The organism is Rhizobium sp. BK529 (genome assembly GCF_014194105.1).
In the GTDB taxonomy this organism is placed as follows: Bacteria; Pseudomonadota; Alphaproteobacteria; order Rhizobiales; family Rhizobiaceae; genus Rhizobium.
The window spans coordinates 1563822-1621009 of the sequence record NZ_JACIAU010000001.1; the positions used below are offsets into that span (position 1 = coordinate 1563822).

52 protein-coding genes (2 of these 52 cut by a window edge) are annotated in these 57188 nt (G+C 59.5%); 18 read left to right on the top strand and 34 right to left on the bottom strand.

The window, feature by feature from the left end; genetic code table 11:
• From FHX08_RS07910 to FHX08_RS07930, 5 genes are all read left to right on the top strand, one after another.
• Nucleotides 1–394, top strand: partial view of a calcium-binding protein gene (locus FHX08_RS07910; protein ID WP_132651490.1) — the end only. Its footprint begins 1433 nt before the window's first position; the window shows 394 of its 1827 coding nt (coding positions 1434–1827); its start codon lies off the left edge, out of view; it ends in the stop codon at nt 392–394.
• Between the two features lie 143 nt (nt 395–537).
• Nucleotides 538–846, top strand: a complete 309-nt coding sequence (locus FHX08_RS07915) for a hypothetical protein (protein ID WP_132651489.1) — start codon at nt 538–540, stop codon at nt 844–846.
• A 46-nt stretch (nt 847–892) separates the two neighbouring features.
• The gene (locus FHX08_RS07920) at nt 893–1399 is read left to right on the top strand and encodes a winged helix-turn-helix transcriptional regulator (RefSeq protein WP_132651488.1); all 507 of its coding nucleotides are present in this window, start codon (nt 893–895) and stop codon (nt 1397–1399) included.
• Nucleotides 1400–1515: 116 nt separating this feature from the next.
• Nucleotides 1516–2781 (top strand): beta-ketoacyl-ACP synthase II, encoded by a 1266-nt coding sequence (gene fabF, locus FHX08_RS07925; protein ID WP_132651487.1) that lies wholly within the window; start codon nt 1516–1518, stop codon nt 2779–2781.
• Nucleotides 2782–2844: 63 nt separating this feature from the next.
• Nucleotides 2845–3273 (top strand): DUF4864 domain-containing protein, encoded by a 429-nt coding sequence (locus FHX08_RS07930; RefSeq protein WP_132651486.1) that lies wholly within the window; start codon nt 2845–2847, stop codon nt 3271–3273.
• Here the strand turns inward: FHX08_RS07930 and tgt are convergent, their stop codons facing one another.
• The 5 genes from tgt to coaD form a co-directional block, all read right to left on the bottom strand.
• A complete protein-coding gene (tgt, locus tag FHX08_RS07935) occupies nt 3274–4404 on the bottom strand; it encodes a tRNA guanosine(34) transglycosylase Tgt (protein ID WP_132651485.1) in 1131 nt (376 codons plus the stop codon). It lies immediately after the preceding gene.
• Nucleotides 4401–5486, bottom strand: a complete 1086-nt coding sequence (gene queA, locus FHX08_RS07940; protein WP_132651484.1) for a tRNA preQ1(34) S-adenosylmethionine ribosyltransferase-isomerase QueA — start codon at nt 5484–5486, stop codon at nt 4401–4403. The genes tgt and queA overlap by 4 nt, the downstream gene beginning before the upstream one ends.
• Nucleotides 5487–5558: 72 nt before the next feature.
• Nucleotides 5559–6068: a peptidylprolyl isomerase gene (locus FHX08_RS07945; RefSeq protein ID WP_132651483.1), complete on the bottom strand. Its 510-nt coding sequence runs from the start codon at nt 6066–6068 to the stop codon at nt 5559–5561.
• Between the two features lie 25 nt (nt 6069–6093).
• Nucleotides 6094–6666: a peptidylprolyl isomerase gene (locus tag FHX08_RS07950; protein ID WP_132651482.1), complete on the bottom strand. Its 573-nt coding sequence runs from the start codon at nt 6664–6666 to the stop codon at nt 6094–6096.
• Between the two features lie 26 nt (nt 6667–6692).
• A complete protein-coding gene (gene coaD, locus FHX08_RS07955; protein WP_132651481.1) occupies nt 6693–7187 on the bottom strand; it encodes a pantetheine-phosphate adenylyltransferase in 495 nt (164 codons plus the stop codon).
• 91 nt (nt 7188–7278) lie between these two features.
• On the opposite strand from coaD, the gene FHX08_RS07960 reads away from it, so the two are divergent.
• Both FHX08_RS07960 and FHX08_RS07965 read left to right on the top strand, forming a co-directional pair.
• Nucleotides 7279–7554, top strand: a complete 276-nt coding sequence (locus FHX08_RS07960; protein WP_132651480.1) for a hypothetical protein — start codon at nt 7279–7281, stop codon at nt 7552–7554.
• Nucleotides 7555–7717: 163 nt separating this feature from the next.
• A complete protein-coding gene (locus tag FHX08_RS07965) occupies nt 7718–7861 on the top strand; it encodes a hypothetical protein (protein ID WP_165911811.1) in 144 nt (47 codons plus the stop codon).
• A 341-nt stretch (nt 7862–8202) separates the two neighbouring features.
• Here the strand turns inward: FHX08_RS07965 and gyrA are convergent, their stop codons facing one another.
• Entirely contained in the window at nt 8203–11004 is a 2802-nt protein-coding gene (gene gyrA / locus FHX08_RS07970) for a DNA gyrase subunit A (RefSeq protein WP_184327072.1), read from the bottom strand.
• Nucleotides 11005–11228: 224 nt separating this feature from the next.
• Here gyrA and FHX08_RS07975 point away from each other — a divergent pair, with 224 nt between their 5' ends.
• On the top strand, nt 11229–11876 hold the full coding sequence (locus FHX08_RS07975; RefSeq protein ID WP_132651478.1) for a MarC family protein: 648 nt from the start codon (nt 11229–11231) through the stop codon (nt 11874–11876).
• A 47-nt stretch (nt 11877–11923) separates the two neighbouring features.
• Here FHX08_RS07975 and FHX08_RS07980 read toward each other — a convergent pair whose 3' ends face one another.
• The gene (locus tag FHX08_RS07980; RefSeq protein ID WP_132651477.1) at nt 11924–12475 is read right to left on the bottom strand and encodes a single-stranded DNA-binding protein; all 552 of its coding nucleotides are present in this window, start codon (nt 12473–12475) and stop codon (nt 11924–11926) included.
• A gap of 254 nt (nt 12476–12729) precedes the next feature.
• On the opposite strand from FHX08_RS07980, the gene uvrA reads away from it, so the two are divergent.
• The 3 genes from uvrA to FHX08_RS07995 are packed head-to-tail and all read left to right on the top strand — an operon-like array spanning nt 12730 to nt 16943.
• Entirely contained in the window at nt 12730–15654 is a 2925-nt protein-coding gene (gene uvrA / locus FHX08_RS07985; protein ID WP_184327073.1) for an excinuclease ABC subunit UvrA, read from the top strand.
• Nucleotides 15651–16112 carry a GNAT family N-acetyltransferase gene (locus FHX08_RS07990; protein WP_132651475.1) on the top strand — a complete coding sequence of 154 codons (462 nt, stop codon included), beginning with the start codon at nt 15651–15653 and terminating at the stop codon, nt 16110–16112. The genes uvrA and FHX08_RS07990 overlap by 4 nt, the downstream gene beginning before the upstream one ends.
• A gap of 24 nt (nt 16113–16136) precedes the next feature.
• Nucleotides 16137–16943, top strand: a complete 807-nt coding sequence (locus tag FHX08_RS07995) for a DUF72 domain-containing protein (RefSeq protein WP_132651474.1) — start codon at nt 16137–16139, stop codon at nt 16941–16943.
• Between the two features lie 4 nt (nt 16944–16947).
• Here the strand turns inward: FHX08_RS07995 and FHX08_RS08000 are convergent, their stop codons facing one another.
• Nucleotides 16948–18420: an NAD(P)H-hydrate dehydratase gene (locus tag FHX08_RS08000; protein ID WP_132651473.1), complete on the bottom strand. Its 1473-nt coding sequence runs from the start codon at nt 18418–18420 to the stop codon at nt 16948–16950.
• A gap of 344 nt (nt 18421–18764) precedes the next feature.
• On the opposite strand from FHX08_RS08000, the gene FHX08_RS08005 reads away from it, so the two are divergent.
• From FHX08_RS08005 to hspQ, 3 genes are all read left to right on the top strand, one after another.
• Nucleotides 18765–19103, top strand: a complete 339-nt coding sequence (locus FHX08_RS08005) for a P-II family nitrogen regulator (RefSeq protein ID WP_003539626.1) — start codon at nt 18765–18767, stop codon at nt 19101–19103.
• Nucleotides 19104–19183: 80 nt separating this feature from the next.
• The gene (gene glnA, locus FHX08_RS08010; RefSeq protein ID WP_184327074.1) at nt 19184–20593 is read left to right on the top strand and encodes a type I glutamate--ammonia ligase; all 1410 of its coding nucleotides are present in this window, start codon (nt 19184–19186) and stop codon (nt 20591–20593) included.
• Between the two features lie 153 nt (nt 20594–20746).
• On the top strand, nt 20747–21076 hold the full coding sequence (gene hspQ / locus FHX08_RS08015) for a heat shock protein HspQ (protein WP_132651471.1): 330 nt from the start codon (nt 20747–20749) through the stop codon (nt 21074–21076).
• A 111-nt stretch (nt 21077–21187) separates the two neighbouring features.
• On the opposite strand, the gene FHX08_RS08020 is transcribed toward hspQ, so the two are convergent.
• Nucleotides 21188–21859, bottom strand: a complete 672-nt coding sequence (locus FHX08_RS08020; RefSeq protein WP_132651470.1) for an invasion associated locus B family protein — start codon at nt 21857–21859, stop codon at nt 21188–21190.
• Nucleotides 21860–22143: 284 nt separating this feature from the next.
• Here FHX08_RS08020 and FHX08_RS08025 point away from each other — a divergent pair, with 284 nt between their 5' ends.
• Nucleotides 22144–23946: an extracellular solute-binding protein gene (locus FHX08_RS08025; protein ID WP_132651469.1), complete on the top strand. Its 1803-nt coding sequence runs from the start codon at nt 22144–22146 to the stop codon at nt 23944–23946.
• 125 nt (nt 23947–24071) lie between these two features.
• Nucleotides 24072–24743: a DsbA family oxidoreductase gene (locus FHX08_RS08030; protein ID WP_132651468.1), complete on the top strand. Its 672-nt coding sequence runs from the start codon at nt 24072–24074 to the stop codon at nt 24741–24743.
• A 56-nt stretch (nt 24744–24799) separates the two neighbouring features.
• Here the strand turns inward: FHX08_RS08030 and mfd are convergent, their stop codons facing one another.
• Nucleotides 24800–28309 (bottom strand): transcription-repair coupling factor, encoded by a 3510-nt coding sequence (mfd, locus tag FHX08_RS08035; protein ID WP_132651467.1) that lies wholly within the window; start codon nt 28307–28309, stop codon nt 24800–24802.
• Entirely contained in the window at nt 28306–28608 is a 303-nt protein-coding gene (locus FHX08_RS08040) for a succinate dehydrogenase assembly factor 2 (protein WP_132651466.1), read from the bottom strand. The genes mfd and FHX08_RS08040 overlap by 4 nt, the downstream gene beginning before the upstream one ends.
• 94 nt (nt 28609–28702) lie before the next feature.
• On the opposite strand from FHX08_RS08040, the gene recG reads away from it, so the two are divergent.
• Entirely contained in the window at nt 28703–30808 is a 2106-nt protein-coding gene (gene recG, locus FHX08_RS08045) for an ATP-dependent DNA helicase RecG (RefSeq protein WP_132651465.1), read from the top strand.
• Here the strand turns inward: recG and FHX08_RS08050 are convergent.
• The 14 genes from FHX08_RS08050 to pcsA form a co-directional block, all read right to left on the bottom strand.
• On the bottom strand, nt 30805–31491 hold the full coding sequence (locus tag FHX08_RS08050) for a DUF502 domain-containing protein (protein WP_132651464.1): 687 nt from the start codon (nt 31489–31491) through the stop codon (nt 30805–30807). The genes recG and FHX08_RS08050 overlap by 4 nt on opposite strands.
• Nucleotides 31492–31614: 123 nt before the next feature.
• Nucleotides 31615–33441, bottom strand: a complete 1827-nt coding sequence (gene glmS / locus FHX08_RS08055; RefSeq protein ID WP_132651463.1) for a glutamine--fructose-6-phosphate transaminase (isomerizing) — start codon at nt 33439–33441, stop codon at nt 31615–31617.
• 107 nt (nt 33442–33548) lie between these two features.
• Nucleotides 33549–34910, bottom strand: coding sequence for a bifunctional UDP-N-acetylglucosamine diphosphorylase/glucosamine-1-phosphate N-acetyltransferase GlmU (gene glmU, locus FHX08_RS08060; RefSeq protein WP_132651462.1), 1362 nt, complete (start codon nt 34908–34910; stop codon nt 33549–33551).
• 63 nt (nt 34911–34973) lie between these two features.
• Entirely contained in the window at nt 34974–35747 is a 774-nt protein-coding gene (locus FHX08_RS08065) for a FadR/GntR family transcriptional regulator (RefSeq protein WP_132651461.1), read from the bottom strand.
• 13 nt (nt 35748–35760) lie between these two features.
• Nucleotides 35761–36729, bottom strand: a complete 969-nt coding sequence (yjfF, locus tag FHX08_RS08070) for a galactofuranose ABC transporter, permease protein YjfF (protein WP_132651460.1) — start codon at nt 36727–36729, stop codon at nt 35761–35763.
• Nucleotides 36726–37736: an ABC transporter permease gene (locus tag FHX08_RS08075; protein WP_132651459.1), complete on the bottom strand. Its 1011-nt coding sequence runs from the start codon at nt 37734–37736 to the stop codon at nt 36726–36728. The genes yjfF and FHX08_RS08075 overlap by 4 nt, the downstream gene beginning before the upstream one ends.
• The gene (gene ytfR, locus FHX08_RS08080; RefSeq protein ID WP_132651989.1) at nt 37733–39256 is read right to left on the bottom strand and encodes a galactofuranose ABC transporter, ATP-binding protein YtfR; all 1524 of its coding nucleotides are present in this window, start codon (nt 39254–39256) and stop codon (nt 37733–37735) included. The genes FHX08_RS08075 and ytfR overlap by 4 nt, the downstream gene beginning before the upstream one ends.
• A gap of 116 nt (nt 39257–39372) precedes the next feature.
• Nucleotides 39373–40335, bottom strand: coding sequence for a galactofuranose ABC transporter, galactofuranose-binding protein YtfQ (ytfQ, locus tag FHX08_RS08085; RefSeq protein WP_132651458.1), 963 nt, complete (start codon nt 40333–40335; stop codon nt 39373–39375).
• Between the two features lie 146 nt (nt 40336–40481).
• Entirely contained in the window at nt 40482–41558 is a 1077-nt protein-coding gene (locus FHX08_RS08090) for a BMP family ABC transporter substrate-binding protein (RefSeq protein WP_132651457.1), read from the bottom strand.
• Nucleotides 41559–41612: 54 nt separating this feature from the next.
• Complete coding sequence (locus FHX08_RS08095) at nt 41613–42533, bottom strand: ABC transporter permease (RefSeq protein ID WP_184327075.1); 921 nt, start codon at nt 42531–42533, stop codon at nt 41613–41615.
• A complete protein-coding gene (locus tag FHX08_RS08100; protein ID WP_132651455.1) occupies nt 42530–43615 on the bottom strand; it encodes an ABC transporter permease in 1086 nt (361 codons plus the stop codon). Before FHX08_RS08100 ends, FHX08_RS08095 begins: the two co-directional genes overlap by 4 nt.
• Entirely contained in the window at nt 43605–45173 is a 1569-nt protein-coding gene (locus FHX08_RS08105) for an ABC transporter ATP-binding protein (protein WP_132651454.1), read from the bottom strand. Before FHX08_RS08105 ends, FHX08_RS08100 begins: the two co-directional genes overlap by 11 nt.
• 39 nt (nt 45174–45212) lie before the next feature.
• Entirely contained in the window at nt 45213–46193 is a 981-nt protein-coding gene (locus FHX08_RS08110; protein ID WP_132651453.1) for a quinone oxidoreductase, read from the bottom strand.
• 11 nt (nt 46194–46204) lie between these two features.
• Nucleotides 46205–46930 (bottom strand): phosphatidylcholine synthase, encoded by a 726-nt coding sequence (gene pcsA, locus FHX08_RS08115; RefSeq protein WP_132651452.1) that lies wholly within the window; start codon nt 46928–46930, stop codon nt 46205–46207.
• Nucleotides 46931–47173: 243 nt separating this feature from the next.
• Here pcsA and FHX08_RS08120 point away from each other — a divergent pair, with 243 nt between their 5' ends.
• Complete coding sequence (locus tag FHX08_RS08120) at nt 47174–47986, top strand: ferredoxin--NADP reductase (RefSeq protein ID WP_132651451.1); 813 nt, start codon at nt 47174–47176, stop codon at nt 47984–47986.
• 48 nt (nt 47987–48034) lie between these two features.
• Here FHX08_RS08120 and FHX08_RS08125 read toward each other — a convergent pair whose 3' ends face one another.
• The 9 genes from FHX08_RS08125 to FHX08_RS08165 form a co-directional block, all read right to left on the bottom strand.
• Nucleotides 48035–48649 carry a GntR family transcriptional regulator gene (locus FHX08_RS08125; RefSeq protein WP_184327076.1) on the bottom strand — a complete coding sequence of 205 codons (615 nt, stop codon included), beginning with the start codon at nt 48647–48649 and terminating at the stop codon, nt 48035–48037.
• 101 nt (nt 48650–48750) lie between these two features.
• Nucleotides 48751–49953, bottom strand: a complete 1203-nt coding sequence (locus FHX08_RS08130) for an ABC transporter permease (RefSeq protein WP_132651449.1) — start codon at nt 49951–49953, stop codon at nt 48751–48753.
• Nucleotides 49943–50659 carry an ABC transporter ATP-binding protein gene (locus tag FHX08_RS08135; RefSeq protein ID WP_132651988.1) on the bottom strand — a complete coding sequence of 239 codons (717 nt, stop codon included), beginning with the start codon at nt 50657–50659 and terminating at the stop codon, nt 49943–49945. The genes FHX08_RS08130 and FHX08_RS08135 overlap by 11 nt, the downstream gene beginning before the upstream one ends.
• Nucleotides 50660–50671: 12 nt before the next feature.
• The gene (locus tag FHX08_RS08140; RefSeq protein ID WP_132651448.1) at nt 50672–51967 is read right to left on the bottom strand and encodes an efflux RND transporter periplasmic adaptor subunit; all 1296 of its coding nucleotides are present in this window, start codon (nt 51965–51967) and stop codon (nt 50672–50674) included.
• Between the two features lie 293 nt (nt 51968–52260).
• Nucleotides 52261–53157 (bottom strand): carbohydrate kinase family protein, encoded by an 897-nt coding sequence (locus FHX08_RS08145; protein ID WP_184327077.1) that lies wholly within the window; start codon nt 53155–53157, stop codon nt 52261–52263.
• Nucleotides 53154–54185 (bottom strand): ABC transporter ATP-binding protein, encoded by a 1032-nt coding sequence (locus FHX08_RS08150; RefSeq protein ID WP_132651446.1) that lies wholly within the window; start codon nt 54183–54185, stop codon nt 53154–53156. The genes FHX08_RS08145 and FHX08_RS08150 overlap by 4 nt, the downstream gene beginning before the upstream one ends.
• Nucleotides 54185–55699 (bottom strand): argininosuccinate lyase, encoded by a 1515-nt coding sequence (argH, locus tag FHX08_RS08155; protein ID WP_132651445.1) that lies wholly within the window; start codon nt 55697–55699, stop codon nt 54185–54187. Before argH ends, FHX08_RS08150 begins: the two co-directional genes overlap by 1 nt.
• Before the next feature lie 3 nt (nt 55700–55702).
• Nucleotides 55703–56560 (bottom strand): carbohydrate ABC transporter permease, encoded by an 858-nt coding sequence (locus FHX08_RS08160; RefSeq protein WP_184327078.1) that lies wholly within the window; start codon nt 56558–56560, stop codon nt 55703–55705.
• Nucleotides 56557–57188: the 3' portion of a carbohydrate ABC transporter permease gene (locus FHX08_RS08165; RefSeq protein ID WP_165911844.1), read on the bottom strand. Its footprint extends 241 nt past the window's final position; only the last 632 of its 873 coding nucleotides appear in the window; its start codon lies off the right edge, out of view; its stop codon occupies nt 56557–56559. Before FHX08_RS08165 ends, FHX08_RS08160 begins: the two co-directional genes overlap by 4 nt.

Sequence of the window (57188 nt, forward strand, 5' to 3'; positions counted from 1 at the left end):
CAACATCATCTATGGCGGCCTCGGAAACGACCGGCTGATTGGTGGCGGCGGTATAGACACCCTGAACGGCGGGGTTGGAGCTGACTATTTCATATTCAACACGAAGCCGAGCAAGACGAGCAATGTCGACAAGATAGAGGATTTCTCAGCTGCTTCCGGCGACAAGATCGTGCTCGACCACAATGTCTTCACCGCAATTGATCCGGCAAGTTTCTCATCGGCCAATTTTGTTGTCGGCATCAAAGCAATGGATGCGAATGACAGGCTGATCTACAACCGGTCTAGCGGCTCTCTTCTTTATGATGCCGACGGTAACGGTAGCGGCGCGGCGGTCCAAATTGCAACACTCACCAACCTGGCGATGCTTCATCACGACGATTTCCTGTTTCTCTGAGATTTTGTTCGTCTGAGATCGGAACCTGACGTCTTTAAGCAGCAGGCCTGCACGGGGCTCCTCTCACGGAGTTCTTATTCTGCTTGTCGCATAGCGATCCTGCGCCACATAGTCGATACGCCCCCCAAGCAGCGGAGAGACCATTGCCCTGGATCGCCTATGTCGTTCACTTCATCGCGGCCGCATGCCTCACCAACGGCGTGCCGCATTTCGTCAGCGGTGTCAGCGGCCGGCCGTTTCGCACACCTTTCGTCCACCTGCAGGGAACGAATCTCAGTTCACCCGTGACCAATGTCGTTTGGGGCTGGTTCAACTTCCTCATCGCCTTTCTGCTCTTTGCTAATATAGGGCCGCTCTATATCGGCACGCCCGGCGATACGATTTTTGTCGCGGCAGGCAGTCTTGTGGCGGGCGTTCTCCTGGCGCGGATCTTCGAGCGGGATCAGCCCTGAACTAGTGACTTGCATCATGCAAGTTACTTCGATAGTGACTAGCATCATGCGACGGACGAGCTTTGCCAATTTCAAATGCCCCGCCGCCCGCGCGCTCGACAGCGTGGGCGACTGGTGGAGTATGATGATCCTTCGTGATGCCTTCCACGGGCTTACGCGCTTTGACGAATTCCAGAAAAGCCTCGGTGTGGCGCCGAACATCCTCACACGACGGCTTGCGCATCTGATCGACGAGGGGCTTTTCGAGAAACGCCTCTATAATGAGCGCCCTGCCCGCTACGAATATGTGCTGACTGACAAGGGACGTGATTTCTTCCCGGTGCTCATGGCCCTGTTTTCGTGGGGGCGTCGGCACGTTCCGCAAGACGATCTTGCCTTCCTGCTCGGCGATACCGCCTCAGGCAAGGAACGGCGACCGGTGGTGGTAGACGCAGCCAGCGGTGAAGAACTGAAGCCCGAAAATACCTGCCTGCTGCCTGGACCGGCCGCTAATGATGGCGACCGCGAACGGATCGCCCGCATGCGCGCCTATTACCTCGGTATCGACGCCTAGGGCATTTCCGCTTTTTCTTCGAGTTGCAAATATGCCCTATCTTTTTGTTTTTACGCAATTCCGGACGCAAAGCCGCCGCGCACATTTGGCGGAAATACTCTAGAAAGGACAAAACCATGGAACGCATCGTTGTCACCGGCATGGGACTCGTTTCGCCGCTCGGAGTTGGGGTCGAGACGGCATGGAAGCGGCTTGTGGATAGCGCCTCTGGCCTGCGTGTTCTGCCCGAGGATATGGTGGGCGATCTCGCGGCCAAGGTCGGTGGGGTCGTTCCCTCCATCGAAGAAGATACCGAAGCCGGTTTCGATCCCGACCGTGCCGTTCCGCCCAAGGACCAGAAGAAGATGGATCGCTTCATCCAGTTCGCGATGATGGCGACAGACGAAGCCGTGCGTCAGGCCGGGTGGACGCCCGAGGGCACGGATGAGCGCGAACGCACCGCAACGATCATCGCCTCCGGTGTCGGCGGTTTTCCCGCAATCGCCGATGCTGTCCGCACGGCTGAGACGCGCGGCGTTCGGCGGCTCTCGCCCTTCACCGTCCCCTCCTTCCTCGTCAATCTGGCAGCCGGCCAGGTGAGCATCCGCTACGGCTTCAAAGGGCCACTCGGAGCGCCGGTTACGGCCTGTGCCGCCAGCGTTCAGGCGATCGGCGATGCAGCCCGGCTGATCCGGTCGGGTGAAGCTGACGTTGCGATCTGCGGTGGCTCGGAAGCCTGTATCGACAAGGTGAGCCTTGGCGGTTTTGCTGCCGCGCGGGCGCTCTCGACCGGTTTCAACGACAGGCCTGAACTTGCCTCACGCCCCTTCGATACAGCGCGTGACGGTTTTGTGATGGGTGAAGGCGCCGGCATTCTCGTCGTCGAGACGCTGGAGCATGCACTGGCGCGCGGTGCAACACCACTTGCCGAGCTCGTCGGCTACGGAACGGCGGCCGATGCCTATCACATGACGGCGGGACCGGAGGATGGTGAGGGCGCTCGCCGGGCGATGGAAGCGGCTCTGCGGCAGGCGGGGGTTCCAGCCTCCGAGGTCAGGCATCTCAATGCGCACGCAACCTCGACGCCGGTGGGCGACAAGGGTGAAATCGCGGCAATCGGCACAGTCTTCGGCCGCGATGGCGGCATTGCCGTCAGCGCCACGAAATCGGCGACCGGCCATCTCCTGGGTGCTGCCGGCGGACTGGAAGCGATCTTCACGATCCTCGCGCTGCGCGACCAGCTCGCCCCGCCGACGCGCAATCTGGAGACGGCCGATCCGGCCGCCGAAGGTATTGATCTCGTCGGCAAAGTGGCCCGCAAGGTAACGGCGGAATATGCGATCACCAATGGTTTCGGTTTCGGTGGGGTGAATGCCAGCGCCCTCTTCCGCCGCTGGTCGTAACCCGCCTCTTTCCTTGCGCGCAAAATGGCCTACACTTCTCCGGATATTGCCGGAGATGATCCCATGCGCGCTTTCTTCGCAGTGCTGGTTCTATGTGCCGTATCCGTGATGTCAGGAGCGGCAGTGCTCGCCGAAGATCCCGTACAGGCGACACAGACGATGATCGAGGAGCAGATTCGGGCATTCCTGAAGGATGACGCTGATACAGCCTATTCCTTCGCCGCGCCCGGCATTAAGGCGATGTATCCGGACAAGAACGTCTTCTTCGCGATGGTGAAGAGGAGCTACGAGCCGGTTTATCATCCCGGCAACTATGCATTCGGGCGCAGCCGGTCGATCGACAACGGCGCCTTGATCTATCAGGAAGTGTTGATTTCCGCCCGCGACGGCAAGGACTGGACGGCGATCTATCAGGTCGCCCGCCAGCCCGACGGCAGTTACAAGATCAATGGCGTACAGATCGTGCCGAATACCGACAGCAAGGGCATCTGATCAGACGGGTTCGAGGTCACCTTTCGCCCATTCTTCAATCGTCTCGGCCATGAAATCGGCGAAGCGGTCTTCGGCGATCGCCTTGCGGATGCTCTGCATCAGTTCCTGATAGTAGTTCAGATTGTGCCAGGAGAGCAGCATGCCACCGAGCGCCTCATTGGCGCGCACGAGATGGTGGAGATAGGCGCGGGAATAGTCACGCGTTGCCGGGCAGTTCGACTGCTCGTCGAGCGGGCGCATGTCTTCCGCATGGCGGGCGTTGCGAATATTGACCTTTCCGCGGCGGGTGAAGGCCAGGCCATGGCGGCCCGAACGCGTCGGCATCACGCAATCGAACATGTCGATGCCGCGGGCAACCGATTTCAGGATATCGTCGGGCGTGCCGACGCCCATGAGATAGCGCGGTTTTTCACCGGGCAGCACCGGAAGCGTCGTTTCCAGCATCTTCAGCATCACATCCTGTGGCTCACCGACGGCAAGACCGCCGACCGCGTAACCCTTGAGATCGAGCTTTGCGAGTTCTTCGGCCGAGCGGACACGCAGGGCCGGTACATCGCCACCCTGAACGATGCCGAACATGGCCCTGCCCGGCTGGTTGCCGAAAGCGACCTTGCAGCGCTCGGCCCAACGCAGCGATAGTTCCATCGCACGTTCGATTTCCTTGGGCTCGGCCGGCAATGCCACGCATTCGTCAAGCTGCATCTGGATATCGGAGCCAAGCAGACCCTGGATTTCGATGGAGCGCTCCGGCGACATGTGATGCAGGCTGCCATCGACATGCGACTTGAAGGTTACGCCCTGCTCATCGAGCTTGCGCAAGCCGGAAAGCGACATGACCTGGAAACCGCCGGAATCCGTCAGGATCGGATGGTCCCAGCGGATGAGTTTGTGCAGCCCTCCAAGGCGGGCAACGCGCTCCGCCGTCGGGCGCAGCATCAGGTGATAGGTGTTGCCGAGGATGATATCGGCGCCGGTCTCGCGTACCTGGTCGAGATACATGGCCTTGACGGTACCGACCGTGCCGACGGGCATGAAGGCCGGCGTCCGGATCGTGCCGCGCGGCATGGAAATTTCACCGAGGCGAGCGCCTCCATCGGTCTTCTTCAGGGTGAACTGGAAGTTCTCGGTCATTTGTCTTTCCGGAAAAGAAGGCTCGCGTCGCCATAGGAGTAGAAGCGGTAGCCTGTCGAAATGGCATGTTGGTAGGCCGCGTGCATGGTATCGAAACCAGCGAAGGCCGAGACCAGCATGAAAAGCGTCGAGCGGGGCAGGTGGAAGTTGGTCATTAATATGTCGACCGCCTTGAAGCGGTAACCGGGTGTAATGAAGATCCCGGTGGCGCCCGCCCAAGGCTTGATCTCGCCGCTCTCCTCGGCAGCGCTCTCGATCAGCCGCAGCGAGGTCGTGCCGACGCAGACGATACGCCCGCCCCTTCCGCGCACGGCATTCAGCCTTGCAGCGATGTCGGCGCTGACATAGCCGCTTTCCAGATGCATTTTATGGTCGTCAGTGTCGTCGACCTTGACCGGCAGGAAGGTGCCGGCGCCAACATGCAGCGTCACGAAATGCCGTTCGATCCCGGCCTTATCGAGCGCCTCAAACAGGGCGGGCGTGAAATGCAGGCCGGCGGTCGGGGCGGCAACAGCGCCCTCCTCCCGCGCATAGATTGTCTGGTAGTCGGCGCGGTCGCGCTCGTCCTCCGGCCGCTTGGCGGCGATATAGGGCGGTAGCGGAATATGGCCGACCGCGGCGATCGCTTCGTCCAGTACAGGGCCGGAGAGATCGAAGGCGAGCGTCACTTCTCCCGCCTCACCTTTTTCTTCGACGGTCGCATCGAGCGAGCCGATCATGCAGCTTTCGCCACCATGACCGAAGGCAATGCGATCGCCTTCCTTGATGCGCTTGCCGGGTTTGGCAAAGGCTTTCCACTTGTTGGCGCCTAGTCGCATGTGAAGAGTGGCCGAAATCTGCTGGCCGCCGGCGCCTTCGCGATGGCGAATGCCTTCAAGCTGGGCCGGTATAACCTTGGTGTCGTTGAAGACCAGCGCGTCCCCTGCCCGCAGGAAGGACGGCAGGTCGAAGACGTGATGATCGGATAGAACTGGCTGCCCGTTCGGATCGACGAGAAGCAGGCGTGCGCTGTCGCGCGGCTCGGCGGGCCGCAACGCAATGCGTTCATCCGGCAGGTCGAAATCGAAAAGGTCTACGCGCATTAATGTACTTTCAGACAAAGCGAAACCCGCCCCGCGCTCGCACGCAAGGGCGGGTTTCAGCAGAAATCACAATCAGACGTCGGCGGCAACCCGCATAGAGACGATCGAATCTGGATCGGAGACGGGCTCGCCCTTCTTGATCTTGTCGACGTTTTCCATGCCTTCGATGACCTGGCCCCAGACGGAATATTGCTTGTTCAGCCACGGAGCGTCGGTGAAGCAGATGAAGAACTGCGAGTTGGCCGAGTTCGGGTTCTGCGAACGTGCCATAGAGCACGTGCCGCGAACATGCGGCGTTGCGGAGAATTCAGCCTTCAGGTCGTCCTTGGAAGAACCACCCATGCCTGCGCGGCCCGGGTTAAAATTCTCGCCGCCCTTCTTGCCGAACTCGACGTCACCGGTCTGTGCCATGAAATCGGCGATAACGCGGTGAAAAACAACGCCGTCATAGGCCTTCTCGCGGGCGAGTTCCTTGATGCGCTTGACGTGTTCGGGGGCGACCTGCGGCAGAAGCTGGATGACAACCTTGCCCTTGGTGGTTTCCAGAATGATGGTGTTTTCCGGATCCTTGATCTCGGCCATTGTCGTTCTCCTTCTCGTCTTGAACTTACTTCTTGCCCATCGTGACCTTGATCATGCGGTCAGGATTGCTGACTTCGCCGTTCTGGCCTTCGCCCTTCTTGATCTTGTCGACGTTTTCCATGCCCGACACAACCTTGCCGACGACCGTGTACTGGCCGTTCAGGAAGGAGCCGTCAGCAAACATGATAAAGAACTGCGAGTTGGCGGAATTCGGATCCTGGGCACGCGCCATGCCGACCGTGCCGCGGACGAAGGGCGACTTGGAGAATTCGGCCGGAAGGTCTGGAAGGTCGGACCCGCCGGTACCTGCGAGGCCCGCATCAAAGTTCTTTTCCATGTTGCCGTACTTCACGTCGCCAGTCTGGGCCATGAATCCGGGAATGACGCGGTGGAAGGCGACATTGTCATATTCGCCTTTCTTCACCAGCGCTTCGATCTGTGCGACGTGCTTCGGCGCCACGTCGGGCATCAGCTGGATGACGACCGGACCGCTCTTCAGCTGGATGGTGATGTAGTGATCGGCAGCCTGCGCAAAAGCGTCGCCCGCGAAGGAGGCGAGATAGAGCACGCCGGCAAATGCAAGATAGAAGAGTTTCATGTGAGCTCCGTTGAGGCGGTATCGACCTAGGCTTTGCGCTTGGATTTCAGGGCTTGCAAGACGGCCGCAGGCACAAAAGCGCTGACATCGCCGCCCATGGCTGCGATCTGGCGTACTAATGTGGCGGTAATGGGCCGCGAGGCCGTGCCCGCCGGCAGAAAGATGGTCTGGATGTCGGGCGCCATCTGCCGATTCATGCCGGCCATCTGCATTTCATAATCCAGATCGGTGCCGTCGCGCAGGCCGCGGATCAGAAGGCTTGCGCCATGTTTGCGTGCGGCGTCGACAACGAGGTTGTCGAAGGAGACGACGTCGATATGTGCACTCTTTTCCGGAAGCGCCTCGGCAAGAGACGCGCGGATTAGCGCCGCTTTTTCTTCGAAGGAGAAGAGCGGTACCTTGCCGGGGTGAATGCCGATCGCGACGATTACCCGCTCGGCGACGTTGAGCGCCTGGACCAGTACGTCAACGTGTCCGTTGGTAATCGGGTCGAAGGACCCCGGATAAAAAGCTGTCGTCATCTGGCCCGGCCGGTTGTTTCACGCCTTTTGTCACGGAAGACCGTTTCCCGCAAGTCATTTAGCCATGCCGGCGGGCGCGGCTGAACGATGAATGAACGGGGCGTTCAAGGCCCGCTCAGATGCGGTCTGCTTTACTCCTGACATCAACGCAGGCGCCGCCGATCCTGGCAGCGTCTCCCCCGGAAAGACCTCGATCATGCTGATCATCCTGATTGCAATAGCCGTTACTTTCTCGCTCGTTGGCGAGCTTTTCTACAGCTGTCTCGCAAATCGGCGCCAGCTTGGCTGGGTACGACCTGACATCAATGAACATGCGGCCATCATGCGTCAGCTCGGCCGCATGCGTTCTAATCGATTTGAATTCTGAACGGCAGATGAACAAGGCATTCAAGGTCGCTTCAGAACACGATTGCTAAACACCCCGCAACATCCGGCGGGAACCATTTTAAGACGGATGCGTTCACTTGATCGAGACATATGAGATGCGGAAGCGCGGCAGGAAGGGAATGAACATGCCTGACAAAATCACCATGATTAACGTGCTTTGGATGGTAATGGTTACGGGCATGCTGACTGCGACAGTCGCTCTCTATGACAACCAGAAGATCGATGCTTCCAAAGTATATGGCCCCTACGCTTCGGCTCGCTCCGTAAGCGTACTCGGCCAATACTAAGGAGCTTGACCGCAGCTCTCTTCAGAAAGGAACGCCACCGTGTTCACGATCCTGACAGTCCTCACAGCACTCATCAGCGTCATGTTCATAGTGTCGGTGACTTCGACGATTTCCGCGCTACGCCGTGAGAGCAAGGAAGGAAAATCGCTGAACGAGAAGCATAGCGTATTTTAACTCCGCCTACCGCAATACAATCAAGAGAAGGCCGGGTGTTCTGCATCCGGCTTTTTCTATGCCTGTCGTGTAGGATGCGGAGCCAAGTCGCCGCATCGGCAAGTTCTTCTAGAGCAATAAAAAAACGGGCGGCAGAGCCGCCCGGTCTGTGATGTATAACTGGGAAATTATTCGCCCGATGGGGTTTCGTCAGCTTCGCCCACGGCAGGCGCTCCGCCTTCGGAAGCCACGGCTTCTTCGCCGTTCTCCGTCGTCTCTTCGTCTTCCGGCTCGCTGATGCGCTCGACCGAGACGACCTTCTCGTCCTTGGCGGTGGAGAAAATCGTGACGCCCTTTGTTGCACGGCTGGCGATGCGGATGCCGCCAACGGGCACGCGGATCAACTGGCCGCCATCGGAGACGAGCATGATCTGGTCGCCATCGTCGACCGGGAAGGCGGCGACGAGTTCGCCGATTTCGCCCGTCTTCGAGGTGTCAGTGGCACGGATACCCTTGCCGCCGCGGCCGGAGATACGGAAGTCGTAAGAGGACGAGCGCTTTCCGAAGCCCTTTTCGGAAACCGTCAGCACGAACTGCTCGCGTGCCTTCAGTTCTTCGTAACGATCGTCGTTAAGCTGTCCCTCTTCGGTGACTTCCTCGCCGACCAGGGCGATGTCCTCTTCGTCCACGCCCGTCGCGCGACGTTCGGCGGCGGAGCGCTTGAGGTAAGCAGCGCGTTCCCACGGTTCGGCATCGACATGGCCAACGATCGTCATCGAAATGATGCGATCGCCATCACCAAGATTGATGCCGCGTACGCCGATCGAGTTGCGGCCCGCGAAGACGCGGACATCATCGACCGGGAAGCGGATGCACTGGCCGAGCGCCGTCGTCAGCAGAACGTCGTCCTGGTCCGTGCAGGTCTCGACGGAGAGGATTTCATCGCCCTCTTCGTCCAGCTTCATCGCGATCTTGCCGTTACGATTCACCTGGACAAAGTCGCTGAGCTTGTTGCGACGGACAGTGCCTCGCGTCGTCGAGAACATAACGTCCAGGTTATCCCAACTGTCTTCGTCCTCCGGCAGCGGCAGGATAGTGGTGATGCGCTCTCCGGGTTCGAGCGGCAGCATGTTGATAAGAGCCTTGCCGCGTGAGGTCGGCGTGCCGATCGGCAGGCGCCAGACCTTCTCCTTGTAGACGATGCCGCGCGAGGAGAAGAACAGAACCGGCGTGTGAGTATTCACCACGAACAGCCGGCTAACAAAATCTTCATCGCGCGTGGTCATGCCCGATCGGCCCTTGCCGCCGCGGCGCTGCGCGCGGTAAGTCGTCAGCGGCACGCGCTTTATGTAGCCAAGGTGCGAAACGGTCACGACCATGTCTTCGCGGGCGATGAGGTCTTCATCGTCCATTTCCAGGCCGCCGTCGACGATCTCGGTGCGGCGCGGCGTGCCGAACTCGTCGCGGATGGCAGCGAGCTCGTCCTTAACGATCGTCTGGATGCGGACGCGCGAGGACAAGATATCGAGGTAATCCTTGATTTCCTCGCCTATCTTATTGAGTTCATCACCAATTTCGTCACGGCCGAGAGCCGTCAGGCGAGCGAGACGCAGCTCGAGGATCGCGCGGGCCTGCTCTTCCGAGAGATTGTAGGTCAGATCGTCATTGATGCGGTGGCGCGGGTCGTCAATGAGACGGATCAGGCTTTCCACATCTTCCGCCGGCCAGCGGCGAGTCATCAGCTCTTCGCGAGCGGACTGCGGATCCGGCGCCTGGCGGATGACGCGGATGACTTCGTCGATATTGGCAACCGCGATGGCGAGACCAACCAAGACGTGGGCGCGCTCACGTGCCTTGCGAAGGAGGAACTTCGTTCTCCGGCTAACGACTTCTTCGCGGAAGGAGACGAAAGCGCGGAGCATGTCGAGCAGCGTCAGCTGTTCCGGCTTGCCGCCATTCAGCGCCACCATGTTGCAGCCGAAAGAGGTCTGCAGCGGCGTATAGCGATAGAGCTGGTTCAGGATGACGTCGGCGTTGGCGTCGCGCTTCAGCTCGACGACAACGCGGTAGCCCTGCCGGTCGGATTCGTCGCGCAAGTCCGAGATGCCTTCAATGCGCTTTTCGCGCACCAGCTCGGCCATTTTCTCGATCATCGTCGCCTTATTCACCTGGTAGGGAATTTCGGTGATGATGATCTGCTCGCGGTCGCCGCGCATCGGCTCGATCGTGGCAACGCCACGCATGACAACGGAGCCGCGGCCGGTTTCATAGGCCGAACGGATGCCGGCACGGCCGAGGATCTTGGCGCCAGTCGGGAAGTCCGGACCGGGGATGATCTGCATCAGTTCCGGCAACTCGATCGCGGGATCGTTGATCAGCGCGATGCAGCCGTCGATGACTTCCGAGAGGTTGTGCGGCGGAATGTTGGTCGCCATGCCGACGGCGATACCGCCCGCGCCGTTGACGAGCAGGTTCGGGAACTTGGCAGGAACGACGACCGGCTCAGACAGAGTGCCGTCATAGTTGTCGCGGAAGTCGACCGTTTCCTTGTCGAGGTCGTCGAGCAGTGAATGCGCGGCTTTCTGCAGCCGGCATTCGGTGTAGCGTTCGGCCGCCGGCGGGTCACCGTCGACGGAGCCGAAATTGCCCTGCCCGTCGATAAGCGGCAGGCGGAGCGACCAGTCCTGCGCCATGCGGGCGAGCGCGTCATAAATCGCAGCGTTACCGTGCGGATGGTATTTACCCATCACATCCCCGGTAACGCGGGCGCATTTGACGTATTTCTTGTTCCAGTCGATGCCGAGCTCGGACATGCCATAGAGGATGCGCCGGTGCACGGGCTTCAAGCCGTCGCGCACGTCGGGAAGCGCACGGGACACGATCACGCTCATCGCGTAATCGAGATACGACCGCTGCATTTCCTCCATAATGGAGATCGGCTCGATGCCTGGCGGGAGCTTCCCGCCGCCGGGGGGTGTTTGCTCAGTCAAAACGGTTCACGTTCTCTTCTAGAATCACTCGAAGATTTATAGCGGAAAGCCTGTTCCCGCGCCAATTTGCCTCGCAGTTTTGAACAGGCTTTTGCGGTCTAAAGAGGGCAAAAGACAGCATTTGCCGGTCGCAAAAGACGAAAGGAGATCATGTATTTGCCAAATCGGAAACCGCGCATCACAATCATCAAAAAGCAAGCACTATATGGGGTTCTGGAGAGCCGATGACAAGCTCCGACCAATTGATCAACGCGTTCACGACGCTGCTCGTCACCATCGATCCTCCAGGCCTTGCGCCCCTCTTTCTCGGCCTCACTGTCGGCATGAGCCGGCCGGAGCGAAAACAGGTGGCGCTGCGTGGCACCACCATCGCCTTCATCATCCTTGCCGTCTTTGCGCTGTTCGGTTCCAGCGTGCTCGGCGTGCTCGGCATTTCGATCGGCGCCTTCAAGCTCGCCGGCGGATTGCTGCTTTTCTGGATCGCTTTCGAAATGGTGTTCGAACGGCGGCAGGACCGGAAGGAAAAAACCACGGAAGTGGCCATCACCAAAGATCATATCGAGAATATTGCCGTCTTCCCGCTGGCGCTGCCGCTGATTGCCGGGCCGGGAGCGATCTCGGCGACAATTCTACTTGGCGGCACCCTGCCCTCCACGGTCGAGCGCGCGCAACTGATCGGCGTCATTGCCGGCTGCCTGCTGATCACCCTGCTGGTGCTCTTCCTCGCCGACCGCCTGGATCGCTTCCTCGGCGTCACGGGCCGCGCGATCCTGACGCGCCTGCTCGGCGTCATCCTAGCGGCCCTCGCCGCGCAGTTCGTTGTGGACGGCGCCAAATCCGCCCTCAACCTGATCAGCGCCACGCCGGCATAAAAACGGCGCCTGAAGGCGCCGTCCTCGAACCAATCGAGCAGGATCGATCAAAACGGGATGTCATCGTCGAGGTCGCGCGAGAAGTTGCTACCACCGCTGTTGTTGCTGCTGCCGCCTCGACCACCACCGCTGCTGCGGCCACCGCCGGAGGACGAACCAGAGCCGTAATCGTCCCCATAGCCACCGCCGCCGAAATCATCGCCACCACGACCGCCGCCGAAGCCGGAACTTGCGCCGCCGCCTTCGCCACGCCCGTCGAGCATGGTGAGGGTCGAATTGAAGCCCTGCAGCACAATTTCCGTCGAATAACGGTCGTTGCCGTTCTGGTCCTGCCACTTGCGGGTCTGCAGCGCGCCTTCGATATAGAGCTTGGCACCCTTCTTTACATATTGCTCAACGACCTTGCAGAGGCCTTCGTTGAAGACGACGACGGTGTGCCATTCGGTCTTCTCGCGGCGCTCGCCGGAGTTGCGGTCGCGCCAGGTTTCCGAGGTCGCGATGCGGAGGTTGGCGATCGGCCGGCCATCCTGCGTGCGGCGGATTTCAGGGTCAGCACCCACGTTTCCGATCAGAATTACCTTGTTCACACTGCCAGCCATATCATTCACCTTACTGCCGCCCTGCCCGGCGACGTTCAAAATCATCGGCGCACCTTAAACCATAGAGGACTGGCGGTGCGTATCCAGGTCCTCTTAATCCACAAAGGAATTTTGTTCTTTATTTGTTCTAATTATCCGCTATGATCCTGTCAACAGAATCGAAAACCTTTGTTGTTCCGGACATTCAGCCTCGACTCGCCCGTTGGCATCACTAAATAAGGGCTGTTATTCCCCAAACGACTGAAGCAGAGACGATGAGCGAACTGAAGACGATCTCCATCCGCGGCGCGCGCGAGCATAATTTGAAGGGCATTGATCTCGATCTGCCGCGCAACAAGCTGATCGTCATGACCGGCCTGTCCGGTTCCGGCAAATCCTCGCTTGCCTTCGATACGATCTATGCCGAGGGACAGCGCCGCTACGTCGAGAGCCTTTCGGCCTATGCACGCCAGTTCCTGGAAATGATGCAGAAGCCCGATGTCGACCAGATCGACGGGCTTTCGCCGGCCATTTCGATCGAGCAGAAGACGACGTCACGTAACCCGCGCTCCACGGTCGGTACCGTCACCGAAATCTACGACTATATGCGACTGCTGTTTGCACGCGTCGGCGTTCCCTATTCGCCCGCCACCGGCCTGCCGATCGAAAGCCAGACGGTGAGCCAGATGGTCGACCGGGTACTCGCCTTCGAGGAAGGCACGCGCCTTTATATATTGGCGCCGATGATCCGTGGCCGTAAGGGCGAGTACAAGAAGGAACTGGCGGAGCTCATGAAAAAGGGCTTCCAGCGCGTCAAGGTGGACGGCCAGTTCTATGAAATCGCTGATGCACCCACGCTCGACAAGAAATACAAGCACGATATCGATGTCGTTATCGACCGTATCGTCGTGCGACCGGACATGGCCTCGCGCCTGGCCGACAGTTTCGAAACGGCGCTGAAGCTTGCGGACGGTCTTGCTGTTGCCGAGTTTGCCGACAAGCCACTGCCGGCGGAGGAAACCGCGGCCGGCGGATCGGCCAACAAATCGCTCAACGAAACGCATGAGCGCGTGTTGTTTTCGGAAAAATTCGCCTGCCCGGTCTCCGGCTTCACCATTCCGGAAATCGAGCCGCGGCTCTTCTCGTTCAACAATCCTTTCGGCGCCTGCCCGACCTGCGATGGTCTCGGCTCGCAGCAGAAGATCGATCCTGACCTGATCGTCCCCGAGCCGGAGCGCACGCTGCGCGACGGCGCTATTGCGCCATGGGCCAAGTCGACCTCGCCCTATTACAACCAGACACTCGAAGCGCTCGGCAAACATTTCGGCTTCAAGCTCGGCAGCCGCTGGAATGATCTCTCGGAAAAGGCCAAGGACGTCATCCTGAATGGCACCGAAGAAAAGATCGAATTCCACTATGCTGACGGCGCGCGGTCCTACACGACCTCGAAGAATTTCGAGGGGATTGTGCCCAATCTCGAGCGGCGCTGGAAGGAAACGGATTCCGCCTGGGCGCGCGAGGATATCGAGCGCTTCATGTCGGCAGCTCCCTGCCCGTCGTGCAATGGTTTTCGCCTCAAGCCAGAGGCGCTCGCGGTCAAGATCAACAGGCTGCATATCGGCGAAGTCACGCAGATGTCGATCCGCGTCGCTCGCGACTGGTTCGAGGCGCTGCCGGCCACCTTCAATGCCAAGCAGAACGAGATTGCTGTTCGCATTCTCAAGGAGATCCGCGACCGCCTGCGCTTCCTGAATGATGTCGGCCTGGAATATCTCAGCCTGTCGCGCAATTCCGGCACGCTGTCGGGCGGCGAGAGCCAGCGAATCCGTCTTGCCTCGCAGATCGGTTCCGGTCTGACGGGTGTCCTCTACGTGCTCGATGAACCGTCGATCGGCTTGCACCAGCGTGATAATACCCGGCTGCTCGATACGCTGAAGCACCTGCGCGATATCGGCAATACGGTCATCGTCGTCGAACACGACGAGGACGCGATTCTGACGGCTGACGATGTCGTTGATATCGGTCCTGCTGCCGGTGTGCATGGCGGTCAGGTGGTGGCGCATGGCACGCCACAGGAGATCATGGCCAATCCGAAGTCGCTCACCGGCAAATATCTGTCGGGCGAACTCGGCGTGGGACTGCCTGATGAGCGGCGCAAGCCGAAAAAGGGCAAGGAGATCAAGGTCGTCGGCGCCCGCGGCAATAATCTGAAGAATGTCACCGCAGCCATCCCGCTCGGTGTCTTCACAGCTGTGACCGGCGTATCCGGCGGCGGCAAGTCCACCTTCCTCATCGAAACGCTCTACAAGTCGGCCGCGCGCCGTGTCATGGGCGCGCGTGAAATCCCTGCCGATCATGACCGAATCGACGGCTTCGAGCATATCGACAAGGTGATCGACATCGACCAGTCGCCGATCGGCCGCACGCCGCGCTCCAACCCGGCGACCTATACCGGCGCCTTCACGCCGATCCGCGACTGGTTTGCCGGTCTGCCGGAGGCGAAGGCGCGCGGTTATCAGCCGGGCCGTTTCTCCTTCAACGTCAAGGGCGGCCGCTGTGAAGCCTGCCAGGGCGACGGTGTCATCAAGATCGAAATGCACTTCCTGCCCGATGTCTACGTCACCTGCGACGTCTGCCATGGCAAGCGCTATAACCGCGAAACGCTCGACGTCACCTTCAAGGGCAAGTCGATTTCCGACGTACTGGATATGACCGTCGAAGAAGGCGTCGAATTCTTTGCGGCGGTTCCGGCGGTGCGTGACAAGCTGCAATCGCTCTTCGATGTCGGCCTCGGCTATATCAAAGTTGGCCAGCAGGCCAATACGCTGTCGGGTGGCGAGGCGCAGCGCGTCAAGCTTGCCAAGGAATTGTCGAAGCGATCGACCGGCCGCACGCTTTATATCCTCGACGAGCCGACCACCGGTCTGCATTTCCATGACGTTGCCAAGCTTCTGGAAATGCTGCACGAACTGGTTAATCAGGGCAATTCGGTCGTTGTCATCGAGCACAATCTCGAGGTCATCAAGACCGCCGACTGGATCCTCGATTTCGGCCCCGAAGGCGGCGACGGCGGAGGAGAGATCGTAGCCGTCGGCACGCCCGAGACGATCGTCAAGGAGAAGCGCTCCTATACAGGCCAATTCCTCAAGGAATTGCTGGAGCGACGTCCGGTCAAGAAGACGGTCGCGGCGGCGGAATGACCATGCGGCTTGCCACGATTGCGGAATTGCCTGTGGTCGTGGCGCTGACGACGGCTGCCTATCAGCCTTATACTGACCTGTTTGGCTATCCGCCGATCCCGGTGACGGAAGATTATGCGCCGCGGATCGAGCGTAGCGAAGTCTGGCTGCGGGATGCCGGTGGCGCTGTGGCCGGGCTTTCGGTCATCGAGCGCCATACCGATCACGTGATGCTATTCAGCATCGCCGTCTCGCCTGAGTTTCAAAGAGCAGGACATGGCGTTGCGATGCTCACCTGGCTTGAAGACAAGGCGCGGGAATGGGCCGTGCCGGAGATCCAGCTTTACACCAATGCGCGGATGGAGCGGAACATCGCTCTCTATTCTGCTTTCGGTTTTAAGGAAACGGGTCGCCGGCCCAATCCCTATCGGCCAGGATGGACCATCGTCGATATGACGAAAAAGGTTGGCGCGACCTGAGGGATCGCAAGCGAGGAGGAACAGATGAGCAAATCGGGCACAATCCGCGTAGGCATTGGCGGCTGGACCTTCGAGCCGTGGCGCGGTCATTTCTTTCCTGACGACCTCAAGCAAAAGGACGAGCTGCACTATGCCAGCCGCCAGCTCAAAGTCATCGAGGTCAACGGCACCTATTACAGCACGCAGAAGCCCGCAGTCTTCGCCAAATGGGCTGCGGACGTGCCCGATGGCTTCATCTTTTCGCTGAAAGCAACGCGCTTCACCACGAACCGGCGCGTACTGGCCGAGGCCGGTGAATCGATGGAGAAATTTCTCTCCTCCGGCATCAGCGAACTCGGAGACCATCTCGGTCCCCTGCTCTGGCAATTCGCGCCGACGAAGAAATTCGATCCCGATGATTTCGAAGCCTTCCTGAAGCTGTTGCCGGAAAAGCAGGATGGGCTGAAGCTTCGCCACGTCGTGGAAGTCCGACACGATTCCTTCAAGGTGCCGGAATTCATCGCATTGCTCGAGAAATATGGCGTTGCGCCTGTCTGTGCCGAGCATTTCGATTATCCGATGATTGCCGATGTGACGGCTGATTTCGTCTACACACGTCTGCAGAAAGGATCGGATGATATTCCGACCTGCTACGCGGAACCGGAACTGAAGGACTGGGCAAAGCGCCTTGAAATCTGGGCCGAAGGCAAAGTGCCTGATGATCTGCCACTGATCGACAAGAACAGGAAGGTCAAGACCGAGCCGCGCGACGTCTTTGCCTTCATGATCCACGAAGGCAAAGTCAACGCGCCGCATGGGGCAATCGCGCTGCAGAAACTGATCGATAAATAATCTTTCAGAAGGGCAGGACGTGCGCGGCGAGCTCTTCCGCCGTCAGCCCTTTGCCGGCGCGATGCCCTGCCTCGCCATGCAACCAGACAGCAGCGGCCGCCGCCTCGAAGGCTGGCAGGCCTTGGGCGAGCAGGCCACCGATTATGCCCGCCAGCACGTCGCCGGAACCGGCGGTCGCCAGCCAGACCGGCGCGTTAGTGTTGATCAGCGCACGACCGTCCGGTGAGGCGATGACGGTATCGGCGCCCTTGCTAATGATCGTGGCATTGGAGCGGCGGGCAGCGGCCAGAGCCTTGTCCACCTTGCCTGCTTTCTTGTCGGCAGCGATATCGGGAAAGAGGCGTGCAAACTCGCCATCATGCGGTGTCAGCACGAGGCGTGGCTCTCCCTTGAATAGGTCGAACAGCGCTTCCGGATTCTCCTTGAAGGAGCTGATGCCATCGGCGTCGAGAACCAAATGGCGGTCACTCAGCAGTGACACGAATTTTCGGGCCTTCTTTCCAATGCCGAAACCGGGGCCGAGAACGAACGCCTGAAGGCGCGTATCTTCAAGCCACTTCTTCAATGCGGCTGCGTCATCAATGGCATGGAGCATGATTGCGGTCAGATGGGCGCTGTTGGCAGCGAGAGCCTCGGTCGGCGCGGCGATCGTCACCAGCCCTGCTCCTGCCTTCAGAGCAGCCATAGCAGACATGCGGGCAGCCCCCGTCTTGCTCGCTTCTCCCGAAAATACGACAAGGTGGCCGCGCTTGTATTTATGGGTTTCCAGTTGTTCCGCCGGCATGGCAGCGCGCCAGGCAGCTGGGGTGTTTTCTGCTACCAAGCCCCTCGTCTGCCCCCTGACGATACGGCCGGGAATGCCGATGTCGAAGACTTCAAGGGTACCGCAGAGTTCTCTGCCCGGCATCAGTAGATGGCCGGGCTTGCGGGTCATGAACGTCACCGTATGGGCAGCGCGGAAGGCGGCTCCGAGGATAATGCCGGTGCGTCCATCAAGGCCTGAGGGCAAGTCGATCGCGATGACCGGAACTCCTGCCTCATCTACCCTGCGGATCAGATCGGCCACATCCGGCGGCACCTCGCGCGCAAGGCCGGCGCCGAAGAGGCCGTCAATGACGATATCGCCCTGCCGCGGATCATAGTAGCCGAGATCCTGCCCCTTCACCGTAACGACCGCCCTCGCGCGCGCCGCGTCACCCTTTAATCTCTGCGGATCACCGAGATGGAAGATCTCCACCCGTGCGCCGCTTTCTTGCAGGAGCCTGGCGACGACATATCCATCGCCGCCATTGTTGCCAGGGCCGCAGAGCACGATAAAGCGTGAACCACCGGGATAAAGGCGCAGCGCCGCTGCCGCGGCCGCGCTACCTGCCTTCTCCATCAAGCCATAGGAATCGATGCCGGACCGCGCGGCAGCCTTATCGGCTGCGGCCATCTCGGCAGGTGTCAGGAGGAGATCGGAAAGACGTTCGCTCATGACTCCATTCAATTCAAAAAGAGCCTAAAAAACAACCGCATGATCGCAAAAACAGAAGGCTATATTTTATGCATTTGCCTATTTTTGCATCGAATCGAAGCGGCTGTCAGAAAATCGAATCCGGCAGCATTTTTTCAATTTTCGGATCATTTTTGCGAAAAACATCGCCTTGTTCACCTCGTTTTTTACTGAAACGACACCTAAACGTTGGCAAACAGGGCTCAGAGGATAAATTTCCGCGGTTTTTTGGCGGAGACGGATTTCAAACTGGCACGATATCTGCATCATATCCCGCGAGCGGGACAGTTCCTGCTATAACGGGAGAAGCGGAGAGACATTTTCTCATGAAAAAGATCGAAGCGATCATTAAGCCTTTCAAGCTGGACGAGGTGAAGGAAGCCCTTCAGGAAGTCGGCCTGCAGGGTATCACGGTCACGGAAGCGAAGGGCTTCGGTCGCCAGAAGGGCCATACCGAGCTTTACCGTGGCGCCGAATATGTCGTCGATTTCCTGCCGAAGGTGAAGGTCGAGGTCGTGCTCGCAGACGAGAATGCGGAGGCCGTCATCGACGCGATCCGCAAAGCCGCGCAGACAGGGCGCATCGGCGACGGAAAAATCTTCGTTTCCAACGTCGAAGAGGTTATCCGCATCCGCACCGGTGAAACCGGTATCGATGCCATCTGACCAGCTTTACCTTCCGGCAAAGCTCACCCAATCCTCATCGCACATATCGTAACGTCATCACAAAACAGAGGAAGCATTTCATGGCGAGTGCAAGCGAAATCCTGAAGCAGATCAAGGACAACGACGTAAAGTTCGTCGACCTGCGCTTCACCGATCCCAAGGGCAAGCTGCAGCACGTAACGATGGACGTAGCCTGCGTCGACGAAGACATGTTCGCCGACGGCGTCATGTTCGACGGTTCCTCGATCGGCGGCTGGAAGGCCATCAACGAGTCCGACATGGTGCTGATGCCCGACACCGAAACGGTGCACATGGACCCGTTCTTCGCTCAGTCGACCATGGTCATCGTTTGCGACATTCTCGATCCGGTTTCCGGCGAAGCCTATAACCGCGACCCGCGCGGCACCGCCAAGAAGGCCGAGGCCTATCTGAAGGCATCCGGCATCGGCGACACGGTCTTCGTCGGCCCGGAAGCCGAGTTCTTCGTTTTCGACGACGTCAAATACAAGGCTGACCCCTACAATACGGGCTTCAAGCTGGACTCCACCGAACTGCCCTCCAACGACGACACCGATTACGAAACCGGCAACCTCGGCCACCGTCCGCGCGTCAAGGGCGGCTACTTCCCGGTCCCCCCCGTCGATAGTGCCCAGGACATGCGTTCTGAAATGCTGACGGTTCTTTCCGAAATGGGCGTCGTCGTCGAAAAACACCATCATGAAGTGGCTGCTGCCCAGCATGAGCTCGGCATCAAGTTCGACACGCTCGTTCGCAACGCCGACAAGATGCAGATCTACAAGTATGTCGTTCACCAGGTCGCCAATGCCTATGGCAAGACGGCAACCTTCATGCCGAAGCCGATCTTCGGCGATAATGGTTCGGGCATGCACGTGCACCAGTCGATCTGGAAGGGCGGCAAGCCGACCTTCGCCGGCGACGAATATGCAGGCCTTTCCGAAACCTGCCTCTACTATATCGGCGGCATTATCAAACATGCAAAGGCAATCAATGCCTTCACCAATCCGTCGACCAACTCCTACAAGCGTCTCGTCCCGGGCTACGAAGCACCGGTTCTGCTTGCCTATTCGGCCCGTAACCGCTCTGCCTCCTGCCGCATACCGTTCGGCTCCAACCCGAAGGCAAAGCGCGTCGAAGTCCGCTTCCCGGATCCGACCGCTAACCCCTATCTCGCTTTCGCCGCGATGCTGATGGCCGGTCTCGACGGCATCAAGAACAAGATCCATCCCGGTAAGGCCATGGACAAGGATCTTTACGATCTGCCACCGAAGGAACTGAAGAAGATCCCGACCGTCTGCGGAAGCTTGCGCGAAGCGCTCGAAAGCCTCGACAAGGACCGCAAGTTCCTGACGGCCGGCGGCGTCTTCGACGACGATCAGATTGATGCCTTCATCGAGCTGAAGATGGCTGAGGTGATGCGCTTCGAGATGACGCCGCATCCTGTCGAATACGACATGTACTACTCGGCATAAGACAACAAGAAGAGCCCTGGTTCGCCGGGGCTTTTTCGATCCGAAGGTCATAAAGCCCCACGGGCACATGTGACAGTCATGTGACGAAAACCCGCAAAAATCTTGATTTAGGCGGGACCGATCACCAAATCAGGTGAGAAAGGAAGTCGTACCATGAAAGAAAGAGTTGCAAAGTTCAGTATAGGCGAAGTGGTCCGGCACAAGGTTTTTCCGTTTCGCGGCGTCATCTTCGACGTAGATCCGGAGTTTGCGAATACGGAAGAATGGTGGAATTCCATTCCCGCGGAAGTCCGCCCCAGCAAGGATCAGCCGTTCTACCATCTGCTTGCCGAAAACGATGACAGCGAATATGTCGCCTACGTTTCCGAGCAGAATCTGGTGAGCGACGAAAGCGACACACCGCTTCGCAATCCGCAGGTCGAGCAGATCTTCGACCGCAGCCCGACGGGCCAGTTTAAACCCAAGATGAGCTTCGCCCACTAAGTCGGATCATATAACCTCCATGACAAGGCCCCGCATGTCGGGGCCTTTTTCATTTGGCAATAAAAAACCCGGCTCAAAGCCGGGCTTTCATGAATTCATCAAAGGCTCCTATTACTGGGCCTTAGCTGCCTTCTGCGCGTCTTCCAGCTTCTTGCGGGCTTCCTCAGCCTTCTTCTGCATGCTGTCCTGCAGGCTGCGCTGGCTTTCGGCGAGCTTCGATTCGGAAACCGGTTCACCATCATAAGCGCCGGTGAAGCCTTCGAGTGAAACCTTGATCGGGTTCGGAGCGCGGCGGAAATTGATCGAGGTGAAGACTACATCGCTGCCCTTCTTGAGGCTGGCGATCATGGCATCCGTCAGCGGGATTTCAGCTGTGCACTTGTCCGGCAGGCAGACAGCGTAGTCGAGCTTCTGGCCCTTGCCGCCATCGATCTGCATGCTGATGCCTGGAGGGATCAGGCGCGCGGCCGGAACTGAAACCTGGAGAATCTTGCGGTTGATCTTGCCGGAAACCGAGATCAGGCCAACAGCCGTAACGAGTTGGCCGCCATTGGCGAGAATCAGGTTCTGAACAACGCAGATGTCGTTGTCTTCCTGCTTGCTGCAGGTTTTGTACCAGCCGAGACGCGGGGCACCCACGGCCTGTGCGGGAGCGTCAGCCGACGCCGCCGGAGCCTGGGCGGCCGCATCCTGTGCAAAGGACGAGACCGGAGCCGAAGCGCCGAAGATCACTGCCATAACGGACAGTGCTGCCCGCATTTTCTTTTCAGACTTGAACATCATAACGAATTCCGTCTCCTGATATCCGTTGCGGGGCTACGTTCGGCCCCAACCACCGGGTTCGTTCGGCACTTCACCTCATGGAAAATTAAGGCAAATGCATGACCCCAAAAACTTCGGGTCACGTGTTACATCGCACCGTTGAAGATATCCAGCATTTCTTTGGCAATTTCGGGGGCATTTTGGCACATAGGTAAAGAAAGCGGCGGCTGCGGTTGGAATCGAGCTGTCACATGCTACCCTGCCGGCGAATCGTGCCCATTGCCGCGCATCAAGGAATTTCAGCAATGCTCCGGATCGCCCTTCTCGCCGCTTTCACGCTGATCAGCGGTGCCGCCGCAGCAGAACCCGTTCATGGCATCGCCATGCACGGTTCACCGGCACTGCCCGCCGACTACAAGCACTTCCCTTACGTCAATCCTGATGTGAAGAAGGGCGGAAAGGTCAACTATGGCGTGGTCGGCACGTTCGACAATCTGAATCCCTTCATCATCAAAAGCAACCGAACGACGGCGCGCGGCATGTGGGATCCGCAGTTCGGCAATCTGGTCTATGAGGCGCTGCTGCAGCGTTCCAGCGACGAGCCCTTCACACTCTATGGGTTGCTGGCAGAGACGGTGGAATGGGACGAGGACCGGACGTTCGTTCAGTTCAATCTCAACCCCAAGGCCAGGTGGTCGGATGGACAGCCTGTAACGCCCGAGGACGTGATCTTCTCGTTCGAGCTATTGCGCGACAAGGGTCGTCCGCCGTATTCCAAACGCCTCGATCTCGTTTCAAAGATGGAGAAGGTCGGCGAACATGGCGTGCGCTTCACCTTCAACGAGAAGGCCGATCGCGAGACACCGCTGATCTTCGGCCTGTTTCCCGTGCTGCCGAAGCATGCGATCGATGCCGATACCTTCGACCGCACGACGTTGACGCCGCCTGTTGGATCCGGCCCTTACAAAGTGAAGAGCCTCAAGCCTGGCGAGAGCATCACCTATGAGCGTGACCCTAATTATTGGGGCAAAGACATTCCGTCCAAGGTGGGCATGGATAATTACGACCAGATCAGCGTGCAATATTTCCTGCAGGATACGACTCTGTTCGAGTCCTTCAAGAAAGGCGACATCGATATCTATCTCGACGGCAATCCCGGGCACTGGGCCAATGCCTATGATTTCCCTGCCGCTACGTCAGGCGCGATCGTGAAGGATTCGTTCGAGCCAAAACTACCGAGCGGCATGCTGGGCTTCGTCTTCAATACGCGGCGACCGATCTTTGCCGATATCAAGGTGCGTGAAGGCTTGTCGCTGGTTTTCGATTTCGAGTGGGCCAACAAGAACCTCTACTCCGGCGCCTATAAGCGTACGCAGAGCTTCTGGCAGAATTCCGATCTTTCGAGCTTCGGGGTGCCGGCAGATGCGCGCGAGCTGGAACTGCTCGGCCCCATCAAGGATCACATCGACCCTGCCATTCTCAATGGCAGCTACAAGCTGCCGGAAACCGACGGCTCGGGACGCGACCGCAAGGTCTTGAAGCAGGCCGTCGATCTTCTGAAACAGGCGGGATACACGATCCAGGGCGGCAAGATGGCGGATGCGAGCGGCAAGCAGCTTGCCTTCGAGATCATGACGCAAAACCCGGATCAGGAAAAACTCGCCGTTGCCTACCAGCGCTCGCTGCAGACAATCGGCGTTGCCGCCTCCATCCGAACCGTCGACGATTCGCAGTACCAGAGTCGAACGAACAGTTTCGACTACGATATGATCATGAAGGCCTACACCTCGTCGCTGTCGCCGGGCGCCGAACAGATCGGTCGCTGGTCCTCCGCCAACCGGTCGGTTCAGGGTTCGGACAGCTTCGCCGGGGCCAACGATCCCAACATCGATACGCTGATCGATCACCTGCTGCGGGCACGCTCGACCGAGGATTTCACAGCCTCGGTGCGCTCTTATGACCGGCTGCTGATCTCCAATCACTATGTGCTGCCGCTCTACCACATCGATCAGCAGTGGGTGGCGCGCAACAAACGTATCGGCCGTCCCGACGTGATGCCGCTCTATGGCTACCAGCTGCAGACCTGGTGGGATACGAGCGCGCAATAGGGCATCATTCGACGCCTGGTTCTATTTCCTTCCTCTTGCCTCGACCTTCCTCTAAAGATGTCGAAAACATCCTCTACGAGATTGGGCCGGCCGTCATCGAAAGCCGGCGGAAGAAGGAAACAGCAATGGAACGGATCACCATCGACGTTGTGTCAGACGTCGTCTGCCCCTGGTGCTATCTCGGCAAGGCACGGCTGGAGCTGGCGATCGCCGAGGTGCAGGATGAAGTCGGAGTCGATATCAACTGGCGCCCCTATCGCCTCAACCCGGACTATCCGCCCGAAGGCGTCGACCAGAAGAAGATGCTGGAACAGAAGCTCGGTGGTGCTGAACGCGTGGCGGAAGCACACAAGATGCTGACCGAATACGGCCGCGAGGTCGGTATCGCCTTCAATTTCGAAGCTATCAAGATCGGCCCGAACACGCTTGATGCGCATCGACTGATTCATTGGGCTGTCATTGAAGACAGACAAAAGCAGGAAGCCGTTGTCTCTGCGCTGTTCAAAGCGAATTTTGAGGAAGGCCGCAATGTCGGCGACCACGAAGTGCTGCTCGATATTGCTGAGAAGGCTGGTCTGCAGCGCCAGGTCATTGCCGCCCTGCTCGCCTCCGATGCCGATAGCAGCGTCATTCTTTCGGAAATCGATGCGGCGCAGCGCATGGGCGTGAACGGCGTGCCGTTCTTCATCTTCGACCAGCAATATGCCGTCAGTGGCGCGCAGACGCCGGACGTGCTTGCAGGCGCATTGCGTGAAATCGCCAAGGCAAAGGCCGAAGCACGCGCCGGCATGAACTGACTCTAGCGCGATAAAGAGACGCGAGTTAGGGGCAGCCTGGAGAAGCCGGGCTGCCCTTAGCTTTTTGCAAGCTCCGCAAGCTGAGTCATGATGACGGCCGCGCCCTGCAGGCGCTTTTCCGGGGTCGGCAGGTCACGCGTCAGAAATAGGCTATGGTCGGAGCGGATTTTCGCCATCGTGCCCTGCTTGCCAATATAGCCAACCAGATTGGCCGGGTTCGGGAATTCCTTGTTGCGGAACTGCACGACAACGCCCTTCGGGCCGGCATCGAGCTTTTCGACATTGGCGGTGCGGCAGAGCGACTTGATGTAGACGATCTTCAGCAGGTGCTGCACTTCTGATGGCATTGGCCCGAAACGGTCGATCATCTCAGCGCCGAAGCTGTCGATTTCCTTGAGATCGGTGAGTTCGCCGAGGCGGCGATAGAGCGCCATGCGCAGATGCAGATCCGGCACGTAATCATCGGGAATCATGACCGGTGTGCCGACGGAGATCTGCGGCGACCAGCCGGTATCGGCGATCTCGTCGACACCCTTCACCTCGGCAACGGCCTCTTCCAGCATCTGCTGGTAAAGCTCGAAGCCGACTTCCTTGATATGGCCGGACTGTTCCTCCCCGAGCAGATTGCCGGCGCCGCGGATATCGAGGTCGTGGCTTGCCAGCTGGAAGCCGGCGCCGAGCGTGTCCAGCGACTGCAGCACCTTGAGGCGGCGCTCGGCAGTCGCCGTCAACACCTTGTTGACCGGCAGAGTGAAGAGCGCGAAGGCACGCACCTTGGAACGGCCGACGCGACCGCGCAGCTGATAGAGTTGGGCAAGACCGAACATATCGGCGCGATGAACAATCAACGTGTTGGCGGTCGGCACGTCGAGGCCGGATTCGACGATGGTGGTTGAGAGCAGCACGTCATAGCGGCCTTCGTAGAAGGCGTTCATGATGTCTTCCAGTTCGCCGGCCGGCATCTGGCCGTGGGCGACGGCAACCTTCAGTTCCGGCACGTCGGACTGCAGGAAGGCATGCACATCGGCAAGATCGGCAAGACGCGGGCAGACATAGAAGCTCTGGCCGCCACGATAGTGCTCGCGCATCAGCGTTTCGCGGATGACGAGACTGTCGAAGGGCGAAATGAAGGTGCGCACCGCCATGCGATCAACCGGGGGCGTGGTGATGAGCGAAAGCTCGCGCACCCCGGTCATGGCAAGCTGCAGCGTGCGCGGGATCGGCGTTGCCGAGAGGGTCAGAACGTGTACGTCGCTCTTCAACTCCTTCAGCCGTTCCTTGTGCTTGACACCGAAATGCTGCTCCTCGTCGATGATCAGCAGGCCGAGATTGGCGAACTTGATGCCTGCGCCGAGCAATGCGTGGGTACCGACGACGATATCTGTCTTGCCTTCGGCTACTTCCTTCTTCGTCAGCGCCAGCTCTTTGGAGCCAACAAGGCGCGAGGCCTGCTGGATGCGGACCGGCAGACCGCGGAAGCGCTCGGAAAATGTCTTGAAATGCTGGCGGGAGAGCAGTGTGGTCGGAACGACGACGGCGACCTGTACGCCGTTCATCGCCGCCACGAAGGCGGCGCGCAATGCGACCTCGGTCTTGCCGAAGCCGACGTCACCGCAGACGAGGCGGTCCATCGGGCGACCGGCGCCAAGATCGCCGCGCACAGCCTCGATGGCATTTTCCTGATCTTCCGTTTCGTCATAGGGGAACCGGGCGGCGAACTCGTCATAGAGCCCTTCCGGGGTCGTCAGAACAGGCGCATGGCGCGTCAGGCGTTCGGCAGCGATGCGTATCAGCGCATCGGCCATATCCAGCAGCCGCTTCTTGAGCTTGGCCTTGCGCATCTGCCATGCGCCGCCACCGAGCTTATCGAGAGGAACCTCGGTGCTTTCGCCACCGAAACGCGAGAGCAGATCGATGTTTTCGACCGGCAGGAAGAGTTTTGCGTCATCGGCATATTGCAGCTCGAGGCAGGCGTGCGGAGCGCCCGCGGCCTCAATGGTGCGCAGGCCGACGAAACGGCCGATGCCATGTTCGGCGTGGACGACGATCGAGCCTTCATCGAGGCCGGAAACTTCTGAGATGAAGTCAGCCGCGCGCTTCCTGCGGCGAGAGCGGCGCACCATGCGGTCGCCGAGAATGTCCTGCTCGCCGATGACGATCAGATCGCCGGTTTCGAAACCGGATTCGAGGCTGAGCACTGCCGCCGCCACCTCGCCCTTCGCAAGCCCTGCGATATCTTTAAGCGCTGCGATTGGCTTGACCCGATCGAGACCATGTTCGTTCAGCACCTGCAGCAGGCGTTCCAGCGATCCCTCGGTCCAGGCGGTGATAACAACTTTTGCGCCGCTGGCGCGCCGGTCGGCTACGTGCTTGACGACAACATCGAAGACGTTGATCCGCTCAACATCGCCGCCGCTCTCTACATTGGAACGCGCCCAGCGCTGGCCCTGACGTGCATCAATATTGACGACGCGGCGAGCTTCCCCTTCATGCTCGTTGAAGGGCGACACGCGGATGACATTGATCGCATCCAACGTGCGCGCGAAGGTCTTGCTATCGAGATAAAGCTGGCCTGGCGTAACAGGCTTATAGGGTGTGCCCTGCGCCATCTGGCCCTTGCCCTGCTGCTGGCCGGAATTCAGGCGGGCATCGTAATAGTCGTAGACGAGTTTGGAGCGCTCTTCAGCCGCTTCGCGCACCGTATGATCGGTAACGATGCGGAAGCCGGAGAGGTAGTCAAACACCGTATCCAGCTTCTCGTAAAAAAGCGGCAGCCAGTGTTCCATGCCTGGATATCGGCGGCCCTCGGAGACGGCGAGGTAAAGCGCGTCATCGCGCGTGGCTGCACCGAAGGTGGAGAGGTAATTCTTGCGGAAACGGCTGATCGTATCCGGTGTCAGCGTTACCTCGCTCATCGGATTGAGGTCGAGGGAGCGCACCTGCCCGGTGGTGCGTTGGCTCGCCGGATCGAAGCTGCGGATGCTTTCCAGCGTATCACCGAAGAAATCGAGGCGGACCGGCTCCTCTGAACCGGGCACGAAGACATCGAGAATGCCGCCGCGCACGGCATATTCGCCGACTTCGCGCACGGTTGCGACGCGCTCGAAGCCGTTGCGCTCGAGCCGGCCGGCAATATCGTCCATACGCACCTGATTGCCAGGGCGCGCAGAGAATGCCAGACTTTCGATAATATCCTGCGGCGCCACCTTCTGCAGCATTGCATTGACCGTGACCAGAACAATCGCCGCGTGCGGCTTCTTGTGATGGGCGATCAGGCCGGAAAGGGCGGCGAGACGGCGTGCAGAGGTATCAGCGCTCGGCGAGACGCGGTCATAGGGAAGACAGTCCCAGGCAGGCAGCGTCAGAACTGGGATATCGGGCGCTATGAAGCCCAACATCTGTTCCAGATCGGCCATGCGTTGGCCATCTGACAGCACATAAGCGACCGGTTCGCCGTTGCGGGCGAGCTCGGCAAGCAGCAGTGGCTCCATGCCCGCAGGCACGTTGCCGATCGTCAGCGGCTCAGCGGCGGCTGCAAGCTTCCTAGCATCAAATCCAGGGATCATTCCGGCTTCCTGGGCAGGTCGAAATCAGGCTTGTAGGCGGTGATGCGGGCAAACATGGGTGTCTGTAAATGCTCGGGCGTCGGCCAGGTTCCCATGATCCAGCGCACCAGGTCGTTATCCTCTTCGGCCATGATCCTCTCGAACTCATCAAGCTCAGCCTCGCTCATGGAGGGAAGTTCGTTCTCCGCGAATTGACCGAAGACAAGGTCCATCTCTCTGATGCCGCGATGCCAGCAGCGGAAAAGGATCCGGCGGCGGCGGGGGTCGAGACCGGCGCTCGTGAGTGTTACACCTGTCATGGCATCACCTTCCTTGTTGATGCGCCTCTATAGACCCTCGAAAGCGGCTTGTCAGCCTTGCCAAGGCCCTATTGTTCATCGCATTTTGGCGTCCATGCGCCCCACCATTCTCGATCCGCTGTTTTCGCCCGTTTCCGGGCTTCCAGGCGTCGGCCCGAAGATCTCTGAGCTCTTCGTCAAGCTGCTCGGGCGCGACTCTCCCGAGGATTGCCGGATCATCGATCTCTTGTTCCATGCGCCCTCCTCGCTGATTGACCGGCGTAATCAGCCGGGCATTGCTCGTGCGCCACAAGGCGCAATCGTAACGATCACGGCGCGTGTCGACCGACATCAGGCGCCACCGCGCGGCAATCGCAACGTCCCCTATCGTGTGTTCCTGCATGACGAAACCGGCGAGCTTACGCTTGTCTTCTTTCGTGGCCAGGCGGCATGGCTGGAAAAACAGCTTCCGGTCGATGAAGAGGTAACCGTTAGCGGCAAGGTGGACTGGTTCAATGGCCGCGCTTCGATGGTCCATCCTGATTATATCGTCAAGGTCAGCCAAGGCGAGAACCTGCCGCTGGTCGAACCGATCTATCCGCTGACGGCGGGGCTTTCCCCCAAGACATTGCGCAAGATCATCGAGGTGGCATTGCCACGCATGCCGGACCTGCCGGAATGGATCGATCTTTCGCTGGCGCAAAAGCAGGGCCTGCCTTCGATCCGCGACAGCTTCCATATGCTTCATGAGCCGCGGGATACGTCCGACATCGACCCGCAGACTCCTGCCCGCCGCAGGCTTGCCTATGACGAATTTCTAGCTGGCCAGCTATCGCTGTCGCTGGTGCGGCAACGACTGCGTAAAGTGGCCGGCCAGCCCGTACATGCTACTGGAGAAATCAGCAGCAAGATATTGCAAAGCCTTCCGTTTTCTCCAACGCGTAGCCAGACGGATGCCGTTGCCGACATACTGAAGGATATGGCCGGCGAGGAGCGCATGCTGCGGCTCCTGCAGGGCGATGTCGGCTCCGGCAAGACGCTGGTTGCGTTGCTGTCGATGGCCGCCGTCATTGAGAGCGGCGGACAGGCCGTACTGATGGCACCGACGGAAATCCTCGCCCGACAGCATCACGCGACGATCTCGAAATTTGCGGCTGTCGCCGGCCTTGGTCTCGAGGTGCTGACGGGGCGCACCAAGGGCCGCGAGCGGGAAGATATTCTCGAACGCATCGCCTCGGGCGAAGCGCAGATCATCATCGGTACGCATGCGCTCTTCCAGGATAGCGTCAACTACAAGAACCTGATGCTAGCGGTCGTCGACGAGCAGCACCGCTTCGGCGTGCATCAGCGCCTTCGGCTCACGGCAAAGGGCATCTCGCCTCATATGCTGGTCATGACGGCAACGCCGATTCCCCGCACGCTGGTGTTGGCCGCCTTCGGCGATATGGATGTCTCGAAACTGACAGAGAAGCCCGCGGGGCGAAAGCCGATTCAGACCATCACCGTGCCGACTGAGCGAACCGGTGAAATTGTCGGACGACTGAAGAGCGCGCTTGCCGAAGGTAAGAAAGCCTACTGGATTTGCCCTCTGGTCGAAGAATCCGAAGAGGTCGACCTCATGTCCGCGGAGGAGCGGCATTCGACGCTGGTCTCGGCGCTTGGCCCCGGCATCGGCCTCATCCACGGGCGCATGAGCGGGCCCGAAAAGGATGCGGTCATGCTCGCCTTCAAGAACGGCGAATTGCGACTGCTGGTGGCGACAACCGTTGTCGAAGTTGGCGTCGACGTGCCGGATGCGACGATCATGGTGATCGAACATGCAGAGCGCTTCGGGCTGGCACAGCTGCATCAGCTTCGCGGGCGCGTCGGGCGCGGCGATGAGGCTTCGACCTGCATCCTGCTCTATAAGGGACCACTCGGCGAGACGGGCCATGCGCGGCTTTCCATCATGCGCGAGACGGAAGACGGCTTTCGGATTGCGGAAGAGGACTTGAAGCTGCGCGGGGAAGGCGAAGTTCTCGGGACGCGTCAGTCCGGCACGCCGGGCTTTCGCATCGCCAGCCTCGAAGCGCATGCCGATCTCCTGGAAATCGCCCGCAAGGATGCAGCCTATCAGATCGAACGCGATCCGGAGCTGACGAGCGAGCGCGGGCAGGCAATACGCACCCTGCTCTACCTGTTCCGCCGTGATGAGGCGATCCGCTTCCTCCGGGCTGGTTAGTCGACTTTGGATACCGCCTTCGGCTTGGGGCGCATGACAGGCAAGTGTTCCGGGGCGACGAGGCCACCCGAAATCAAGAATTTAGCCGCATCCTCCGGGCTCATGTCGAGCATGACAATCTTTTCGCGCGGCACGAAGATGAGGAAGCCCGCCGTCGGCACCGGCGTCGGCGGCATGAAGACAGCGACCATGTCCTGTCCCATCGCGTTGAACTTCGATGCGATCTCGCCCCTGGCATCGGTCGCGACAAAGACCAGTGCCCAGAGGCCCGGTCCCGGATATTCGATGAGGCCGACCTTCTTGAAGGAGTTCGGCTGCTCCTTCAGCACTGTTTCGAATATCTGCTTGACGCTTCTGTAGATAGTCCGCACCAGCGGCATGCGATGCACGATGGATTCGCCGAAGCGGACGATGCTCTGCCCGATAAGATTTTTTCCGAGAAAGCCGACAATGGTGATCAGCACCACGGCAATCAGCAGGCCGAAACCGGGAATGGCGAAGTTGATGTAGCTCTCGGGATTCCAACGCGCCGGGATATAGGGCCGCACCCAGCTGTCCGACCAATGGATGAAGGTCCAGGTCAGCCAGATGGTAATTGCAATCGGCGCGCAGATGATCAGTCCGGCGAGAAAATTGTTCCTCAGCCGCATTGCGACCGGCACTCGGGGAGCCTTCTCGGTCATCTTTTCTGATGAACTCCGTTTCAGTCTTCAGACAGGCCGTCGAAACGGCCTTCCCCCTGTGTCCGTGAGCACAAAACTGCCAGAATTCGCCTTGTCGCACAACATGTTTCAGCCCGTTTGGACTTACTCCACAGTTACCGATTTTGCGAGGTTCCGTGGCTGGTCGACGTCCGTCCCCATGAAGACTGCAGTATGGTAAGCGAGCAGCTGGATCGGCAGCGAGAAGATCATTGGCGCGATGATCTCATCGACATTGGGAAGCGTGATCGTCGCCATCGTCGGCAGCTTGGAGGCAGCAGCGCCGGCCTCATCGGTGATGAAGATGATGCGCCCGCCGCGGGCCGCGACTTCCTGCATGTTGGACACCGTTTTTTCGAAGAACCGGTCATAAGGCGCGATGACGATGACGGGCATGTTTTCGTCAATCAGCGCAATCGGCCCATGTTTCAGCTCACCGGCAGCATATCCTTCGGCGTGGATGTAGGAGATTTCCTTGAGCTTCAGCGCGCCTTCCATGGCAAGCGGGAAGCTAGTGCCGCGGCCGAGATAGAGCACGTCCTTGCACTTGGAGAGCTCGCGGGAGAGGCCTTCCATCTGCGGCTGGATGAGATTGAGAACCTTGCTCATGATGCGCGGCATTTCCGCCAGATGGCGCACCATCGCCTTCTCGTCGTCAGCGCTAATCGCGCCGCGGGCGCGACCGGCGCCGACTGCCAGCGAGGCAAGCACGGCAAGCTGGCAGGTGAACGCCTTGGTGGAGGCCACACCGATTTCCGGGCCTGCCATGATCGGGAAGACGGCATCGGCTTCGCGGGCGATGGTCGATTCCCGCACGTTAACGACGGCGCCGATCTTCAGGCCGTTATCCTTGCAGTAGCGCAGCGAAGCCAGCGTGTCGGCAGTCTCGCCCGATTGCGAAATGAAAAGGGCTGCCTGGGAAGGCTGCAGCGGCATTTCGCGATAGCGGAATTCGGAGGCGACGTCGATTTCGACCGGCAGGCGCGCGTAGCGCTCGAACCAGTATTTGCCGATCAAGCCGGCAAGATAGGCGGTGCCACAGGCAGAGATCGCAAGGCCGGTCGCTGCCCTAAAATCAATGGCGGATGCATTGGGGCTGATCGTGTTGGCAGCGAAATCCACATAATGACTGAGCGCGTGGGAAATGACCTCCGGCTGCTCGTAGATTTCCTTTTCCATGAAATGACGGTGATTGCCTTTGTCGACCACATAGGCGGTCGCCTGTGAAATCTGGCGCGGACGTTTGACGACCTTGCCAGAAAAATCGAGCACGGTCGCGCCGTCGCGGGTGATGATCGCCCAGTCGCCGTCGACGAGATAAGTGATCTCGTTGGTGAAGGGCGAAAGAGCAATGGCATCCGAACCCAGAAACATTTCGCCCTTGCCGTAGCCGACGGCTAGCGGCGGGCCGGAGCGGGCCGCCATGATCGTACCGGGATCGTTCTTAAGCATGACGGCAAGCGCATAGGCGCCGGTGACGCGGTTCAGCATCTTCAACATGGCTTCGCGCGCAGAGAGGCCCTCACGCAGATATTTCGCCATGAGATGGGCGACGACTTCCGTATCGGTCTGGCTATGGAAGGCAGCGCCTTCATGGCTCAGTTCATCGCGCAGTTCTGAAAAGTTCTCGATGATGCCGTTATGGACGACCGCGACACCTTCAACGAAATGCGGATGGGCGTTGGTCTCGTTCGGCACGCCATGGGTTGCCCAGCGGGTATGAGCAATGCCCGTCGTTCCCGGCAGCGGCTCGCTGTCCAGCCGCTTTTCGAGGTTGAAGAGTTTGCCCTCTGCCCGGCGGCGATCCATGACGCCCTCATGAATTGTGGCAACACCGGCGGAATCATAACCGCGATATTCCAGCCGCTTCAGCGCATCGACAAGACGGCCCGCAACCGGCGCATTTCCGACGATCCCCACAATTCCGCACATGCAACTATCCCCTCAGGCACCAATATCGACGCCAGTCCTAGCGATTCTCGTTTATTTCTCAATTGGTAGAGCGGTCACTTTCAGTTTCCGCACGTTAAGAAGAAGGCTCAGCCCTTGGCCTTCTTCGCCGCCTTGACGGCGAGCGCCCTTTCGCGCAGGAGCTTGGCCCGCTCGGGCTTGATTTCTTGCCGGGCGCGCCCCAAAGCAAGCGCCTCCGGCGGTACATCCGCCGTGATAACGCTGCCCGAGGCAATATAAGCGCTATCGCCGATCGTCACCGGGGCGACCAGCGAAGAATTCGAGCCGATGAAGGCATCCTTGCCGATAACAGTCTCAAACTTGTTCACCCCGTCATAATTGCAGGTGATCGTACCAGCGCCGATATTGGTGCCTGATCCGATGGTAGCATCACCGATATAGGTCAGATGATTGACCTTGGCGCCCTCGCCGATCCTGCCATTCTTGACCTCGCAGAAATTGCCGACCTTGGAACCGGCGGCGAGATCCGCACCCGGACGCAGCCGCGCGAACGGCCCGACGGCTGCACCTTCGCTGACATGCGCACCCTCGATATGCGAGAAGGCATGGATAACTGCGCCGCTGTCGATGACGGCGCCGGGGCCGAAGACGACGTTCGGTTCGATCAGCGCATCCTGGCCGATGACAGTGTCATAGCAGAGGAAAACGGTTTCCGGGGCGATCATCGTCACGCCCGAAAGCATGAGCTCGTGGCGGCGGCGCTCCTGCCAGAAACGCTCGATCGCGGCGAGTTCGGCGCGGTTGTTGCAGCCGGTCATCTCGACCTCAGGCGCATCGACGGCGGTGACGCGGCCGCCAAGCGCGCGGGCGATTTCCACGAGATCGGTCAGATAATATTCACCCTTGGCATTGCTGTTGCCGATGCGCGACAGGAGGTCGAGCGCCTTTCGGCCGTTGATCGCCATGAGGCCGCTATTGCACCAGTTGACGGCGCGCTCGGCATCCGTCGCATCCCTTTCCTCGCGGATGGCCATCAACTCGCCATCCTTGACAAGCAGGCGACCGTAGCCCGTTGGGCGGTCGGTATGGAAACCGATGACGACAATGTCGCTGCCTTCGGCGAGCGCCTTGCGGGCCTCGAGCAGCGGGCCTGCCGTTTGCAGCGGCACGTCGCCATAGGTCACGATGATATCGTCGTAGCCCTCGGAAATCGCTTCGCGGGCGGCGAGAACGGCATGGCCTGTACCGAGGCGCTGCTCCTGGACATAAGATTTGATCGTCACACCGCCGACATCGGCAGCCTTCGCCACCTTCTCCGCATCCCGACCGACGACGAGGGCGATGGAGGAAACTCCTGTTGCCGCTACGGCATCGACGACATGGGCGATCATTGGCCGGCCGGCAACTTCATGCAGCACTTTCGATTTTGCGGATTTCATTCGCGTGCTGTCGCCGGCGGCGAGAATGACGGCAAGGCAGGTGCGTTCCATGGCAGACTCCGAGAATCCATTGCTAGGCGGCTGTTCTGCCGCTCATAGCAGCAAGGCGAGGCTTCAAAAAGACGAAATCGGCAGGGAAATGGTGGGCTCAGCGAGCGCGGAGAAGGCTTCGTGGACGTGCTCCCTGCCCTCGATAATGACATCTTCCATCGCCTTGCGCGCCGCCGCGGTATTGCCGGCGGCGATGGCCTCGACGATACGCATATGAGTTTCGGCTATGTTGGCGAAACCGTTCTGCGTGGGCGGCGTGCTCATGCGGAACATGCCGACGAGGGCTGCCTCGATGAGCCCGCCGAGCGTGCGCATGAAGGGATTGTGGGATGCTTCGGAAACCGCAAGATGAAAGCGCAAGTCTGCGAGTGCCAGGCTTTCAGACGTGTGGCCGCTTGCGGCCATGTCGAGCGCCAGGCCGCGCAGCAGTTCGATCTCCGCCGGGTTTGCACGTTCGGCCACAAGACCAGCAGCAAACGGTTCGAAAGCGAGGCGGATATCGTAGAGCTGCAGGAGGAATTCTTCGCTCACGCCGCTTGCAAAATGCCAGGAGATGATTTCGGTGTCGAACATGTTCCAGAAGTTCTTTTCCGTCACACGTGTACCGACGCGAGCCTTCGCGACGACCATACCCTTGGCGGCAAGCGTCTTCATCGCTTCGCGAAGCACCGTGCGAGAGACCTTGAAGCGCTGAGCGAGCTCTCCGTCTCCAGGCAGGATGGTACCGACGGGATAGGTGCCGGCAACGATTGCCCGGCCGAGTTCATCAACGACATGCGCGTGGCTTGTTCGGGTTCTTCGCCCTGCCCTACGGGTTTCAAGCGATCTATTGCGCAATCCGTCACTCCTCCTAACCGTATCTCCTGTTCAGACTGGAAAGGAAAAGGATAGCCTTCTGCATAACCATGAATGCAAAAAGCAGCAGGCCAATCAGGATTTTCGTCCACCAGCTCGACAGCGTACCGTCGAAGGTGATGTAAGTCTGAATTAGCCCCTGGATCAGCAGACCGATGAAGGTCCCTGCCACGAATCCCGCTCCTCCTGTCAGCAGCGTCCCTCCGATGACGACTGCCGCAATGGCATCGAGTTCGACGCCCACCGCCGCAAGAGAATATCCGGCAGACGTGTATAGGGAAAAAACGATTCCGGATAGGCCCGCCAGGAAACCCGACAAGGCATAGATCTGGATCGTCGTGCGTGCCACCGGTACGCCCATTAACTGTGCTGTCTGCACCCCGCCACCCAGTGCGTAGACATTGGTTCCGAAGCGGGTGCGGTGGGCGATGAAGACGCCGGCTGCGAAAACGACCAGCATGATGCCGCCGATCAGCGTCAGGCGGCCGCCGCCGGGTAGACGGTAATAGAGGCTCGTCAGCGTCGAATAAAATTCGTGATTGATCGGAATGCTGTCGATCGACAGGACATAGGCCATGCCGCGGGCGAGGAACATGCCGGCCAAAGTCACGATGAAGGGCGGCATCTGCAGGAAATGGATGATCATGCCCATAACTGCGCCGAAGGCCGTGGTGATGATGAGAACGATCGCGAAGGCAGCCAGCGGATGAATGCTGGTGTTCTGCAGGATCACGGCCAAAAAGACGCCAGTAAAGGCGATGACGGAGCCGATCGACAAGTCGATGCCGCCGGAGATGATGACGAAGGTCATGCCGACGGCGGCGATGCCGAGAAAGGCGTTGTCGGTCAGCAGGTTGCCGATGACACGCGTCGATAGCATGTTCGGATATTGTAGGGTGCAGACCGCATAGGCGAGCACGAAGATGACGATCGTCGCAAGGAGCGGCAGGTATTTGGAATTCATTTGCGCCCTCCAGTGTCCGTCCGGCGGGTCAGGAAGCCGGTCAGCGACGACATCGCCGGCGACTGGATGACGAGAATGACGATGATGATGATCGCCTTGATGATGAGATTGAATTCCGGCGGGAAGCCGGACAGCAGGATGCCGGTGTTTACCGACTGAATGATCATGGCGCCAATCAGCGAGCCGATGATGCTGAAGCGGCCGCCAAGCAGGGAATTGCCGCCAACGACCACCGCAAGGATCGCATCGAGCTCCAGCCAGAGACCGGCATTGTTGGCATCAGCCCCCTTGATGTCGGCGGCAACGATGATTCCGGCGATGGAAGCACAGAGGCCGCTCAGCATATAGACAGCCATCAGCAGCACCGGCGTCTGCACGCCGGACAGCGTGCTGGCACGCCTGTTGATGCCGACTGCTTCGATAAGCATGCCGAGTGCGGTGCGGCGAACCAGCAGGATGACCAGCAGGCCGACGATCAGCCAGATGACCACAGGCATGGGCAGGAAGGCGAAAGAACCGCTGCCGAAAAAGATCAGCCCGTCATCGTTGAAGGTCATAATGGCGCCTTCGGTGATGAGCTGGGCGATGCCGCGGCCGGCGACCATGAGCACGAGGGTCGCAATGATCGGTTGGATATTGAGGACGGCGACGAGGAAGCCGTTCCAGACACCGCAGAGCAGGCCAATGATGACAGTCAGCACGAGCGTGTAAGCAAGCGAATTGCCTTCAACGATCGAGGAGGCGGCAACGGCGCCACAGATAGCAATGACAGCACCGACCGACAGGTCAATGCCCTTGGTGGCAATCACCAGCGTCATGCCGATCGCCAGCAGGGCTACCGGCGCGCCACGATTGAGCACATCGATGAGGCTGCCATAGAGGCGTCCATTTTGAGCAATCACATTAAGAAATTGCGGGAAAAAGCTGAAATTCAAAAGAAGAACAACCAAAAGCGCAATCAATTGTGGCGCAAGACGAAAGCCAAGCGCCTTTAGCGAGGCAGTCATGCATCCTCCGTTCGTTTGTCGGCTGCAGCAATGGCGTCGACGATGCTGCCAGCGCTGATATGCTCACCGGTCAGCTCCGCAATATGCTCGCGATCACGCAGCACGATGACGCGTGAGCTGTAGGCGACCAGTTCCTCCAGTTCCGAGGAGATGACAATCAGCGACATGCCTTTGGCGCAGAGTTGCTCGATGAGCTTGATGATTTCGGCATGCGCGCCGACATCGATGCCGCGCGTCGGCTCGTCCAGGATCAGGAAATCCGGATTGGTGGCGAGCCAGCGGGCAAGGATTGCCTTCTGCTGATTGCCACCCGAGAGGAGCCGGATGGGTTTTTCGCGGTCCGTCGTGCGGATATCGAGCGCCTTGATATATTCGTCGGCAATCGCATTCTGCTCGGCGCGAGAGAGCGGCCGTGCCCAGCCACGCCGGGCCTGCAGGGCGAGCGCGATATTCTCGCGAATCGACAGGTCACCGATGATCCCGTCGGTCTTGCGGTCTTCCGGGCAGAAACCAAAGCCCCTGGCGATTGCCGCACGCGGGCTCGACAGCGTCACCGGCTTTCCATCGATGCTGGCGACACCACTATCGGCGCTTTCTATGCCGAACATCAGTTCAGCGGTTTCCGTGCGTCCGGAACCGAGAAGTCCCGCTATGCCGACGACCTCGCCGACGCGAACTTCGAGATCGAAGGGCCTTACCTTGCCGCGTTTGCCATATCCTTCGAAGGCATATTTCACCGCGCCGGCGTCAATCGTGCGCTCCTTGGCGGCGTGCTCGGTCTGCGCCAGTTCACGCCCGAGCATCATGGCGATCAAATTCTGGCGCGGCAGTTCGGCGGCGTCATGCGTTCCCACCAACCGGCCATTGCGCAGCACGGTGATGCGATCGCTGATCGCATATACCTGCTCAAGAAAATGCGTAATGAAGACAATGCCTAATCCGCGCTTCTTCAAGTCGTTCACAACCCGGAAAAGCATCTCTACTTCGTGCGTGTCGAGACTCGCGGTGGGCTCATCGAGAATGAGGACCTTGCCGGAGAGATCGACGGCACGGGCAATCGCCACGATCTGCTGGACGGCAACCGAGAAACGGTCGAGTTGAGCGGTCACGTCGATATCGAGGCCGTAGCCCGCCAGAAGCTCGCGGGCATTGCAGTTCATGGTTCGGGCATCGATCATGCCGAAGCGCTTCGGCTGACGGCCGAGGAACAGATTTTCCGCAATGCTGAGATTGGAGAGGAGGTTAACCTCCTGATAGACGGTGCCAATGCCGAGCTTCTGAGCCGCCAGCGTGTCAGCCGGATCGATCTCGTTGCCTTCCAGCGTCAGACTTCCGGCATCGCGGCGATAGGCACCCGTAATGCATTTGATGAGAGTCGACTTGCCTGCGCCGTTTTCGCCGAGAAGCGCATGTACCTCGCCGCGCCTCAGCGTGAAATCCACCTTATCCAGGGCGATGGCACCGGGGAAGAATTTCGATATGCCCGAAGCTGCGAGAATATTCTCGAAATTGTGAACCATGAGGGCTGCTGTTTCCTGATATTGCGCCGAAGCCTGTACCAGAACGGGCATGATGCCTTGATGGTACTGGCAGTTCCGCACCGGTCCATGATGGACCGGTGCGGTTCCGGCATCAATCAGTAACCCTGACCCTTCTTCTCTTCGTAAACCTTCATCGGATCGTCAGCCTGCGTGTAGAGCTTGGATTCCGTCTGGATCCACTTCGGCGGAGCTTTCTTGTCCTTCAGGTATGCGTCGAGGGCGTCAAAGGCCGGGCCGGCCATGTTCGGCGTCAGCTCGACGGATGCGTTTGCTTCGCCTGCGGACATGGCCTTGAAGATATCAGGCACGGAGTCGATGGAGACGACGAGGATATCCTTGCCGGGCTTCAGACCAGCTTCCTTGATCGCCTGAATACCGCCGACAGCCATATCGTCATTATGGGCGTAGAGAGCGCAGATATCCTTGCCGCCGTTTTCAGCCTTCAGGAAGCTTTCCATGACTTCCTTGCCCTTGGTGCGGGTGAAGTCACCGGTCTGGCTGCGGACGATCTTGAAGTTGTCGTGGCCCTTGATTGCATCCTCGAAGCCCTTCTTGCGAGCGATGGCCGGTGAAGAGCCGGTCGTGCCCTGCAGCTCGACGACGTTGCATTTCTTGTCGCCGACGGTCTTGACCAGCCAGTCGCCGGCGACCTTGCCTTCATGGACCTGATCGGAGGTGACGGCCGTCAGATAGAGGTCTTCAGGAGCCTTGATCGTACGGTCGAGAAGGATGACCGGGATATTGGCTTCCTTGGCTTCCTTGAGAACAGCATCCCAGCCAGTTTCAACGACGGGAGCGATAAGGATGGCATCCACGCCCTGGGCAATGAACGAGCGGAGAGCCTTGATCTGATTTTCCTGTTTCTGCTGAGCATCGGCAAATTTGAGGTCGATGCCGCGCTTTTCAGCCTGCTGCTTGGTGACGGTCGTTTCAGCCGCGCGCCAGCCCGATTCCGAGCCGATCTGCGAGAAGCCGACGGTCAAGCCGGCGGCCGAAGCCGAACCGAACATGCAGGCAGCCAAAATCGTGGCACTCAAAAGTGCAGTCTTCAATTTCATGATGTCCTCCCAATGCCGCGTCTCGCGGCGCAGGATCAAAAAATCATATAGTAATACTTTTGTAAATGAGCATTTTAGCATGCATTGCAGCAAAAAGGCGCCCTTTTCAGAGCGCCTTTTCGCAACTGCGAGTTACAGGTTTGGCCTTATTGCGCAGGCAGCTTGTCGTCTACGCCTTCGACATAGAAGTTCATGCCAAGCAGCGTGCCATCATCAGCCTTTTCGCCGGCCTTCAGCCAGGGCGTGCCGTCCTGCTTGTTGATTGGGCCGGTGAAGGGATGCAGTTCGCCGGACTTGATCTTGGCTTCGGTTTCCTCAGCCATCTTCTTCACGTCGTCGGGCATGTTGGTATAGGGCGCCATCTTGAGGATGCCATCCTTCAGGCCATCCCAGCTCTGTTCAGACTTCCAGGTGCCGTCCAGAAGCGCGTGGACGCGCTTTGAATAATAGTTGCCCCAGGTATCGACAATTGCCGTCAGCTGCGCTTTCGGGCCGGCTGCGATCATGTCGGATGCCTGGCCGAAGGCGTGGATGCCGCGCTCTTCGGCAACCTGCATCGGCGCTGTCGTGTCGGTGTGCTGCGTCAGCACGTCGACGCCCTGGTCGATCATCGCCTTGGCGGCATCAGCTTCCTTGCCCGGATCGAACCAGGTATTGACCCAGATGACCTTGAGCTTGAAGCTCGGGTCGATCGACTTGGCGCCCTGTTCGAAGGAGTTGATGCCCATCACAACTTCCGGGATCGGGAAGGAGGCGATGTAGGCGGCACCGTGATTTTTCGAGGTCTTGGCGGCGATCTGGCCGAGGATGTAGCGGCCTTCATAGAAGCGTGAATTATAGGTCGCGAGGTTAGGGCCGGACTTGTAGCCGGTGCCGTGCTCGAACTTGACCTTCGGGAATTTGGCGGCAACCTTGACCGTCGCGTCCATGAAGCCGAAGGACGTCGCGAAAATCAGCTGGCAGCCGGAGCGCGCAAGGCGCTCGATGGCGCGCTCGGCATCCGGGCCTTCCGGCACGTTTTCGAGATAAGGCGTTTCGATCTTGTCGCCAAACTCGGCCTGGACCTGCTGACGGCCGACATCGTGAGCCTGGGAATAACCGCCGTCGTTGTGCGCTCCGACATAGACGAAGCAGACCTTCGTCTTTTCTGCTGCCTCGGCTGCGGAGGAGATGCCGATCACGGCTGCGGCCGATGCGGCAAGTGCTAATGCGAACTTCTTCATGATGACCCCTGTTGGTTTGAAGTTATTCCGGAAACCCGTCTTGGTATTCTTGTTTTATCGCTCCGGGACGAAGGCTTTTCCAAGCGACGCGGGCGTATTGATCAACGTCGTGCGCCGATTATGAGAAATGATGATGAGAACTACAATAGTCGCGACATAAGGCAACATAGAGAGGAATTGCGCGGGGATACCGAGGCCGAAGGCCTGCGCGTGGAGCTGCAGGATCGTGACCGCTCCGAAGAGGTAACCGCCGGCAAAGACCCGCCACGGGCGCCAAGAGGCGAAGACGACCAGCGCCAGCGTGATCCAGCCGCGGCCGGCCGACATGTTTTCCACCCATTGCGGCGTATAGACGAGCGAGAGCTGCGCACCGGCGAGACCCGCGCAGGCACCACCGAAGATGACCGCCAGATAGCGCGTGCGGATGACGTGAATGCCGAGCGCGTGGGCCGAGCCGTGGCTGTCGCCGATCGCTCTCAGCTTCAGGCCCAGGCGGCTTCTGAACAGGAACCAGCTGACGCCAAGGAGCAAGGCGATCGATAGATAGAAAATCAGCTCCTGCTTGAAAAGAACCGGACCGATAACGGGGATATCGGACAGCAGCGGGATGGCGATCTCTTTCAGCTGAATGCCGGGCACGCTGACATAGGGTTCGCCGAGCTGGCCGGATAGGCCGAGACCGAGAAGGGTCAGCGCCAGGCCCGTGGCCACCTGGTTCGCGACCAGCGTCAGCGTCAGGAATGCAAAGAGCAGCGAGAAAAGCGCGCCCGCGAGGATGCCGCAGATGATGCCGGCATAGGGCGACCCCGACATCTGCGCGCCGGCAAAGGCGGCTACTGCCCCCATGATCATCATACCCTCGACGCCAAGATTGAGGACGCCGGAGCGCTCCGTCACGAGTTCGCCAAGGGCTGCGATGACGAGCGGCGTGGAGGCGGTGATAACGGTCAGAAGAATGGCTTCGAAAATGCTCACGCCGCGCCACCCCTTACCCGCGACAAGACGATACGGATTTTGTAATAGATCAGCGTGTCGCACGAGAGCACGAAAAAGAGGATCAACCCCTGGAAGACGCGGGTGACCTTGTCCGAAACACCGATCGATAACTGCGCCGCCTCACCACCTAGATAGGTCAATGCCAGTACCAAACCCGAAGCGATAATGCCGAGCGGATTGAGACGGCCGAGGAAGGCGACAATAATGGCGGTGAAGCCATAGCCCGGCGAAATCGCGGGCTGCAGATGACCAATCGAGCCCGACACTTCGCAAATGCCGGCAAGCCCGGCCAGCGCGCCTGAAAAGAGGAAGCTGAACCAGATCATCTTCTTCGAAGAGAAGCCTGCGAAGCGCCCCGCCCGTTCCGACTGGCCGAGCACGACAACCTCGAAGCCCTTCAGAGTGAAGCGCATCATAAACCAGACCAGGATGGCCGCGACGACGGCGAAAATGAAGGCCCAGTGGGCACGGCCAGATTCCTCCCATATCGCCGGCACGATCGCCTCTGGAGCAAAGTCCCGAGAGACCGGAAAGTTGAAGCCCTTCGGATCGCGCCATGCGCCACGGATCAGCCAATCGAGAAAGAGCTGGGCGATATAGACCAGCATCAACGATGTCAGAATCTCGTTGGTATTGAAATGCGCCTTCAGCAGCGCCGGAATGGCCGCAAAAAGCGCGCCGCCAAGCGCGCCAAGGATCAGCATCAGCGGCAGCACCAACGGCGAATGCCAGTCGTAGAAGACGATCGGGATATAGGAGCCGGTGATCGCGCCAATGGTGAACTGGCCTTCGGCGCCGATATTCCAGTTGTTGGATCGGTAACAGACGGCAAGGCCGACAGCGATCAGGATGATCGGCGCGGCTTTGACTGCCAATTCATGCAGCGACCAGATTTCCAGAAGCGGTTCGAGGAAGAAGGCGTCGAGTGCCTCGACCGGATCCTTGCCGAGCGTGGCGAACATTATCGCGCCGACGACCAGCGTCAGAACGAGGGCCAGGAGCGGCGAGACGAAAGCAAAGAGCTTCGAGACCTGCGGGCGCTTTTCCAGTTCAATGCGCAAGTGCGGGCTCCCCGGCGTGTTTGCCTTCATGCAGGCCGCCCATCAGCAGACCGATTTTTTCCCGCGTCAGCTCACCGGCCGGATAGGGCTTGGACAGCCGTCCTTCAGAAATTACGGCGATATCGGTCGCCACCTCGAAGATCTCGTCGAGATCCTGGCTGATGACGACGACGGCAGAACCGGCCTTTGCGAGATCGACGAGCGCCTGGCGGATACGGCTTGCGGCACCCGCATCCACACCCCAGGTCGGCTGATTGACGACCAGCACCGCCGGCTGTCGGTCAAGCTCTCGGCCGACGATGAATTTCTGCAGATTGCCGCCGGAGAGCGAACCTGCGGCTGGATCATCGCCGCTCTTGCGCACGTCCATGGCCTCGGAAATGCGGCGTGCTGCGGATTTCACCGCACCATACCTGATAATACCGAGGACACCCAGAAACGCCTTGCGATCAGACTGGCTGCGGGCCAGCACCAGATTGTCGGACAGTTTCATCGCGGAAACAGCGGCATGGCCATGCCGCTCCTCCGGCACGAAGCCGGCGCCGAGCAGACGTCGGGCAGTGATGCCCTGCCTGCCGACGGGCTTCTTGCGAATGACGATCGCTTCGGCCGAAGAAACTGGATACTCGCCCGACAGTGCATCAAAGAGCTCGCTCTGCCCATTCCCCGCAACGCCGGCAATGGCCAGGATTTCACCGGAGCGCACAGCCATGGAAACATCGCGCAACGGCATGGCAAAGGGGGTGCGGGCGGCGACCGAGAGGTTCGAGACGGCAAGCTGCACCTCTCCCTTGTCGCTGCGCTCGGGATGGGTGACAGCCGCCACTTCGTTGCCGACCATCATGCGGGCGAGAGAGGAAGGCGTTTCCTGCTTCGGATCGCAGGCGCCTGTCACGCGGCCATGTCGAAGCACGGTAGCGCGGTCGCAGATGCGCTGCACCTCTTCCAGGCGATGGCTGATATATAGAACCGAGCGGCCTTCGGCGCGCAGCTTGAAGAGCGTTTCGAAGAGCCTGTCGGCTTCCTGCGGCGTCAGCACCGAGGTCGGCTCGTCGAGGATGATGAGCTTCGGGTTCTGCAGCAGAGCGCGGACGATCTCGATGCGCTGGCGTTCGCCAACCGAAAGATCCGCGACATGCGCATGCGGGTCGAGCGGCAGGCCATAGGCCTGCGACAGCGCCCTCGCCTCCTCTGCGATCCTGCCGATCGGAATGCCGTCATCGAGAGAAAGCGCGATGTTTTCGGCAACGGTCAGTGCCTCAAACAGCGAAAAATGCTGAAAGACCATGCCGATGCCAAGCTTGCGGGCCTCCCCGGGAGACGTGATCGTGACCGGCCTGCCCTCCCAGAGAATTTGCCCGTCAGTCGGCTCCAGAACGCCGAAAAGCATCTTGACCAACGTGGATTTGCCTGCGCCATTTTCGCCGAGAAGCGCATGAATTTCGCCCGGCGCTATATCGAGATCGATTTCATTGCAGGCGGCAAAGCTACCGAAAAATTTCGTCAGCTTCTGAACCGATAATAACGCGCCGGAATCCGGCACATTCAATGGCGACACGTTCCCCTCATTTCTTCTGCCGACCGGTCCGTTTGGATCTCATGGAATCAGCAGCGTCGTTCCGGTTGTTTTTCTTGTTTCCAGATCTGCGTGGGCCCGCCCAACCTCACGCAGCGGATAGGTTTGATTGATATTGATACGCACTTTGTTGCTGCGCACAACATCAAATAGATTGTTTGCACAATCGGTAAGTTCTTGGCGCGTGGCAATATAGGTAAAGAGCGTCGGGCGCGTTGCATAGAGCGAGCCCCTTTGGGCGAGATGGCCCATGGTGAAATTCTCGATCGCGCCGGAGGATTGGCCGAAGGACGCAAAGAGCCCGCGCGGCTTCAAGCAATCCAGCGATTGCGGGAAAGTGTCGCGGCCGATCGAGTCATAGACCACATCAACCCCCTTGCCGCCGGTGATCTCCCGCACACGTTCGGCGAAATTCTCGGTCCTGTAGTTGATGACATGGTCATAGCCGTGTTCGAGCGCCAGCTGGACTTTGTCGGCGGAGCCTGCCGTGCCGATGACGGTGGCGCCGAGCGCCTTTGCCCACTGGCCGGCAATCAGGCCGACGCCGCCGGCTGCGGCATGGAACAACAACACCGTCTCAGGGCCGACCTTAAAGGTGCGGTTCAAGAGGTACTCGGCCGTCATGCCTTTCAGCATCATGGCGGCTGCGGTTTCGAGGCTGATGCCTTCGGGCACCTGGACCAGATGTTTCGTGTCGATGTTGCGCTCCGCGCTATAGGCCCCATCAGAGCCCGCATAGGCAACGCGGTCGCCCACGGTAAAATCGGTTACGCCGGAGCCTACTGCCGTAACGACACCTGCGGCCTCCTTGCCAGTCACGAAGGGCAGATGCGGTGCTTTGTAGGTACCATCACGGAAATAGACGTCGATGAAATTCAGACCGACCGCTTCCTGGCGGATCTGCACCTGGCCTTCCGACGGGGGCGGCAGATCGATATCGACATAGTCGAAAACCTCGGGTCCACCGTTCCTGGAAAAAGAAACCGCCTTCGTCTTTGCCATAGCTCTCTACCTCACTTGCGTCCAAGCGCCGGAAAGAATTGGAGCACCGCGCCGATGACGTAAAGATAAATGCCGCTCACGATGAAGAGAGCGACCGCCCATTGCGGCATATCGAAATACATCAGCAGCGAATAGGCGCCGAGCGCCGACCACAGCAGGAAGACGCCAAGGTTCAGCGGGCGCAGACGCTGGACCCGCACCGGATGCAGGAAGTTGACCGGCAGGAAGGTCAGGATCACGGAGACGGCGACGACGATAAAAGCGGTCATCTCGCCTGCATGCATGACGAAGAGCGTGAAGATCACCATGTTCCAGACGACCGGAAAGCCCGAGAAGAAATACTCCTCCGTCTTCATGCCTGTATCGGCATAATAGATGGCGCTAGATACGACGATCATGCCGGCGGCAACGAAGGACCAGGGCTCGCCGATCATGCCGCTTTGATAGAGCGCGAAGGCCGGCAGCAGCACGTAGGTGACGTAATCGATGATATTGTCGAGCGTATCACCAGACCAATTCGGCAGCACTTCCTTGACGCGCACCTTGCGGGCGATCGGTCCGTCGATGCCATCGACCAGAAGCGCAAGGCCCAGCCACCAGAACATATCGACGAAACGGTGCTCGGCAGCAGCGACCACACCGAGAAAAGCGAGAAAGGAACCGGAGGCCGTCAGAATATGCACGGAGAATGCGCGCATTTCCGCGTAAGGAACACGCTTATAATTGAAAATTTTCATGTTCCCCCGTACTACCTGTTACGCCCCGCGCCGCGGCGGGCGTTTTTTTGCCTAATATGCATCCTTTGAAGAGCTTAGCCAGCGCAAAAGCGACAGGTCGCCACCGCCAGCAAATCCTGACCGTGACATGCATATTTCGCTCCTCAGCCGTGCGATGGAATGGATTGCCTTTAATTTAGCGGGGTTTTGTAATATCTGCCTCGCATGTGATGATTATCTTGCGAACGACGAGCCCGATATCTAATGAACGCTCCTGCAAAGACCGAAGAATTCGCCTCCGCCATTCCCGCCGGCGTCTATGCCGAGACGGTGCTGAGCGTGACGCATTATACCGACCGGCTCTTCCGCTTCACGATGACCCGGCCCGATGGCTTCCGTTTCCGCTCGGGCGAATTTGCAATGATCGGCCTCATGGTCGATGGCAAGCCGATCTTCCGCGCCTATTCGATCGCAAGCCCGGCATGGGCCGAAGAGCTTGAATTCTTCTCCATCAAGGTGCCGGATGGTCCGCTGACTTCGCATTTGCAGCTCATCAAGCCGGGCGACCAGGTGCTGATGCGCAAGAAGCCGACGGGCACGCTGGTTCTCGACGCACTCACTCCCGGCAAGCGCCTCTACATGTTCTCGACCGGCACAGGTATTGCACCTTTCGCGAGCCTTATCCGCGATCCGGAAACCTATGAGAAGTTTGACGAAGTCATCCTCACCCATACGACGCGCGAGATCTCCGAACTAAAATACGGCTTCGATCTTCTCGACGAAATCCGGAATGACGAACTTCTCCAGGAAGTGGTCGGCGACAAGCTGCGCCACTATGCGACCGTCACCCGCGAGGATTTCGAATATCGCGGCCGCATCACCGACCTGATTTCCTCCGGTAAGCTCTTCACCGATCTCGGCGTCCCGCCAATTGATCCGGCGGTTGACCGCGGCATGATCTGCGGTTCTTCCGCGATGCTGAAGGACACCAAGGAGCTTCTGGAAAAGGCCGGCCTCGAAGAGGGTGCCAACAGCAAACCCGCGGAGTTCGTGATCGAGCGCGCATTCGTCGGCTGAGGCTGCGAAACGATTTTCCAGGCAACGGCTCCGGAAACGGGGCCGTTCTTATTTCTGGCTCAGATAATCGATCAGCGCCGCCATCGTCAGGCGTGCTTGATCGACCTCGCCCTGATGAATGGCTGTGATCACTGTGACATGGAGAGAAATGGAGCGATCCATCTTTTCCGGATTAGCAGTCGAATACCACAGACGCCGGGAGTGGGTCTGCACGGGCCCGAGGGCCGCGGTGATGAAGCGGTTCGGACACGCATCCTCAAGAATCTCGTCGAAAGCCTTATCCGCGGCGAAAAAACCTTTCAGATCGCCGCCGACAGCGCATCTCTCCATAGCGGCAGCACATTGGATGAGCCGCGCCCTCTCTTCGTCATTCGCCGCGTCGGCGACCAATGCCGCCGCTGCCGGCTCAAGCTTGCGACGCACTTGCATGACATTCGCATGGTCTTCGGCGCGGATCTCGGCGATCTGCAAACCGACACGCGGCTTCACCACGATCAACCCCTGCCAGGCGAGTTTCTGGATCGCTTCGCGCACCGGTGTGCGGCCATGGCCTGCAAGATCGATGAGCTGCTTTTCCGTCACCAGAGCACCGGGCGCCAAAGCCAGCGTCACTATGGCATGCTCGAGCGCCAGATAGGCGAGATGGCTAAGCGATTCCTGCATGCGGGCGGATCCGAGGCTGATATATCAATACTGGCACGGTTGAACGCCAAAGACAAGTTATCCTGATATATCAAAAGCATGCAGCATGCGAGAACAATCCCTTATTCGTGGCGCAATGCCTCGATGGGATTAAGCTGGGCTGCGCGTCTCGCCGGAAAGAAGCCGAAGATCATACCGATGGCCGCCGAAAAGACGAAGGCGATGAAGATGATGAGCGGGCTGACGACGAAGGGCACATTCAGTAAACTGACCGTACCGTAGGCAAGCGTCAGGCCAAGCATGATGCCGGCTATGCCGCCGAAGAGCGACAGGGCGACCGCCTCGACGAGGAATTGCGTCAGCACCTGATTTTCGAGCGCGCCGATGGCAAGGCGAATACCGATCTCACGGGTGCGCTCGGTCACCGATACCAGCATGATATTCATGATGCCGATGCCGCCGACGAGCAGGCTGACGGCGGCGACCGCACCAAGCAGACCAGTCAGCAGTGTCGTCGTGCCGGTCATCGCCTCAGCGATCTGCGTCATGTCATTGACGTTGAAATCATCCTGGCGGCCGGGAATGATTTTGCGGCGTTCACGAAGAAGGTTCTCGACATCGGCCTGCACCTTTGAGGTTGACACGCCGTCGCGCGCCGAGATGAGGATGGTCGGGACATTGGAGCTACCGCTGATGCGGCGCTGGAAAACCTTTACCGGCATGATGACGACATCGTCCTGGTCATTGCCCATGCCGGACTGACCGCGCTTTGCCAACACGCCGATAACGGGGCAGGAAACTTTGCCGACACGAATCTGCTGGCCGGTCGGATCGGCGGCGCCAAAAAGTTGCTCGCGCACGGTCTCACCGATGATGCAGCGCGACTGGCCGCGCTCTTCGGCCGGCGTGAAATTGCGGCCAAGCGCCAGATCCCAGTCCTGCGCGATGAAATAGTCGTTGGTCGTGCCGTAGACGGTGGTGGAATGATTCTGCCCGCCGAAGATGACGGTTGCCGTCGACTGGTTGGACGGCGCCACGGCGCGCAGACCGGGAACCTGATCGCGGATCGCCTCGACATCTTTCAGCGTAAAGCGCCGCGCCTCGGCGCTGGCGCGGCCGGGACCGAACTGACCGGGACGCACAAAGAGCATGTTGGTGCCGAGGCGCGACAGCTCGGTCGAAACCTGCGCCGTCGTGCCGTTGCCGATCGTGACGAGCGCGATGACGGCGGCAACACCAATGACGACGCCGAGTACAGTCAGGAAGGAACGCAGCAGATTGCGGCTGATGGCGCGCAGCGCGAGCTTCAGCGTTTCAAAGAACATGCTCCGCCCTCCGCTGATGCTCCACCTCGGTTTCCAGCTTGCCATCGACAAAGCGCAACAGGCGTCCCGCATAGGCAGCGATATCAGGCTCATGCGTGACCATGACGATGGTGATGCCCTGCTCGCGGTTCAGCCGCGTCATCAGATCCATGATCTCGATGCTGGTCTTGGTATCGAGATTGCCGGTCGGCTCATCAGCGAGCAGCAGTGCGGGTTCGGTGACGATGGCACGGGCGATCGCCACACGCTGCTGCTGACCGCCGGAGAGTTCCTGTGTCTTGTGATGCTCCCGGCCAGACAGGCCGACGAGGCCGAGTGCCTCTTTCGCGCGCTTACGCCGCTCGCCGACCGCCATCCCGCGATAGATCAGCGGCAGTTCGACGTTCTCGACCGCCGATGTGCGCGACAACAGGTTGAAGCCCTGAAAGACGAAACCCAGCATATGGCGGCGCAGAAGCGTCAGCTGGCTGCGATCGAAACCGCCGGTCGAAATGCCCTGGAAGACATAGTCGCCAGAGGTCGGCACATCGAGACACCCGAGAATATTCATCGCCGTCGACTTGCCGGAGCCGGAAGGTCCCATAATCGCGACGAATTCATGCGTGCGGATCGAAAGGTCCACATGGTCGAGGGCGCGGATCGCCGCAACGCCTTCGCCGTAGATTTTCGAGACCTGCCTGAATTCGAGAAGCGGCGGGCGTTCCATCATCGGCTCCCGTCAATTCGTCCGCGCCGCGGCATCGGTGATAACAGCATCCTTTTCGGTGATCTCGCCCGAGGTGACTTGCGTGAATTGGCCATCGGACGACCCGACCTGGATCACGACCGGCGCGGGGTGGCCGTTACGGAGCACCCAGACCCGGCGCTGCGTGCCGCTCAGCGTCGAATCGGCACCACCACTGCGCGACGGACGCGGCGGGCGGAACAGGCTGAAAATGCCGCGGCCGCCGCGCGCTTCCGTTTGCGGCGGCGCATAACGCAGAGCCGCATTCGGGACCATCAGCGTATCCTTGACGGCTTCGACGGTAATATCAGAGGTCGCCGTCATTCCTGGGCGGAGAAGCAGATCGGCATTGTCGACCGAGAGGACGGCTTTGTAGGTGACGACGTTGTTCACCACCTCGGAAGCAAAGCGGATCTGCTCGATGACAGCAGGGAAAGTGCGATCCGGATAGGCATCGACTGTAAAGCTCGCCTTCTGGCCGACGGCGATCTGACCGACATCGGCTTCATCGACATCCACCTGCAGTTCCATCTTTTTCAGATCGCCGGCAATTGTGAACAGCACCGGTGCCGAGAGCGAGGCGGCAACGGTTGCGCCGGGATCGACGGAGCGCGTCAGGATCACGCCATCGATCGGCGAGACTATCTTCGCCTTGCCGAGATTGACTTCGGCAAGCTGGAGGTTGGCTTCGGAGGCCAGCACGTCGGCCTCGTTAATATCCTTGGCGGCGACAGCCGAGTCATATTTGTAGGTCGCGTCGTCGAGGCTCTGCTGGGTGGAAACGTTGCTCTTGACGAGGCTTTTCAGACGGTCGAGCGAGGTCGCAGCCGATTGCAAATCGGCGTTCGCCTTGACCACGTTGGCCTTTGCCGAATTGAGCTTGGCGCGAGAACTCTTCACGTCGGCTTCCAGCTTGTTTGTATCAAGAACGGCGAGAACATCGCCTGCCTTAACGGTGCTGTTGTAGTCGACATTGACGTCGCGCATCGTGCCCGACAGTTCGCTCGATATATCCACCTGTTGGGTCGGCTGGACTGAACCTGTGGCGGTGACGAGCACTGTCAGGTCGCCGCGCTTGACCGGCTGGGTCGTGTAGCTGAATTCGGCACGGCTTCGGCCCATGTAGAAATAGGTAGCAGCGGCTGCGGCAAGGATCAAAAGCACCAAGAGGATCAGCCGGCCACGCCAGCGACGCCCCCTGCTCCGCCGGCCGGCGGCGAGCACGGCAGCTAGGTCGGCGTTTGCGCCTGCTACGGAACCGGTCTCTTTGCCAGCCTCCAAATTGTCCATCTAATCCTCGATATATGCTTCGCCATGTTGGGTCTGCTTCACGCCGAAATAATCATAATGAAGATGAACCCAACATTACCGATGCCCCCGTGATGGTACGGAAATGCGGCTGAAAAACATGAAATATTCGTAAGGAAACAGCTGGATGGCGCAGTCGGTGCAAGCTGTTCCGCAAGAAGACCACAGGGTCGACGAGAGTGTTCAGGGTTGGATCAATGTGGCAAATTCGGCGCAGCTCCCGATCAACTTAGAGCGATCTGCGGCTGTGGAAAGGCCGCGGCATTGTCCAAGCTTTACCGGGCGGGCAGGATTGCGGCGCCGCCTGCAGCCTGAACCGCGAGGCTGCCCATGGCAATACCTTCGCGCAGGCAGATATCGAGGCTCGCGCCGCCAAGCCAGGCGTCGATGAACCCGGCATTGAAGGCATCGCCCGCGCCGGTCGTATCCACGACCTTGACGGTCGGGGCGTTCTGATGGAGGCGCATATCACCGGCGGCATAATATGCACCGCCAGCGCCTGCCTTCAGCGCCACCATCGGGAAGCGCACCGCAAGCCTGTCCAGCGCTTCGGCCGGGTCAGAGTATCCGGTGATGGCAACGGCTTCTTCGACATTCGGCAGGAAGAGATCGACGCCTTCGCAGCGATCGAGAAAATCATGCTGGTAGATCAGCGTCTCATCCCAACTCGGGTCGAGCGATACGGTCAATCCATTCTCCTTGGCTTTTCCGATGAGCCTAGGGATTTCCGCCAGTGTCGCGAATTCGGCAATGTGCAGGTGGCGCGCCTCGCTCCAGGTAAGGGCCTCACCAAGCGTTGCCGGCTCCGCCCCTCCGGCGCGGCGGGAGAGGAAGGCCCGCTCCTCACCATTGTTGATTGCGACGGTGACCTGCGGACCGGCATCGGCGGCCCGATCGAGAAAACGTAAATCGACGCCGCTCGCCTGCAGTTCCGTGGTCAGGCCATTCGAAAGCCCATCGGTTCCGAGGCGAGAGAGCAGAGCGGTCTTGCGTCCGATATGGGCCGAATAAGCTGCCATGATGAAAGCCCCGCCGCCTGCAGCAATGCGCAGGTTATCGGCAAAAATCTCACGCCCGAGAACGGGCATGGTCTTCAGTCCTGTGAAGATCAGGTCGCAATAGATCCGGCCGATGCTGAGCACCGCGGACCGCATGTCATTATCAGATGTCATTGGCGCCCGAGGGCCTTTTCCGTTTTTGCATCGAAAACATAGAGAGCTCCGGACGCCGCATGGGCGTTCACGACGCTGCCGACGGCCGGTATCACCTTACCGGGTGCGGTTGCAATCACAGACGCGCCCGCGACATCGAAATGCACCAGGGTTTCGGCACCGAGCGGCTCGACGGCACTTACCATGCCCGACAATGACAGGATACCGGTGCCCTCGCCGATGACGAGATCATGGGGGCGTATGCCGACCAGATGCGGACCGCCCTCGCCGATGCGGATGCCATCGGCTGCAGCGGTACCCGGCAGAAGGTTCATCGACGGACTGCCGATGAAGCGCGCGGTGAAGACGTCGGCGGGATTTTCATAGATATCCATCGGTGTTCCCGCCTGCAGAATATGGCCGTCCTTCATGACGACGATCCGGTCGGCCATGGTCATGGCCTCGACCTGATCATGGGTGACATAGACGATCGTCGTGCCCAAGCGCTGGTGCAGGCGCTTGATCTCGATGCGCATCTGCGTGCGCAGCTGTGCATCAAGGTTCGACAGCGGCTCGTCGAAGAGGAAGGCGGAAGGATTACGCACCATGGCGCGGCCAATCGCGACACGCTGGCGCTGGCCGCCTGACAGGGCTGCCGGACGGCGGGCGAGATAGTCCGTCAGGCCGAGGATCTGTGCGGTTTCGTCGATGCGCTTATCCTTTTCCGCCTGCGAGAGCTTCGAGGTGTAAAGGCCGAAGCCGATATTCTGGCGTACGCTCATATGCGGATAGATGGCGTAGTTCTGAAACACCATGGCGATATTGCGCTGTTTCGGTTCGCGCTCGTTCACTACCTCGCCGCCGATCTTCAGCGTGCCGCCCGAGATATCTTCGAGACCGGCGATCATGCGCAGCGTCGTCGATTTGCCGCAGCCGGATGGGCCGACGAAGACGACGAATTCACCATCGGCGATCGCGAGATCGATGCCGTGCACGACATTGAGCTTGCCGTAGCGTTTGACGAGCCCCTGCAGTTCGATATTTGCCATCAGGCGGTCCCCATCAATGCCTTGAATCTGGTTTGAAGTTCTTCAGCAGCGGCGGCTTCGCGCGCTGCATTCTCCTGCGCTTGTGCGGCGAATGCGGCAGCCTTTTCCCGGTAAGCTGCAAGCGCATCCGCCATCGGCGCCAGCGCGGGACCGCCGAAGCGGGCACGGACGGCAACGAAATGTTCCGGCGAGACGATCTCGGCAAACTGCGCCTTGTCGACACCGGGTTTGCGGCCGGCCAGTTCCTCGAAAGCGGCAAGGAACGGCTCGTACCCATCATCCGAAAGACCGCCGCCCTTGGCGACCACGGCGCGGGCAACCGTTGCGGCAATCTCATGCGCCTGCCGGAAGGACAGCCCTTCAAGGCGCACCAGCGAATCCGCAAGCTCGGTGATGGTGATGCAAGAGCGACGGATATTGTCTGCCACGCGCTGCGGATCGATGCTGATCTGGGCGATGAAGGCGGCGAGCAGGTCGAGCACGCGGCCTGCCGAGTGGAAGGCTTCGTAGCCCATGCCTTGCGTTTCACCCTCGCTGTCGTTCATGTCGGTGAAGGGCGTGTTGTGCATGACATCGAGCACGGTGCGGGCGCGGCCGAAGGTCTGGCTTGCGAGGTGGCGCATATGCTCGATCGGCACCGGGTTGCGCTTCTGCGGCATGATTGAGGAGATCTGTACCAGCGCGTTCGGCACATAGATCTGACCGACCTCGAAGCTCGTCCAGAACTGGAAGTCCTGGATCAGGCGGCCGAGATGCAGGAACATCAGTTCGATCGCACTATAGGTCGAGGTCGTGTAGTCGACGGCTGCGATGCAGCTGTAGGAATTGCGCAGTGGCGCTGCAAAGCCGAGCAATTCGGCAACGCGAGCACGGTCGATCGGAAAACCCGAGGTGGTGATCGCCGCAGCGCCCATCGGGCTGAGATTGACGATACTGCGAGCCTCCGCGAAACGCTCGATATCACGGATCAGCACTTCGATCGCCGCCGAAAGATAGTGGCCGAAGGTGGTCGGCTGGGCCGGCTGACCGTGAGTATAGGCAACGATCAAGGTCTCCTTTTCCCCGTCGGCGGTGGCAATCATCGCGTGGAGCAGCTTGCGCGCCTTGACCATCAGCGCATCGAGGCGCTCCCTCAGGCCAATTTTGAACAGCGTATGGTCGATATCGTTGCGCGAGCGCGCCGTATGCAGGCGGCCAGCAATGTCGACGCCGATACGGGCTTTCAGCTCCTTCTCGATGAGGAAGAAGAAATCCTCCACCTCGCCAGTATAGACGAGCTTTTCCGGATTGATGTCGTGATCGATCGCTTCCAGTGCGCTGGCGATCTTGCCGGCCTGCTCGCGGTCGAGGATGCCGGTTTCGACGAGCATCACCAGGTGAGCACGGTCAATGCGGCGGAAACCCTCGACGTGGTGTGACTTGGTGCCATCGAAGAGCGGCTTCAGCACCGTTTCCTTATAGACCGGATCAGGAAAGACGCTTTTGTCGGCAAGGCGTGGATTGGATTCGGTCATCTCTTATCCCTTCAGGCCGGCCAGCATGACGCCGCGCACGATGTAGCGCTGCAGCACCAGGAAGACGATGAGCGTCGGCAATGTCGCAAGCGCCGCACCGGTCATGATCATTTCCCATTGAATGGATTGCTCGACGGCAAAGCTCGATAGGCCGACCGGCAGCGTGTAGAGTTCCCGGCTAGTGGTGACGATCAGCGGCCAGAAGAAGGCCGTCCAGTTGCCGAGGAAGGTGAAGATCGCCAGTGCCGAGAGCGCAGGCGTCACCAGCGGCATGGCCACCTTCCACCAAATCTGGAACTCGTTGAGACCATCGATACGCGCGGCTTCCAGAAAGTCGTTCGGTACGGTCTCGAAAAACTGCTTCATCAGGAATGTGCCGAAGGCTGTCATCATACCGGGGAACATGATGCCCCAGTAGCTGTCTAGCCAGCCGAGCTGGGCCGACATGAGGTACCAGGGGATGACGAGCATTTCCGTCGGGATCATCAGCGTCGAGAGGATCGCCAGGAAAATCAGATAGCGGCCGCGGAATTCGAACTTGGCGAGCGTATAGCCGACCAGACTGTCAAAGAAGACGTTCGAGAGCGTCACGATGCAGGCAACGATCGTCGAATTCAAGAACCAGCGCATGAAGCGGCCGTCGGAGAGAACGGCGATGTAGTTCTGCAACGTCGGCTCAGCCGGAATGAGACGCAAGTCATAGACCTGGCCTGCCGTCTTCAACGAGGTCGAGAACATGAAGAGCAGCGGAGAGACCATGATGAGGCCGCCGATGAAGAGCAGCGTCCAGATGATGATCGCGCCGGGGCGGATATTGGCTTTCGGCAGCGGTGCTGCCGTATTGGACATCACGGCACTCATTTGCGCTCCCTCAGGATCCAGAGCTGCAGCAGGGAGACGCAAAGCAGGATGGCGAAGAGCACCACGGTCTGAGCTGCCGCATAACCCATGTTGTAGGATGAAAAGGCCGTCTGATAGATCATCAGAACCAGAGGCTTGGTCGATCCGAGCGGGCCGCCGGGATCGTTGGTCGTCATGTTGTAAACCTGGTCAAAGATGCGCAGGAAGCCGATCGAGGAGAAGACGACGAGAAAGACGGTCGTCGGTTTCAGAAGCGGCAGCGTGATTTTCCAGAGGATCGGCCATTCGCCGAGGCCATCGATCTTCGCTGCCTCATAGAACGTGTTCGGAATGGCGCGCAGGCCCGCCATGAAGATGATGATCTGGAAGCCGAGACCGGCCCAGATCGATGTGACCATGATCGAGGGCAGCGCCTGATCGACAGAGCGGATGAACTGCTGCTGCGGCAGGCCGATCATCCCGAGCACGTCGTTGATGACGCCGATCGGGGCCGGCTGGTAGAACCAGCGCCAGACCCAGGCCATGGCAGCCGCCGTCGTCAGGAACGGCAGGAAATAAAGCGCTCGGATCAGACCGTGCAGGAAACGGACGCGATCCAGGAAGAAAGCGACGACGAAGGAGACGACGA

Excerpts from the sequence above, each read along its gene's own strand:
- FHX08_RS08025 (WP_132651469.1), top strand. The coding sequence starts at position 22,144 with ATGCTCCGGATCGCCCTTCTCGCCGCTTTCACGCTGATCAGCGGTGCC.
- FHX08_RS07995 (WP_132651474.1), top strand. The coding sequence starts at position 16,137 with ATGAGCAAATCGGGCACAATCCGCGTAGGCATTGGCGGCTGGACCTTC.
- FHX08_RS08040 (WP_132651466.1), bottom strand. The coding sequence starts at position 28,608 with ATGACAGGTGTAACACTCACGAGCGCCGGTCTCGACCCCCGCCGCCGC.
- FHX08_RS07990 (WP_132651475.1), top strand. The coding sequence starts at position 15,651 with ATGACCATGCGGCTTGCCACGATTGCGGAATTGCCTGTGGTCGTGGCG.
- FHX08_RS08145 (WP_184327077.1), bottom strand. The coding sequence starts at position 53,157 with ATGACATCTGATAATGACATGCGGTCCGCGGTGCTCAGCATCGGCCGG.
- FHX08_RS08125 (WP_184327076.1), bottom strand. The coding sequence starts at position 48,649 with ATGCAGGAATCGCTTAGCCATCTCGCCTATCTGGCGCTCGAGCATGCC.
- FHX08_RS08020 (WP_132651470.1), bottom strand. The coding sequence starts at position 21,859 with ATGATGTTCAAGTCTGAAAAGAAAATGCGGGCAGCACTGTCCGTTATG.
- FHX08_RS07920 (WP_132651488.1), top strand. The coding sequence starts at position 893 with ATGCGACGGACGAGCTTTGCCAATTTCAAATGCCCCGCCGCCCGCGCG.
- FHX08_RS08030 (WP_132651468.1), top strand. The coding sequence starts at position 24,072 with ATGGAACGGATCACCATCGACGTTGTGTCAGACGTCGTCTGCCCCTGG.
- queA (WP_132651484.1), bottom strand. The coding sequence starts at position 5,486 with ATGCGCGTAGACCTTTTCGATTTCGACCTGCCGGATGAACGCATTGCG.
- glmS (WP_132651463.1), bottom strand. The coding sequence starts at position 33,441 with ATGTGCGGAATTGTGGGGATCGTCGGAAATGCGCCGGTTGCGGGCCGT.
- FHX08_RS08120 (WP_132651451.1), top strand. The coding sequence starts at position 47,174 with ATGAACGCTCCTGCAAAGACCGAAGAATTCGCCTCCGCCATTCCCGCC.
- recG (WP_132651465.1), top strand. The coding sequence starts at position 28,703 with ATGCGCCCCACCATTCTCGATCCGCTGTTTTCGCCCGTTTCCGGGCTT.
- FHX08_RS08150 (WP_132651446.1), bottom strand. The coding sequence starts at position 54,185 with ATGGCAAATATCGAACTGCAGGGGCTCGTCAAACGCTACGGCAAGCTC.
- FHX08_RS07975 (WP_132651478.1), top strand. The coding sequence starts at position 11,229 with ATGACAAGCTCCGACCAATTGATCAACGCGTTCACGACGCTGCTCGTC.
- FHX08_RS08135 (WP_132651988.1), bottom strand. The coding sequence starts at position 50,659 with ATGGAACGCCCGCCGCTTCTCGAATTCAGGCAGGTCTCGAAAATCTAC.
- FHX08_RS08090 (WP_132651457.1), bottom strand. The coding sequence starts at position 41,558 with ATGAAGAAGTTCGCATTAGCACTTGCCGCATCGGCCGCAGCCGTGATC.
- FHX08_RS07945 (WP_132651483.1), bottom strand. The coding sequence starts at position 6,068 with ATGGCCGAGATCAAGGATCCGGAAAACACCATCATTCTGGAAACCACC.
- yjfF (WP_132651460.1), bottom strand. The coding sequence starts at position 36,729 with ATGAATTCCAAATACCTGCCGCTCCTTGCGACGATCGTCATCTTCGTG.
- FHX08_RS08005 (WP_003539626.1), top strand. The coding sequence starts at position 18,765 with ATGAAAAAGATCGAAGCGATCATTAAGCCTTTCAAGCTGGACGAGGTG.
- hspQ (WP_132651471.1), top strand. The coding sequence starts at position 20,747 with ATGAAAGAAAGAGTTGCAAAGTTCAGTATAGGCGAAGTGGTCCGGCAC.
- glnA (WP_184327074.1), top strand. The coding sequence starts at position 19,184 with ATGGCGAGTGCAAGCGAAATCCTGAAGCAGATCAAGGACAACGACGTA.
- FHX08_RS07965 (WP_165911811.1), top strand. The coding sequence starts at position 7,718 with ATGATTAACGTGCTTTGGATGGTAATGGTTACGGGCATGCTGACTGCG.
- pcsA (WP_132651452.1), bottom strand. The coding sequence starts at position 46,930 with ATGAAAATTTTCAATTATAAGCGTGTTCCTTACGCGGAAATGCGCGCA.
- fabF (WP_132651487.1), top strand. The coding sequence starts at position 1,516 with ATGGAACGCATCGTTGTCACCGGCATGGGACTCGTTTCGCCGCTCGGA.
- FHX08_RS07930 (WP_132651486.1), top strand. The coding sequence starts at position 2,845 with ATGCGCGCTTTCTTCGCAGTGCTGGTTCTATGTGCCGTATCCGTGATG.
- FHX08_RS07950 (WP_132651482.1), bottom strand. The coding sequence starts at position 6,666 with ATGAAACTCTTCTATCTTGCATTTGCCGGCGTGCTCTATCTCGCCTCC.
- FHX08_RS08050 (WP_132651464.1), bottom strand. The coding sequence starts at position 31,491 with ATGACCGAGAAGGCTCCCCGAGTGCCGGTCGCAATGCGGCTGAGGAAC.
- ytfR (WP_132651989.1), bottom strand. The coding sequence starts at position 39,256 with ATGGTTCACAATTTCGAGAATATTCTCGCAGCTTCGGGCATATCGAAA.
- FHX08_RS07980 (WP_132651477.1), bottom strand. The coding sequence starts at position 12,475 with ATGGCTGGCAGTGTGAACAAGGTAATTCTGATCGGAAACGTGGGTGCT.
- FHX08_RS07960 (WP_132651480.1), top strand. The coding sequence starts at position 7,279 with ATGAACGGGGCGTTCAAGGCCCGCTCAGATGCGGTCTGCTTTACTCCT.
- FHX08_RS08160 (WP_184327078.1), bottom strand. The coding sequence starts at position 56,560 with ATGAGTGCCGTGATGTCCAATACGGCAGCACCGCTGCCGAAAGCCAAT.
- FHX08_RS08000 (WP_132651473.1), bottom strand. The coding sequence starts at position 18,420 with ATGAGCGAACGTCTTTCCGATCTCCTCCTGACACCTGCCGAGATGGCC.
- coaD (WP_132651481.1), bottom strand. The coding sequence starts at position 7,187 with ATGACGACAGCTTTTTATCCGGGGTCCTTCGACCCGATTACCAACGGA.
- mfd (WP_132651467.1), bottom strand. The coding sequence starts at position 28,309 with ATGATCCCTGGATTTGATGCTAGGAAGCTTGCAGCCGCCGCTGAGCCG.
- glmU (WP_132651462.1), bottom strand. The coding sequence starts at position 34,910 with ATGGAACGCACCTGCCTTGCCGTCATTCTCGCCGCCGGCGACAGCACG.
- FHX08_RS08075 (WP_132651459.1), bottom strand. The coding sequence starts at position 37,736 with ATGACTGCCTCGCTAAAGGCGCTTGGCTTTCGTCTTGCGCCACAATTG.
- FHX08_RS08110 (WP_132651453.1), bottom strand. The coding sequence starts at position 46,193 with ATGGCAAAGACGAAGGCGGTTTCTTTTTCCAGGAACGGTGGACCCGAG.
- argH (WP_132651445.1), bottom strand. The coding sequence starts at position 55,699 with ATGACCGAATCCAATCCACGCCTTGCCGACAAAAGCGTCTTTCCTGAT.
- FHX08_RS08140 (WP_132651448.1), bottom strand. The coding sequence starts at position 51,967 with ATGGACAATTTGGAGGCTGGCAAAGAGACCGGTTCCGTAGCAGGCGCA.
- ytfQ (WP_132651458.1), bottom strand. The coding sequence starts at position 40,335 with ATGAAATTGAAGACTGCACTTTTGAGTGCCACGATTTTGGCTGCCTGC.
- tgt (WP_132651485.1), bottom strand. The coding sequence starts at position 4,404 with ATGACCGAGAACTTCCAGTTCACCCTGAAGAAGACCGATGGAGGCGCT.
- uvrA (WP_184327073.1), top strand. The coding sequence starts at position 12,730 with ATGAGCGAACTGAAGACGATCTCCATCCGCGGCGCGCGCGAGCATAAT.
- FHX08_RS08130 (WP_132651449.1), bottom strand. The coding sequence starts at position 49,953 with ATGTTCTTTGAAACGCTGAAGCTCGCGCTGCGCGCCATCAGCCGCAAT.